Source organism: Kribbella sandramycini, from assembly GCF_013131805.1.
GTDB lineage: Bacteria > Actinomycetota > Actinomycetes > Propionibacteriales > Kribbellaceae > Kribbella > Kribbella sandramycini.
In genome coordinates, this window is record NZ_JABJRC010000003.1 from 734,527 (window position 1) to 789,906 (window position 55,380).

General features: G+C 68.9%; 55 protein-coding genes and 1 riboswitch (2 of these 56 cut by a window edge). Of the genes, 35 read left to right on the forward strand and 20 right to left on the reverse strand.

Features of this window, described 5'->3' with window-relative positions; translation table 11 throughout:
- The 5 genes from HPO96_RS16980 to HPO96_RS17000 all read left to right on the forward strand — a co-directional run.
- Positions 1-419: the 3' portion of an N-acetylmannosamine-6-phosphate 2-epimerase gene (locus tag HPO96_RS16980; RefSeq protein WP_171674409.1), read on the forward strand. The gene continues 250 nt to the left of window position 1, outside the view; only the last 419 of its 669 coding nucleotides appear in the window; its start codon lies beyond the left edge, outside the window; its stop codon occupies positions 417-419.
- A gap of 111 nt (positions 420-530) precedes the next feature.
- Entirely contained in the window at positions 531-1,910 is a 1,380-nt protein-coding gene (gene ngcE, locus HPO96_RS16985; protein WP_171674410.1) for an N-acetylglucosamine/diacetylchitobiose ABC transporter substrate-binding protein, read from the forward strand.
- Between the two features lies 1 nt (position 1,911).
- Positions 1,912-2,802, forward strand: coding sequence for a carbohydrate ABC transporter permease (locus HPO96_RS16990; protein ID WP_171674411.1), 891 nt, complete (start codon positions 1,912-1,914; stop codon positions 2,800-2,802).
- 12 nt (positions 2,803-2,814) lie between these two features.
- On the forward strand, positions 2,815-3,648 hold the full coding sequence (locus HPO96_RS16995; RefSeq protein WP_171674412.1) for a carbohydrate ABC transporter permease: 834 nt from the start codon (positions 2,815-2,817) through the stop codon (positions 3,646-3,648).
- Positions 3,645-4,889 carry a hypothetical protein gene (locus tag HPO96_RS17000; RefSeq protein WP_171674413.1) on the forward strand — a complete coding sequence of 415 codons (1,245 nt, stop codon included), beginning with the start codon at positions 3,645-3,647 and terminating at the stop codon, positions 4,887-4,889. Before HPO96_RS16995 ends, HPO96_RS17000 begins: the two co-directional genes overlap by 4 nt.
- Here HPO96_RS17000 and HPO96_RS17005 read toward each other — a convergent pair.
- Positions 4,886-6,949 (reverse strand): YhgE/Pip family protein, encoded by a 2,064-nt coding sequence (locus HPO96_RS17005; RefSeq protein WP_171674414.1) that lies wholly within the window; start codon positions 6,947-6,949, stop codon positions 4,886-4,888. The genes HPO96_RS17000 and HPO96_RS17005 overlap by 4 nt on opposite strands.
- Positions 6,946-7,566, reverse strand: a complete 621-nt coding sequence (locus HPO96_RS17010) for an ATP-binding cassette domain-containing protein (protein ID WP_238355147.1) — start codon at positions 7,564-7,566, stop codon at positions 6,946-6,948. The genes HPO96_RS17005 and HPO96_RS17010 overlap by 4 nt, the downstream gene beginning before the upstream one ends.
- 54 nt (positions 7,567-7,620) lie before the next feature.
- Between HPO96_RS17010 and HPO96_RS17015 the strand changes: the two genes are divergently transcribed.
- Positions 7,621-8,232 carry a TetR/AcrR family transcriptional regulator gene (locus HPO96_RS17015; RefSeq protein WP_171674415.1) on the forward strand — a complete coding sequence of 204 codons (612 nt, stop codon included), beginning with the start codon at positions 7,621-7,623 and terminating at the stop codon, positions 8,230-8,232.
- Here HPO96_RS17015 and HPO96_RS17020 read toward each other — a convergent pair.
- Complete coding sequence (locus HPO96_RS17020; RefSeq protein WP_171674416.1) at positions 8,213-9,772, reverse strand: molybdopterin-dependent oxidoreductase; 1,560 nt, start codon at positions 9,770-9,772, stop codon at positions 8,213-8,215. The two genes, HPO96_RS17015 and HPO96_RS17020, sit on opposite strands and share 20 nt — an antisense overlap.
- A gap of 102 nt (positions 9,773-9,874) precedes the next feature.
- A complete protein-coding gene (locus HPO96_RS17025) occupies positions 9,875-10,402 on the reverse strand; it encodes a MarR family winged helix-turn-helix transcriptional regulator (protein ID WP_171674417.1) in 528 nt (175 codons plus the stop codon).
- 174 nt (positions 10,403-10,576) lie between these two features.
- On the opposite strand from HPO96_RS17025, the gene HPO96_RS17030 reads away from it, so the two are divergent.
- From HPO96_RS17030 to HPO96_RS17040, 3 genes are read left to right on the forward strand one after another with little or no spacing between them, the layout of a single operon-like run.
- Positions 10,577-11,350 (forward strand): DUF8175 domain-containg protein, encoded by a 774-nt coding sequence (locus HPO96_RS17030; RefSeq protein ID WP_171674418.1) that lies wholly within the window; start codon positions 10,577-10,579, stop codon positions 11,348-11,350.
- An 11-nt stretch (positions 11,351-11,361) separates the two neighbouring features.
- Entirely contained in the window at positions 11,362-12,780 is a 1,419-nt protein-coding gene (locus HPO96_RS17035) for a TrbL/VirB6 family protein (protein ID WP_171674419.1), read from the forward strand.
- A gap of 43 nt (positions 12,781-12,823) precedes the next feature.
- The gene (locus HPO96_RS17040; RefSeq protein ID WP_171674420.1) at positions 12,824-13,594 is read left to right on the forward strand and encodes a metallophosphoesterase family protein; all 771 of its coding nucleotides are present in this window, start codon (positions 12,824-12,826) and stop codon (positions 13,592-13,594) included.
- Positions 13,595-13,607: 13 nt separating this feature from the next.
- On the opposite strand, the gene HPO96_RS17045 is transcribed toward HPO96_RS17040, so the two are convergent.
- Positions 13,608-14,237, reverse strand: coding sequence for a GNAT family protein (locus HPO96_RS17045; protein WP_171674421.1), 630 nt, complete (start codon positions 14,235-14,237; stop codon positions 13,608-13,610).
- A gap of 41 nt (positions 14,238-14,278) precedes the next feature.
- Here HPO96_RS17045 and HPO96_RS17050 point away from each other — a divergent pair, with 41 nt between their 5' ends.
- A complete protein-coding gene (locus tag HPO96_RS17050; protein WP_171674422.1) occupies positions 14,279-15,205 on the forward strand; it encodes a hydroxymethylglutaryl-CoA lyase in 927 nt (308 codons plus the stop codon).
- A gap of 418 nt (positions 15,206-15,623) precedes the next feature.
- Here the strand turns inward: HPO96_RS17050 and HPO96_RS17055 are convergent, their stop codons facing one another.
- Positions 15,624-16,319, reverse strand: a complete 696-nt coding sequence (locus HPO96_RS17055) for an EcsC family protein (RefSeq protein ID WP_171674423.1) — start codon at positions 16,317-16,319, stop codon at positions 15,624-15,626.
- A gap of 706 nt (positions 16,320-17,025) precedes the next feature.
- Between HPO96_RS17055 and aat the strand changes: the two genes are divergently transcribed.
- The gene (gene aat / locus HPO96_RS17060) at positions 17,026-17,649 is read left to right on the forward strand and encodes a leucyl/phenylalanyl-tRNA--protein transferase (RefSeq protein ID WP_337796672.1); all 624 of its coding nucleotides are present in this window, start codon (positions 17,026-17,028) and stop codon (positions 17,647-17,649) included.
- Here the strand turns inward: aat and HPO96_RS17065 are convergent.
- Positions 17,642-18,331 (reverse strand): TetR/AcrR family transcriptional regulator, encoded by a 690-nt coding sequence (locus tag HPO96_RS17065; RefSeq protein ID WP_171674425.1) that lies wholly within the window; start codon positions 18,329-18,331, stop codon positions 17,642-17,644. The two genes, aat and HPO96_RS17065, sit on opposite strands and share 8 nt — an antisense overlap.
- A gap of 113 nt (positions 18,332-18,444) precedes the next feature.
- Between HPO96_RS17065 and HPO96_RS17070 the strand changes: the two genes are divergently transcribed.
- Both HPO96_RS17070 and HPO96_RS17080 read left to right on the forward strand, forming a co-directional pair.
- Positions 18,445-18,918, forward strand: a complete 474-nt coding sequence (locus tag HPO96_RS17070) for a nitroreductase family deazaflavin-dependent oxidoreductase (protein WP_171674426.1) — start codon at positions 18,445-18,447, stop codon at positions 18,916-18,918.
- 342 nt (positions 18,919-19,260) lie between these two features.
- Positions 19,261-20,337, forward strand: coding sequence for an adenosine deaminase (locus HPO96_RS17080; RefSeq protein WP_171674427.1), 1,077 nt, complete (start codon positions 19,261-19,263; stop codon positions 20,335-20,337).
- Here the strand turns inward: HPO96_RS17080 and HPO96_RS17085 are convergent.
- From HPO96_RS17085 to HPO96_RS17095, 3 genes are all read right to left on the reverse strand, one after another.
- The gene (locus HPO96_RS17085; protein ID WP_171674428.1) at positions 20,323-21,330 is read right to left on the reverse strand and encodes a zinc-binding dehydrogenase; all 1,008 of its coding nucleotides are present in this window, start codon (positions 21,328-21,330) and stop codon (positions 20,323-20,325) included. The two genes, HPO96_RS17080 and HPO96_RS17085, sit on opposite strands and share 15 nt — an antisense overlap.
- Positions 21,331-21,348: 18 nt before the next feature.
- The gene (locus HPO96_RS17090) at positions 21,349-22,017 is read right to left on the reverse strand and encodes an SDR family NAD(P)-dependent oxidoreductase (protein WP_171674429.1); all 669 of its coding nucleotides are present in this window, start codon (positions 22,015-22,017) and stop codon (positions 21,349-21,351) included.
- An 82-nt stretch (positions 22,018-22,099) separates the two neighbouring features.
- A complete protein-coding gene (locus HPO96_RS17095; protein ID WP_171674430.1) occupies positions 22,100-22,687 on the reverse strand; it encodes a TetR/AcrR family transcriptional regulator in 588 nt (195 codons plus the stop codon).
- Positions 22,688-22,812: 125 nt separating this feature from the next.
- On the opposite strand from HPO96_RS17095, the gene HPO96_RS17100 reads away from it, so the two are divergent.
- A complete protein-coding gene (locus HPO96_RS17100; RefSeq protein WP_171674431.1) occupies positions 22,813-23,292 on the forward strand; it encodes an SDR family NAD(P)-dependent oxidoreductase in 480 nt (159 codons plus the stop codon).
- Positions 23,293-23,312: 20 nt separating this feature from the next.
- Here the strand turns inward: HPO96_RS17100 and HPO96_RS17105 are convergent, their stop codons facing one another.
- Both HPO96_RS17105 and HPO96_RS17110 read right to left on the reverse strand, forming a co-directional pair.
- The gene (locus HPO96_RS17105; RefSeq protein WP_171674432.1) at positions 23,313-24,410 is read right to left on the reverse strand and encodes an acyltransferase family protein; all 1,098 of its coding nucleotides are present in this window, start codon (positions 24,408-24,410) and stop codon (positions 23,313-23,315) included.
- 149 nt (positions 24,411-24,559) lie between these two features.
- Positions 24,560-25,513, reverse strand: coding sequence for a GlxA family transcriptional regulator (locus HPO96_RS17110; RefSeq protein WP_171674433.1), 954 nt, complete (start codon positions 25,511-25,513; stop codon positions 24,560-24,562).
- 71 nt (positions 25,514-25,584) lie between these two features.
- Between HPO96_RS17110 and HPO96_RS17115 the strand changes: the two genes are divergently transcribed.
- Complete coding sequence (locus HPO96_RS17115) at positions 25,585-25,830, forward strand: hypothetical protein (RefSeq protein ID WP_238355148.1); 246 nt, start codon at positions 25,585-25,587, stop codon at positions 25,828-25,830.
- Positions 25,831-25,880: 50 nt separating this feature from the next.
- Positions 25,881-26,690 (forward strand): methyltransferase, encoded by an 810-nt coding sequence (locus HPO96_RS17120; RefSeq protein WP_171674435.1) that lies wholly within the window; start codon positions 25,881-25,883, stop codon positions 26,688-26,690.
- Here the strand turns inward: HPO96_RS17120 and HPO96_RS17125 are convergent.
- Positions 26,687-26,833, reverse strand: coding sequence for a hypothetical protein (locus HPO96_RS17125; protein ID WP_171674436.1), 147 nt, complete (start codon positions 26,831-26,833; stop codon positions 26,687-26,689). The two genes, HPO96_RS17120 and HPO96_RS17125, sit on opposite strands and share 4 nt — an antisense overlap.
- Positions 26,834-26,936: 103 nt before the next feature.
- Here HPO96_RS17125 and HPO96_RS17130 point away from each other — a divergent pair, with 103 nt between their 5' ends.
- Positions 26,937-27,794, forward strand: a complete 858-nt coding sequence (locus HPO96_RS17130; RefSeq protein ID WP_171674437.1) for an Fpg/Nei family DNA glycosylase — start codon at positions 26,937-26,939, stop codon at positions 27,792-27,794.
- A gap of 52 nt (positions 27,795-27,846) precedes the next feature.
- Here HPO96_RS17130 and HPO96_RS17135 read toward each other — a convergent pair whose 3' ends face one another.
- Positions 27,847-28,812 carry a trypsin-like serine peptidase gene (locus HPO96_RS17135; protein ID WP_171674438.1) on the reverse strand — a complete coding sequence of 322 codons (966 nt, stop codon included), beginning with the start codon at positions 28,810-28,812 and terminating at the stop codon, positions 27,847-27,849.
- Positions 28,813-28,955: 143 nt separating this feature from the next.
- On the opposite strand from HPO96_RS17135, the gene HPO96_RS17140 reads away from it, so the two are divergent.
- From HPO96_RS17140 to HPO96_RS17150, 3 genes are all read left to right on the forward strand, one after another.
- On the forward strand, positions 28,956-29,279 hold the full coding sequence (locus HPO96_RS17140) for a rhodanese-like domain-containing protein (protein WP_171674439.1): 324 nt from the start codon (positions 28,956-28,958) through the stop codon (positions 29,277-29,279).
- 84 nt (positions 29,280-29,363) lie between these two features.
- Entirely contained in the window at positions 29,364-32,657 is a 3,294-nt protein-coding gene (locus tag HPO96_RS17145; RefSeq protein ID WP_171674440.1) for a phosphodiester glycosidase family protein, read from the forward strand.
- A gap of 27 nt (positions 32,658-32,684) precedes the next feature.
- Positions 32,685-33,611, forward strand: a complete 927-nt coding sequence (locus HPO96_RS17150; RefSeq protein WP_337796673.1) for a S66 peptidase family protein — start codon at positions 32,685-32,687, stop codon at positions 33,609-33,611.
- Here HPO96_RS17150 and HPO96_RS17155 read toward each other — a convergent pair.
- The 3 genes from HPO96_RS17155 to HPO96_RS17165 all read right to left on the reverse strand — a co-directional run bounded on the left by HPO96_RS17155 (position 33,574) and on the right by HPO96_RS17165 (position 38,967).
- Positions 33,574-35,367, reverse strand: coding sequence for an alpha/beta fold hydrolase (locus HPO96_RS17155; protein ID WP_171674441.1), 1,794 nt, complete (start codon positions 35,365-35,367; stop codon positions 33,574-33,576). The genes HPO96_RS17150 and HPO96_RS17155 overlap by 38 nt on opposite strands.
- 61 nt (positions 35,368-35,428) lie before the next feature.
- Entirely contained in the window at positions 35,429-37,207 is a 1,779-nt protein-coding gene (locus tag HPO96_RS17160) for an ABC transporter transmembrane domain-containing protein (protein WP_171674442.1), read from the reverse strand.
- The gene (locus tag HPO96_RS17165) at positions 37,204-38,967 is read right to left on the reverse strand and encodes an ABC transporter transmembrane domain-containing protein (RefSeq protein WP_171674443.1); all 1,764 of its coding nucleotides are present in this window, start codon (positions 38,965-38,967) and stop codon (positions 37,204-37,206) included. The genes HPO96_RS17160 and HPO96_RS17165 overlap by 4 nt, the downstream gene beginning before the upstream one ends.
- Positions 38,968-39,106: 139 nt before the next feature.
- Between HPO96_RS17165 and HPO96_RS17170 the strand changes: the two genes are divergently transcribed.
- A complete protein-coding gene (locus HPO96_RS17170) occupies positions 39,107-40,528 on the forward strand; it encodes an MFS transporter (RefSeq protein ID WP_171674444.1) in 1,422 nt (473 codons plus the stop codon).
- On the opposite strand, the gene HPO96_RS17175 is transcribed toward HPO96_RS17170, so the two are convergent.
- On the reverse strand, positions 40,499-41,482 hold the full coding sequence (locus HPO96_RS17175) for a GTP pyrophosphokinase (protein WP_171674445.1): 984 nt from the start codon (positions 41,480-41,482) through the stop codon (positions 40,499-40,501). The two genes, HPO96_RS17170 and HPO96_RS17175, sit on opposite strands and share 30 nt — an antisense overlap.
- Positions 41,483-41,631: 149 nt before the next feature.
- Between HPO96_RS17175 and HPO96_RS17180 the strand changes: the two genes are divergently transcribed.
- The 6 genes from HPO96_RS17180 (at position 41,632) to HPO96_RS17205 (ending at position 47,325) form a co-directional block, all read left to right on the forward strand.
- Positions 41,632-42,825 (forward strand): ATP-binding protein, encoded by a 1,194-nt coding sequence (locus tag HPO96_RS17180; protein WP_171674446.1) that lies wholly within the window; start codon positions 41,632-41,634, stop codon positions 42,823-42,825.
- A gap of 52 nt (positions 42,826-42,877) precedes the next feature.
- On the forward strand, positions 42,878-43,678 hold the full coding sequence (locus tag HPO96_RS17185) for a DUF3152 domain-containing protein (RefSeq protein ID WP_202885990.1): 801 nt from the start codon (positions 42,878-42,880) through the stop codon (positions 43,676-43,678).
- A gap of 43 nt (positions 43,679-43,721) precedes the next feature.
- Positions 43,722-44,474: a hypothetical protein gene (locus HPO96_RS17190; RefSeq protein ID WP_171674447.1), complete on the forward strand. Its 753-nt coding sequence runs from the start codon at positions 43,722-43,724 to the stop codon at positions 44,472-44,474.
- Complete coding sequence (locus HPO96_RS17195) at positions 44,471-45,133, forward strand: alpha/beta fold hydrolase (RefSeq protein ID WP_171674448.1); 663 nt, start codon at positions 44,471-44,473, stop codon at positions 45,131-45,133. Before HPO96_RS17190 ends, HPO96_RS17195 begins: the two co-directional genes overlap by 4 nt.
- A gap of 22 nt (positions 45,134-45,155) precedes the next feature.
- A riboswitch (TPP riboswitch) is annotated at positions 45,156-45,286 on the forward strand.
- Positions 45,280-46,620 carry a purine-cytosine permease family protein gene (locus HPO96_RS17200; RefSeq protein WP_171674449.1) on the forward strand — a complete coding sequence of 447 codons (1,341 nt, stop codon included), beginning with the start codon at positions 45,280-45,282 and terminating at the stop codon, positions 46,618-46,620. (Overlaps the previous riboswitch by 7 nt.)
- Before the next feature lie 27 nt (positions 46,621-46,647).
- Entirely contained in the window at positions 46,648-47,325 is a 678-nt protein-coding gene (locus HPO96_RS17205; protein ID WP_171674450.1) for a class I SAM-dependent methyltransferase, read from the forward strand.
- Between the two features lie 64 nt (positions 47,326-47,389).
- Here the strand turns inward: HPO96_RS17205 and HPO96_RS17210 are convergent, their stop codons facing one another.
- Both HPO96_RS17210 and HPO96_RS17215 read right to left on the reverse strand, forming a co-directional pair.
- Positions 47,390-47,974, reverse strand: coding sequence for a methylated-DNA--[protein]-cysteine S-methyltransferase (locus tag HPO96_RS17210; RefSeq protein ID WP_171674451.1), 585 nt, complete (start codon positions 47,972-47,974; stop codon positions 47,390-47,392).
- Complete coding sequence (locus HPO96_RS17215; protein ID WP_171674452.1) at positions 47,974-48,453, reverse strand: RNA polymerase sigma factor; 480 nt, start codon at positions 48,451-48,453, stop codon at positions 47,974-47,976. Before HPO96_RS17215 ends, HPO96_RS17210 begins: the two co-directional genes overlap by 1 nt.
- A 272-nt stretch (positions 48,454-48,725) precedes the next feature.
- On the opposite strand from HPO96_RS17215, the gene HPO96_RS17220 reads away from it, so the two are divergent.
- The 8 genes from HPO96_RS17220 to HPO96_RS17255 all read left to right on the forward strand — a co-directional run.
- Positions 48,726-49,280 carry a flavin reductase family protein gene (locus tag HPO96_RS17220; protein ID WP_171674453.1) on the forward strand — a complete coding sequence of 185 codons (555 nt, stop codon included), beginning with the start codon at positions 48,726-48,728 and terminating at the stop codon, positions 49,278-49,280.
- A complete protein-coding gene (locus tag HPO96_RS17225; RefSeq protein WP_171674454.1) occupies positions 49,273-50,319 on the forward strand; it encodes an ABC transporter substrate-binding protein in 1,047 nt (348 codons plus the stop codon). Before HPO96_RS17220 ends, HPO96_RS17225 begins: the two co-directional genes overlap by 8 nt.
- Positions 50,316-51,152 (forward strand): ABC transporter permease, encoded by an 837-nt coding sequence (locus tag HPO96_RS17230; RefSeq protein ID WP_171674455.1) that lies wholly within the window; start codon positions 50,316-50,318, stop codon positions 51,150-51,152. Before HPO96_RS17225 ends, HPO96_RS17230 begins: the two co-directional genes overlap by 4 nt.
- The gene (locus HPO96_RS17235; protein ID WP_171674456.1) at positions 51,128-51,838 is read left to right on the forward strand and encodes an ATP-binding cassette domain-containing protein; all 711 of its coding nucleotides are present in this window, start codon (positions 51,128-51,130) and stop codon (positions 51,836-51,838) included. Before HPO96_RS17230 ends, HPO96_RS17235 begins: the two co-directional genes overlap by 25 nt.
- Positions 51,835-53,172 carry an LLM class flavin-dependent oxidoreductase gene (locus tag HPO96_RS17240; protein ID WP_337796674.1) on the forward strand — a complete coding sequence of 446 codons (1,338 nt, stop codon included), beginning with the start codon at positions 51,835-51,837 and terminating at the stop codon, positions 53,170-53,172. Before HPO96_RS17235 ends, HPO96_RS17240 begins: the two co-directional genes overlap by 4 nt.
- Before the next feature lie 69 nt (positions 53,173-53,241).
- Positions 53,242-54,051, forward strand: a complete 810-nt coding sequence (locus tag HPO96_RS17245; RefSeq protein WP_171674457.1) for a glycerophosphodiester phosphodiesterase — start codon at positions 53,242-53,244, stop codon at positions 54,049-54,051.
- 142 nt (positions 54,052-54,193) lie between these two features.
- The gene (locus HPO96_RS17250) at positions 54,194-54,610 is read left to right on the forward strand and encodes an ATP-binding protein (RefSeq protein ID WP_171674458.1); all 417 of its coding nucleotides are present in this window, start codon (positions 54,194-54,196) and stop codon (positions 54,608-54,610) included.
- Positions 54,611-54,649: 39 nt separating this feature from the next.
- Positions 54,650-55,380, forward strand: partial view of a DUF5926 family protein gene (locus HPO96_RS17255; RefSeq protein ID WP_171674459.1) — the 5' portion only. The gene runs 232 nt beyond the window's last position; only the first 731 of its 963 coding nucleotides appear in the window; the start codon lies at positions 54,650-54,652; its stop codon lies off the right edge, out of view.

Here is a 55,380-nt window from a genome sequence, read left to right on the forward strand (position 1 = left end):
GGATCGTTGCCGCCGGCGCGGATCTGGTCGCCCTCGACGGCACCCTTCGACCACGGCCGAACGGTACCCGGCTCGATCAGCAGATCGCCCGGATCCACGCCGAGCTCGGCGTCCCGGTGATGGCCGACGTGGACTCCCTGGAGGCCGGGATCGCGGCCCGGGACGCGGGCGCCGACCTGGTCGCCTCGACCCTGTCCGGCTATACCAATGGGCAGATCCCGACCGGACCAGACGTCGAGCTGGTCCGGCAGCTGGCCGCCAAACTCGACTGCCCGATCGTTGCCGAAGGCAGGGTTCGGACGCCGGACGACGTCCGCGCCGTGTGCGAAGCAGGCGCGTACGCCGTCGTCGTCGGCCACGCGATCACGAATCCGATGGACATCACCGCCCGGTTGGTCAGCGCGATCCCGATCGCATAACCGATCCCAGTGGTCTACTCCATCTTGTCGATCCAGGTCGAATCCTCTTCCCCCGCCAGGTCCGCCGGGCGTATCCATGTCCCAATCGATCCCCTGGAGAGGACGCGTTCCATGAGCACAGACGGCAAGGTCGACCGCCGCACCCTTCTTCGCGTCGCGCTGGCGGCGCCCGCTGTCGCCGGGCTGGCCTCCTGTGCGAAGCCCGTCGCCGACAAGGCGAACCCGGTGGCGAGCGGCGCCGCGAAACTCGACGGCGGCAAGCCGCTGGAGTTCTTCAACTTCGACGGCGGCTACGGCAAGAAGTGGACCGAGCTCCCGCTCGACCTGTACCGCAAGGCGTACCCGCAGGCCGACGTGAAGCTGACCAGCGGCCAGCAGCTCCAGCAGCAGCTGCAGCCGCGCTTCATCCAGGGCAACCCGCCGGACCTGATCGAGAACGTCGGCCTGGACGGCGCGGCCCTGGCCGGCAAGAAGCAGCTGCTGGACATCGGCGCGCTGCTCGAGATGGAGGCGTTCGACCAGCCGGGTGTGAAGGTCAAGGACACGCTGCTCCCGGGGGTCGCCGAGGCCGGCCGGTACGACGGCGTCAAGTACGAGATGCCGTACGTGTTCGGCGTCGGCGGCATCTGGTACAGCCAGGCCCTGCTCACCAAGCACGGCTGGGAGTACCCGAAGACCTGGCCGGAGATGCTCGCGCTCTGCGCCGAGATCAAGAAGGCCGGCATCGCGCCGTGGACCTACCAGGGCAAGTTCCCGGGCTACCTGACCAACCCGTTGCTGATGACGGCGTACAAGGCGGCCGGGCCCGACCTGAAGAAGAACCTCGACAACCTGCAGCCGAACGCCTGGCGGGACCCGGCGCTGGTCCAGGCCGCCGAGGGCTACCAGGAGCTGGCCGCCAAGGGCTACCTGCTGGAGGGTACGCAGGCGCTCTCGCACACGCTCTCGCAGAACTACTGGGCGCAGGGGAAGGCGGTCTTCATCCCCTGCGGCGGCTGGCTGGAGAACGAGCTGGGCGACGCCGTCCCGAAGAACTTCGAGATGACGATGGCGCCGGTGCCCGGGTGGTCGGCGTCCGACAAGGCGCCGTTCGAGACCGTCACCGGTGGGCCCGGCGGCGCGCTGATCGTGCCCGCCCAGGCGAAGAACCCGCAGGGCGGCCTGGAGTTGCTGCGGATCATCGTCTCCAAACAGTGCATGAAGAACTTCGCCGAGCTGACCAACTCGCCGGTCGTCACCAAGGGCGCGGTGGACGACGTCAAGCTGACGCCGGCGGCCGCCTCGATGCAGAAGGCGATCGCCGCGGCCGGGACGAACATGTTCAGCGATTTCCAGTTCCGGATCTGGTACAAGAAGCTGCTCGACAACTCCGACAAGGCGACGTCCGCGCTGATGAACCGCGAGCTGACGCCCGAGGAGTGGAGCAAGCAGATGCAGAAGTACGCCGACGAGACCGCCAAGGACCCGTCGATCAAGAAGTTCTCCGCCTGAGATGCACCACGGCAAGTACCGCTTCGTCATCGGGCTGCTGCTGATCCCGCTCGGGCTCTACGCGGTCTTCGTGGTGTCGCCGTACCTGCAGGCCTTCCCGATCGCGTTCACCGATTGGGAAGGCCTCTCGGCGACCTACAGCTACATCGGCTTCGACAACTTCGTCCGGCTGTTCCACGACTCGGTGTTCTGGGTCGCGTTGCGGCACAACCTGTTCCTGCTGCTCTGCCTGCCGACGATCATCGTCACGATGTCGCTGTTCTTCTCGGCGATCCTGAACTACCGCGGCGGCGTCCGCGGCGCGAAGTTCTACAAGGTCGTGTACTTCTTCCCGAGTGTGTTGTCGATCGCGATCGTCGGCGTGCTGTGGCAGTTCGTCTTCGAGCCGCGCAGCGGCCTGCTGAACGGGTTCCTGCGCGCGGTCGGGCTGGACGGCCTGGCCAAGCTGTGGCTCGGGGACGGCGACACCGCGCTCGGCTCGGTGATGGCGGTCGTCGTCTGGGGTTCGGTCGGCTTCTACGTGGTGCTGTTCACCGCGGCGATGGCGGCGATCCCGAAGGAGCTGTACGAGGCGGCGCTGCTGGACGGCGCCGGCTCGGTACAGGCCTTCTTCCGGCTGACGCTGCCGCTGATCTGGCCGACCGTGCAGGTCGCGATCGCGTTCCTGGTGATCGGCGCGCTCGACCAGTTCGCGCTGATCAAGGTCTTGTCGATCGGGCCCGGCGGTCCGGACGACGCCACCCAGGTGATCTCGTTGTACATGTACACGAACGCCTTCACCTACGGGAAGTTCGGCTACGCCTCGGCCATCGGCGTCACGCTGTTCGCGCTGAACATGATCCTGACCATCCTCACGTTCCGGCTCACCCGCCGTGAGCGCGTCGTCTACTAAGGAGCGTCCTCGATGCGGAGCGGTAGCCGGGTGCTGGGCGGGGTGACACAGAGTTTCGCGCTGGTCTGGGGCGCGATGGTGCTGTTCCCGTTGCTGTGGGCGGTGCTCAGCTCGTTCAAGTCGGATGCGGACATCTTCCGCAGTCCGTGGAGCCTGCCGACGGACTGGCACTGGGAGAATTTCTCCCGCGCCTGGAACGAGTCCCATATCGGCAAGTACTTCTTCAACAGCGTGATCGTCGTGAGCGGCGGTGTGCTGCTCTGCCTGCTGCTGTCGGCCGCGGTGGCCTACGTGCTGGCGCAGTTCGAGTTCCCGGGTAGCAAGGCGCTGTACTACGTCTTCGTCGGCGGCATGGTCTTCCCGGGGTTCCTGGCGCTGGTGCCGCTGTTCTTCGTGGTCCAGAACCTCGGGCTGCTGAACAGCCATCTGGGCCTGATCCTCGTCTACGCCACCGGCGGGATGTCGTTCTCGGTCTTCTTCCTGACCGCGTTCTTCAAGGCGCAGTCGAAGGACCTGGCCGAAGCGGCCCTGGTCGACGGCTGCTCGCATTTCGGTGTGCTGTTCCGGATCATGCTGCCGCTGGCCCGGCCGGGGCTGGTCAGCATCGGTATCTTCCAGTTCCTGGGGATGTGGAACGAGTACCTGCTGCCGCTGGTGCTGAACACCGAGGAGGACCGCTATCTGGTCACTCAGGGTCTGGCCAACATCGCTGTCACCCAGGGTTATCACAGTGACTTCTCCGGCCTGTTCGCCGGCCTCACCATCTCGATTCTCCCGGTGCTGGCCGTCTACCTTGCTTTCCATCGGCAGATCAGTGCCGGTATGACCGCAGGAGCTTTGAAGTGAGAGATCTGCTGCTCGCAGCGACCGCCCTCGACGTCACCCCGCCGCCAGGACACACCCTGGACGGGTACGCCGCCCGTACCGGCCCGGCCACCGGGACTGCCGACCCGCTCCGCGTCAGCATCATCTGGATCAGCACACCGGACGACCCCGGCGTGCTCTGGCTGACGCTCGACGCGATCGCCGTCGGCAAAGAGCTCACCGCCGAGTTGGCCGCGGCCGCTGCGGGGGTCGCGGGCATCCCGGCGTCCCACGTGGTGGTTTCTGCCTCGCACACGCACTCGGGACCCAGCGGGTGGACCGGGCAGATCCATCCGGTGATTCCGACCGAGCGCGAGCCCGCTCTGTACGAGCCGTTGCTTGCTGCCGTCTCGAACGCCGTACTGACGCCGGAGCCGGCCGTGGCGTCGTGGCGATCGGTGGAGGTCGTCGGCGTCGGTACGAACCGGCACCGGCGGGAGGGGCCGCACGACAATACGGCCGGAGTGCTGGCGCTGCACTCGCTCGACGGTTCGCTGCGTGCGGTGTTGTTGGACTTCGCTTGTCACCCGACGACGTACGGGCCGGAGAACCTGCAGTGGTCCGCTGACTGGCCAGGTGCGGCGAGGGCCGCGTTGGAGCCGGCCGTGGTCGGGTTCCTGCAGGGAGCGGCCGGGGACGTCAGCCCGCGCTTCACTCGACAGGGACGTGGTCCGGCAGAGGTCACTCGACTTGGTCAGCTGCTCGCTGCTCGGGTGCTCGAATCACTGTCCGAGCCGGGGCTGGAGCTACCTCCGGCTGCACCGACGATTCGCCGCGAGACCCTCACTTTGCCGGTCCGGCCGATTCCGTCCGCGACGGACGCCGCTGCGATCGTCCGGGACGCCGAGCGCGCCGTACACGGCGGAGCGGAGGAGCCGTCAACCAGAATCGCCCAGACCCGGTTGGACGGCGCCCGAGGTCAGGCGCTGATGGCCGCGGTCGATCTACCGCCCGAGCTCGAGCTGCCGATCAGCGTGGTCACCTTCGGTGACGTCTGCTGGGTGAATCTGCCGGTCGAGCTCTTCGCCCTGCACGGCGCCACCCTGCAGGACAAGAGCAGCCACTCCATCACCCGAGTTATCGGCTACACGGACGGATACTTCGGCTACGTCGTCGACCCGACCGCGGCCGAGAACGGCGTCTACGAGGCCCTCATCACCTTCTTCGACCAACCGACCACCAATCAGTTGATAGCCGAGACAGCGGCCTTCGTGAACGGTTAGAGGGCCAGCTCCGGCTGGAGCTTCTTGGCCGGCCAGACGCGCTGCTTGCGGGCGGCGAGCGTGGAGGCGGCGAGCGCGACCGCGAACCAGGCAGCCAGGGCCAGCAGGTCCCGGCCGACGGAGGCGGTCGAGCCGCCGTACATGAGGTGGCGGACGCCGTCGATCGCGTAGCTCATCGGTAGTGCGTGGTGGAAGAAGTACAGCGGCGCCGGGATGGTCTGCCACGGGAAGGTGCCGCCCGCGCTAACCAGCTGGATCACCATCATCACCAGACCGAGGAACTTGCCGACAGCACCGAACCAGGACGCCAGCGCATGCAGGATCGCGACGAAGGTGACCGAGGTGAGGATCAGGAAGCCGACAGTCAGCCACGGGTGCGCCACGTTGATGCCGAGGCCCAGTGACACCGCACCGAAGACCAGCGTGGCCTGGATCGCGCCGAACAGAGCCGGGGTCAGCCACCCGCCCAGGGCGATCCGGAACGGCGATTGCAGCGCCGCCAGGGCCCGTGGGGACAGCGGCCGGACCAGCAGGAAGAGGACGTAGGCACCGATCCAGCAGGCCAGGCAGAGGAAGAACGGGGCCAGCCCGGCGCCGTAGCTGTCGGCGGTCGCCTGCGAGACGTTCTGCAGCGTGACGGGCGCGCCCAGCGTCTCGGCGACCGCCTTACGCTGCTCAGCGGTCGGGTTGGGGATTTCCTGGACGCCCTTGGTCAGACCGGTGTTCAGCTGGGTGGCGCCGTCCTTGAGCTGGGTCATGCCGCCGGACAGGCTGTTCACGCCATTCAGCAACTGGCCTTGACCGGCGACGGCCTGCTTCTCACCGGCGGCGAGCTGCTGCGCGCCGGACTGCAAGGTGGTCAGACCGGACTTGAGCTGGTTGGCCCCGGTGTCGAGCTGCTTGGCGCCACCGGCCGCCGTATTGATGCCGTTCGTCAGTTGGGGCGTCGCCTTGGCCAGCGCGGCTGCACCGTTCGAGACCTTGCGGGCACCACCGGCCAGCTGGTTGAGCTGCTGTGACGTCGACTGAATCTTGGTGTTGGCCCGAACGACCGGACCGCGCAGCTTGGCGGTCTCGGTGAGGATCTGGTTGATCTGATGATTGCTGAGGCCCTGAGCCCTCAGCCGGGCCGCAAGGCGCTGGTCGAACGCCTTGAGGTCCTTGACCAGCGTGCTGGACGCCGTGGCGACCTGACGGCCCGCAGTGGCGATCTTCTCGTTGCCGTCGGCCACCTGATCGGCGCCGTTCGCCAGGGCCTTGGTCTGCTGCGGCAGGCTCGCAGTCTTCTGCTTGAGCCTGCCGAGACCGGCGCTCAGCTGGTCAGCGCCGTTGGCCAGCTTGGCCGCGCCCTGCTGGGCTTGCGTCGTCCCACCGGCCAGCTTCGTCGCACCCGCCGACAGCTTCTGCTGGGCGGTATTCAGCTGGCCCGCACCGGACTGCAGCTTGGTCACACCGGTCGCAGCTGTGGTCAGGCCGTCCTGCAACTTGCCGGCGCCGGTCGCCGCCTGGCTGATCTGACCGTGAATCGTGTTGTACCCGGCGAGCAGCTTGCTGGCGGCGGTTTCGCTCACCTGCGACGCGACGGTCTTGGTGACCTGGGCGACGACCTGGTTGGCGATGGTGTGCGCGATGTAGTTGTTCGCGTCGTTCGTCAGCAGCTCCAGATTCGCCTGCCGCGGGGTGAACTCCGCGCTGGAAGCCAGGTCGGCCGAGAACGACTTCGGCAGCACCAGGGCGAACTCGTACTTGCCGTCGGAGACGCCCTTGTCCGCCTCGGCGCGGTCGACCCGGTGCCAGCCGAAGCTCTTCGACTTCACCAGCTCGTCCGCAACCTGCGGACCGACGTTCAGCTTCTCGCCGGTGGCCAGCGTGGTGCCCTCGTCCTCGACGACGACCGCAGTGGGTATCTGGTTGAGCCGGCTGTACGGATCGTGGTTCGCGTAGAGGTAGAGGCCGCCGTACAGGACGGGGACGAGCAGGAGGGCCGCTACGGCCAGTTTGGGTAGGCGGCCTGCCGTAAGCCGTCGCAGCTCGCTCAACGCCATCCGAAGCGCGGTCACGCCTTCATCTCCTCAACTTGGTCTGCGGGTACGTCGAGCAGCCGGGCGGACGTGTCGGCGCAGGTGATCAGCACTGCGTAGCCGCGGTCGGCCAGATCGCGACCCAGCGCGTACCACTCGTGCGGATCGCCGCCGTGGCGATCCGGCATGGTCAGGATGAGTACACGCACGTCGGGGCGGGCGACGGTGAGCTCTGCGAGGAGTCTGGTCCGGGCGGCGACGGGGAGGTGCTCGAAACGCTTGTCGGCGTGCTCAGCGGCGCCGTGTTCATTCAGCCAGGCCAGCACGGCCTTCCGGCCCGCCTTGCGGCCTGCGATGGCCAGCTCCTCGCCGACCACGGTCTGCACCGGCAGAGCGTCGTCCGGCTCGGTGATACCCGGTGCGTCGACCACGGCGACCTTGCGGCGCAGTACAGCAGGGTCCGACGAGCCTTGGAGGGTGACCTCGCCGGTGTCGGGCTTGAGGCGGCCGGAGAGCGCGAGGGCGGCAGCTACGTGACCTGGGCCCGGGTAGCCGGTCAGCAGGACGACCTGCTTCTCGTCGACCCGCACCGACGTACTCCGCAACATTGGCGCGTGCGGACCGTCGACGCTGATCCCGGTGGCCTCGAGCTGCATGACATCCCCGTTCAATACGGTTGTGTATTCAATACAGAACTGTATCCTACTCTTATGCAACCGCCCAAGCGCAGTCGTACCGCCACCCGGGCCCGCCTGCTCGAAGGCGCGCTGGACGTGTTCGCCGAGCGCGGCTTCGCCGGCGCCTCGGTGGAGGACATCTGTGACCGCGCGGGGTTCACCCGCGGCGCCTTCTACTCGAACTTCGCGTCCAAGGACGAGCTGGTGCTCGCGCTCTTCCAAGCCACCACGGACCGGCTGCTGGAGCAGATCGAGGCGCTGCTGCCCGAGCTGGCCAGTCAGCCCGGCACGCTGCTGGACGCCGTCCTCGGCCTGCTCGACGAGACCGCGCCGGATCAGCGGCAGTGGCATCTGATCTCGACGGAGTTCACGCTGCACGCCCTGCGGAACCCAGAGGCGGCCCGGGCGCTGAACGAGCAGCGTGCGATGTTCCGGGCCAGCCTCACCCGGCTGGTCGCGGAGATCTCGGCCACGAGCGGTGTGCGGTTCAGTGTGCCGCCGGAGCAGTTCGTCCGGCTGGTCATCGCGTTGCACGAGGGCGCGCGCTCACAGAGCCTCCTGGAGCCCGCTGAGGTGCCTGCAGGATCGCTGGAGCACACCTTCCTGCCGATGGTGCTCGACGCGGTCAGTCGACCTTCACACTGATCGTGTGCAGACCGGTCGAGCCGTCCGGCGCGGGCGGCGCGGTCGCCTCGATCTGCGGCGTGCCTTTGGCGTCGACGGCGCGGACCTGCAGGATGTGCGTGCCGCGCGACGCCTGCCACGTCCAGTGCCACTGCCGCCAGGTGTCGATCGACGCGTCGGCCGCCAGTGTCGTTGGTTGCCATGGGCCACCATCGACGCGGACCTCGACCTTGGAGACGCCGACGTGCTGGTCCCAGGCGACGCCGGCCACCGTCACCGGGCCGGCCGTCACCTTCTTGCCGAGCGGGACGTCGATCCGCGATGACAGCTTGATCGGTCCGAGCTCGGACCAGCCGCGCGGCGTCCAATACGCCTCGAACCGGTCGAACCGGGTCACCTCGATCTCGGTCAGCCATTTCGTCGCCGACACGTAGCCGTACAGGCCCGGTACGACGATGCGGACCGGAAAGCCGTGCTCGACCGGTAGCGGCTCGCCGTTCATCGCGAACGCGAGCATGGCCTGCCTGTCGTCGAGCAGTGTGCTGAGCGGCGTACCGGCGGTGAAACCGTCTTTGGAGGTGGACTGGATCGCGTCGGCGTCCTTCGCCGGGCCGGCCTCGTCGAGGAGGTCCTTGAGCAGCACGCCCGTCCACAGCGCGTTGCCGATCAGATCGCCGCCGACTTCGTTGCTGACACAGGTCAGAGTGACCCACTTGTGGATGACCTGTCGTTTCAGCAGGTCGTCGAAGCTCAGCTCCAGCTCTTTGTCGACCATGCCGTGGATGCGCAGCCGCCAGTCCGACGGCATGATCTGCGGAACGGCGAGCGCGGTGTCGATGCGGTAGAAGTCTTCGTTCGGAGTCGCCCACGGAGTTGCGCCCTCTGCCTGTACGCCGGGCGGTGGGTCGAGTGACGGCGGTTTGGGCAGCGACAGCCCTTCGCGGGCTTCTGCCACCGCTGCGCGGTTTCCGCCGACCAGACGACCCAGTGGGCCGACTGCAGCCGTTCCGAGCGCGACACCGCTGGAGAGCTGCAAGAAGCCGCGTCTGCTGACGCCGTCGTCCGGGAAGTCGATGAGAGGTTCCAGGCGGCGGCTGAACAAGCGCAGCAACAGTAGTGCGGTGATTCCGGCGACTGCTGACGGAGCAAAGCCGGTCTGGCCGGTGTCTGCGCGAGTGGCGGCTGCTGCGATGGCCAGGCCGGAGAGTGCGACGACTACGAGTGCGCCAGCCCAGTACCGGCGTACGGCCAGGACTCCGCCCACTGCGGCCAGCGCGAGCAGCACAAGCAGGATGCCGGTGCGCAGCACGTCCTTGTCCTTGGTGCCGAACCAGGCGATCGCCAGATCCTTCAGCCAGGCCGGGACGCGGTCGATGAACGCCGAACCGATCGCGACGACAGGTGTCTGTCGAGTACCGAGAAGGCCGGCTGTGACGCTACCGGTCGCCAGACCGGCAAGGGCGGCCAGGACACCGGCTGCTGCGCCACGCCAACGGGTCGCACGGCGTCCGTCGTACCGGCGCTGGGAGGCCTGCTCGCGTTCGGCCAACTGCTGGTCCACACCTCAACCCTGACGCGGCGAGGCGCCCGACACCAGTCGAGCGCCTCATCCGTTAGTAGCGGGTAATGCTGATGAAGTTGTGTTCTCGCCTTGGTGCGCTGTTCAGAGTGCCGGACGGCCGTTCGGCCAGCGGCGTGCGTTGTCCCGGACGCGGCGCAGCTTGCCGAGCACGACGTCGCGCTCGTCGGCCAGCTGCGTCATCCACAGGCTGTCGATCTCCAGGAGGTGGTCCGGCAACGCTTCGCGCAGCCGGCGCTTCCCCTCCTCGGTGAGGACTGCGTACGAGCCGCGGGCGTCGTCCGGACACGGCTCACGGCGTACCAGGCCGAGGTTCTCGGCACGGTCGACGAGCCGGGTGATGCCGCCGGTCGTGACGGTCAGCTCCCGGGCCAGGGAGGTCAAACGCTGCTTTTCCCCGTGACTGCGGGCCAGCCGCAGCAACAGTTCGAACATTGCCATTTGCAGACCACTGCGCTTGAGAGAGTGCCGCATCAGCTGGTCCAGCTCGGCTGCTGCTTCACGCAACAGCCCGTAGGCAGTGATGACGTCGCTTTCCCATGGTTCGGTGACGCGCGGGGGTTCTGCATCGGCGAGCGCTAGGGGCGAGCAAAGCGAAGGCGCGATGGTCATGCGCGGACTCTAGTAGTTGACTAGGTCACTTCGCTACACGGGGTGACCTATCGGCTACAGATCGCCTGGTGATCGCAAACCTCCTGAGCGTAACCAACGACCTGTCCAGACCAGTACGCGGGGGCCTGTGGATAACTTCCGCGGCGGTCGAGCGGAAACTGGCAATCTCTTGACATGACCGAGACCGATGACACCAAAACCCCTTACGGGCCGGGGTTCACCGCCGCGTGCATCGTGATCGTCGCCGTGCTCGTCTGCGGTGTGGTCCTGCTCGTCGCGGGCCGCGGCGCCGACGCCGGCGACGCCACCACCCACCTCGCGGATCCGGCCGCCGCGGCGGCCGGCGCGCGAGCGGGGGAGGCCGGCGCGCCGCTCGCCACCGCCGAGCCCGCGGCGCCGCCGGTGGGTCGAGCGGGCGGGTGCGGCGGTTCGGCGTCCGACCGAAGTGTGCCGAGCAAGGCGCCGGCGGTCGACGGTTGGGAGGTGAGTAACCGGGTCGTCGTCCCGCGCTCGGCTGCGGTCGGCCCGGCGAAAACCGATCCTGACGGGTTCCGGCGCTGTTTCGCGCACTCGCCGACCGGCGCGCTGTACGCCGCGTACAACGCGCTGGCCGCGATGGCGGATCAGAGCAAGCTGGTGTCGATCGCGCGCAGGCTGATGCTGCCCAGCGCGGAGACGGAGCAGCTGATTCGCCAGCTGAGCAAGGAGTCCGCGACCGGTTTCTCGTCGGTGCAGCCGACGGGTTATCGGATGCTCGCCGCGGCCGATGACCGCGTGACGGTGTTGCTCGCGCTCCCGGTCGAGTCGGTCTACATGAGCGCGACCTTGACCCTGGTCTGGCATCAGGGCGATTGGCGGCTGCAGCCGCCGCCACCAGGCGAAGCGGTCGGCGCGCCGTTCGCCCAACACCGTGACCTCGGCGACTTCGTGAAGTGGAGTGGGATCTGATGTGTGGGCGGATGGACCTCGAATGTCACGTCAGTGAAGGTGTCCAAGCCGTCGCCAACGGCTGGCTGGAGAACGCCCGCCGGATGGCCGCCGACTTCTTCACCTCGGCGCTGAACTCGCAGGCGACGTTCTGGGTGAAGACCGAGACGCCTGTCCAACTGGCCACGACGGCCGACCAGCAGAGCTGGACGAACAGCGTCCCGGTTGCGTTCGTCCACGAGAAGACGTTGATCCTGACCGGTGCGATCTTCACGCTGGCGATCATCATCGCCGGCGTCCGGATGGCCTGGGAGCAGCGCGCGCGGCCGTTGCAGGAGCTGCTCAAAGCGATGCTGATCTTCGTCCTGGTCTCCGCGGCCGGGACGGCGGTCATCCAACTGCTGGTCGAGTGGTCAGATGCCTTCGCGCTCGATGTCGTGCAGAGCGCGACCGGCGGCGCCACCTTCACCGATCGCTTGCAGACCATGATGGGCGCGCAGGATTACGGCGGCCTGGCCGATCTGAAGTCGGGGCTGATGATGATCCTGCTCTTCCAGGTGGCCGGGATCGCGTCACTGATCCAGATCGTGTTGCTGTTGGTCCGGTCGGCGATGCTGGTGCTGCTCGGCGCGACGCTGCCGCTCGCCGCGGCGGCGACGAACACCGAGATGGGTAAGGCCTGGTTCCGCAAGTACTGCGCGTGGACGTTGGCGTTCATCGCCTACAAACCCGCGGCGGCGCTGATCTATGCGGCCGCGATCAAGCTCAAGGAACAGGAGATGCTGGGCCCGGGCGGCGGCCTGACCGGTGCGATGACGGCGCTGATGATGATGGCGCTCGCGATCTTTGCGCTGCCGGCGTTGCTCCGGTTCGCCGTACCGATCACGGCGGCGGCGTCCGGCGGGGGCGCGGGGATGGGCAGCTCGGTGGCTGATCCGGGTGGGTTGGCGACCGGTGCGATCAACGTCGGGCGTGCCCGGTCGGGTAGTGCCTTGGGCGGCGCCTCAGGTGGTGGCTTGGGCGGTTCTGCTGGGGGTAGCGCGCTGGGCGGGGGTGCGTCCGGTGCGCGCTCGGTGGGAGCGGCCGCGGGTCTCGGGGCAGCGGCTGGCGCGGTGACCGCGGCGCGGAAGGCCAGCGGGGCGCTCTCCGGAGCAGCGGCGCACTCTGCCGGTGAGAGTGGCGGCGGGTCGGGTACGCCGAGCTCCTTCCCGCGCGGGTCAGGCGGTGGGGGTGGTGGCGGTCGCTCGGGCGGCGGCTCCCGTGGCGGCGGCGGTGGGCGCAACCTGCCGCCGGGCCGGGGTGGTGTTTCAGGCGGTGGTGCGTCCGGCGGAGGTTGGGGCGGTGAGGCATCCGGTGGTGGCTGGGGAGGTGGGCCGTCGGGGGCGTCCGGTGGGAGTCCGTCGTACGCCGGATCGGTGCCGGAGCCGGCCGGGCCGTCGGGTAACTGGTGAAACCGGGTTGCTGTGCGTGGCCGGGGCTTGAACGATGGCGTTCATGAAGCTGGAGCGGATCGCGCTGATCTCGGACGTGCACGGCAACCTGACCGCACTGGAGGCGGTCCTCGCGGATATCGCCGCCCGCGGTATCACCAGGATCTTCAACCTCGGCGACTACGCCGGCAAAGGCCCGCGCGGCCAGGCCGTCGTCGACCGCTGCCGCGAGCTGTGCGAGGTGAACATCCTCGGCAACTGGGACGACTTCATCCCCAACCCCGACAAAGAAGGCGATTCGGCGGCCATGCTCTGGTGGCGGCACGAGCTGCGCGCCGACCAGCGGGCGTGGCTGCGCGATCTCCCGTTCTGCCACGACTTCGAGCTCAGCGGCCGGCAGATCCGGCTCTTCCACGCCTCCGCGACGAGCGTCCATGACCGCGTCCATTTCGCGAAGGACACCACGGCGTACCTCGGCATGTTCGAGAACACCCCGGCCACCGGCGACGGTCCGGTGCCGACCGTCGTCGGGTACGGCGACGTCCACGACGCCTACTGCGAGACCGACCTCGGCCGCACCCTCTTCAACGTCGGCTCCGTCGGCAACAGCCTCGGCGACCCCACCCCCGTCTACGTCATCCTCGAAGGCGGCGCCGATGCCACCGCCCCGTTCTCGATCCAGTTCGTCCGCGTCCCGTACGACGCCCAGGCCGAGCTGGTCATTGCCCAAGCCCTCGGCGCCCCCGCCCTCGACGGCTACGAAGCCGAGATCCTGCACGGCATCTACCGCGGCGACTTCTACGCCGGCCAGGCCCCGACGTACCACCAGCCCTGATGGGGCACAGCCCTCAAAAGAACAGAATCTCGGAGCCGACGATCCGATAACCCGCGGCGAGGAAGGCGCGGAACGAGGCGGCATTGCCAGGAGTGACCTGCGCCCAGATGTGCGCGTCGGCCGGGATCAGCGCGCGGGCCGCTTGCGCGAGCCGGCGACCGTGCCCGCGCCCTTGGACGGAGTCGGGGACCTCGATCGCACATTCGAGGCGACCGGCGACGCCGCGCCCGACGATGACGACTCCGCCGTACGGATCGACGTACGCGCGGACGTCGTCGCGGTACTGCAACGCCCGGACGATGCGCGGATGGGTGTGATCGGTGAGCTCTTCGAGGTTGCTGACGAGGTCGGAGGCGGGCTGCGCGGGCGCGAGCAGCATCGCGTCCAGGCAGTGCGCCTCCCGGCCGGTGGCTTCGGCGAGCGCGGTCAGGAACGGCGGGGCGACCGGGGCGACCATGTCCTCGGGTGGGAGCCGCTCGGCGACCCAGGCGGCGTCCACCTCGGCGGCGATCACGGTGTGTGCGGTGAACGCCATCACACACGCCTCGCGCGCGGACGGCGCTGAGACGACGGTCACGCCGAGGTCCGGGGGCGGGAAGGCATCATGTTCGATGGAGCGCAGGATCTGCGTGAGAGTTGTCATCACGACCCATTCTGGTGGCGAACCCACCGTACGGAGGCGTTATGCGGAAGCCGCAGCGGGTGCAGACCGACGGACTGCCTGAGCAGGTGACGATCTACGAGGTCGGCGCCCGGGACGGCCTGCAGAACGAGTCGGCGATCGTCGACGTCGCCGTGAAGGCCGAGTTCATCAACCGCCTGGTCGACGCGGGCCTGCGGACGGTCGAGACGACCAGCTTCGTGCACCCGAAGTGGGTTCCCCAGTTGGCCGACGCGGCCGAGCTGCTCGAGTTGCTCGACCTGCCGGACGACGTCCGCGCCCCCGTCCTGGTCCCGAACGAGCGCGGCCTGGACCGGGCCCTCGCCGCCGGCGTCCGCGAGATCGCGATCTTCGCCAGCGCCACCGAGACCTTCGCCGCCAAGAACCTGAACTCCACCCTCGACGACCAGTTCACCATGTTCACCCCGACCATCCGCCGCGCCCTCGACGAAGGTCTGCGCGTCCGCGGCTACGTCTCCATGTGTTACGGCGACCCCTGGGAAGGCGACGTCCCCCTCGACCAGGTCGTCACAGTAGGCGCCCGCCTCATCGACCTCGGCTGCCACGAGCTCTCCCTCGGCGACACCATCGGCGTAGCCACCCCCGGCCACGTCACCGCCCTCATCAACGCCTTCACCGCCGCCAACGTCCCCCCAACCCACTTGGCCGTCCACTTCCACGACACCTATGGCCAAGCCCTCGCCAACACCCTCACCGCCCTCCACTCCGGCATCACCACCATTGACAGCTCCGCCGGTGGCCTAGGCGGCTGCCCCTACGCCGAATCCGCCACCGGCAACCTCGCCACCGAAGACCTCCTCTGGCAACTAGAAGGCCTAGGCATCAAAACCGGCGTAAACCTGGAAAAACTGGTAACCACCAGCACCTGGATGTCCCACCAACTCGGCAAACCCTCCCCCAGTCGAGTACTCCAAGCCCTAGCCAACTAACCCAGCAACCGCCCGAGCCCAGCTCACCAGAGCAGGCACCTCGCGCGACCTCCTGCGGCCGCCGACCAGGTGAGCACCAGCAAACACTTCGGCCGCCGTGGCAAACCCCGCCCGGCGCGAGCCGACTCCCACCAGGCCAGCACTGCCCGACCAGCCAGCCACCGCGCCGGCCAACCCCGGCCAGCCACCGCCCCAACCACCCGCCCCGACAGGCTGACAGCCCACCTCCTGCGGCCGCCGACTAGGTGAGCAGAAGCGAATGGCTCGGCCGCCGTGACAGACCCGCCATGTTCGAGTCGACTCGTAAGCGGGCAGGTGCCTCGTGTCACCTCCTGCGGCCGCCGACCTGGTGAGCAGAAGCGAATGGCTCGGCCGCCGTGACAGACCGAGCCTGGGGGGTGAGTGAGCTGGGGTGGGGTTAGGGCTCGATGGGGCGGGGGATTCGGCGGACAAGGGACTTATCGGCGTACTGGCCGACGCGGTAGGTGGACCAGCCGTCTACTCCGGCGCCGACGGCGCCGCCGAGGAGGGGGACGCGGCGGGTGACGGTGAGAGCCATGCGTTTGCCACTGACTCGGGCGATCAGCTCGGCGACGACCTCGGCGGAGACCTGCCGGTCGAGGTCGGGATCGAAGACGGGTGCGGTGGCGATCGCGAGTGGTGAGGTCGGCAGACTCGACTTCTTCAGACGGTCGGTGACGCCGTCCTCGCCGAGCAGACAGGTGATGACCGCCGTCCGCACGCGGGGATCGTCGAGGTCGTACCCACGCAGGTGGGCAATAGCCGCGACCATCCGCGCCTGCACTATCGCCAGTCCGGTCATGTTCGCCGGCAACGCGACCGGCAGCGTGACCAGCCCGCCGATGCTCGTGACAAACCCCTGCACACCGGCCAACCGAATGTGCTGATCGATCACCGCCTCGATCGCCAGTTGCACATCACCCCCGGACTTCGAGAGCTTGTTCTCGGCGATCCGCTCCGCCCCGGGAAACCGCTGATATCCGTCGATGGCGAACTCGAGTACCTGACGCAGTACGCCGGCCGCGGCTTGCGGCGCGAACCGCTGGGCGGCGGGCGCGAGGCTGCTCGCGACGAACCTGGCTACTCCAGCCACGGTGCTCCTTCCCGCCCACCCCACGAGTCCGAGACCAGGCGTACTTCAACTCTACGTCCCCCAAGTACCCCAAGCACCCCACCCAACCCCCACTCCCCCCTGACCCCACCCCGACCCCCACCACCCGACCCCGACCACCTCCCACCCACCCCACCTCCCACCCACCCGGCCTTCCGCTCCCCGCTCCACCGACCAGCAGCCACTCCGCCCTCGCCCCACCGCCCCGCCCGCTAGCCAACTCGCCCTGACTTCGCTGCTCCGCCTCGGCTGCCGGTCGCTCCGCCGCCAGCCGCCGCTGCCCCGAGCGCCTGACCACTCCGCCCAGCCAGCGACCTCACCTCCCCACCTTCCGCTTCCCGCCCCGCCCCGCGCCCAGCAGCCGTTCCGTCGCCCGCTTCACCCTCCGCCCCGCCCCGCGCCGCTCCGCCTCGTACCGCGTTGCTCCGCCCCGCCTCGCGCTTCACGCCCGCGCCGGTCGGCAGCCATCCCGCTGCCGGCTTTCGTTGCTCCGATCCGACCGCTAGTCACCCCGCCGCTCCGTCCGACTGTCAGTCACCCTGCTGCCGCTGCGCCGACCGTCCGCCGGTCCACCGTGCGCTGGTCCTCCGCCTCCTGGGTGTGCCGCCCTCACGGCGTACGGGTAGTGGGGTGTCAGGATGTGGGGGTGCCTGTTGAGCCTGCGCCTTCGTTGTGGGACTTTCCGCCGGTGAGTGTGGCGGGGGACAGCGATGTGGTGGCGGGTGGGGCTGACTTGGCGCCGGGGACGGTGTTGGCGGCGTACCGGCGGGGGTTGTTTCCGATGCCGGACCGGCGGGCTTCGGTGTTGTGGTGGTCGCCGGTCGAGCGTGGGGTGATCGAGGTCGCGGGGTATCGGCCGACGCGGACGGTACGGCGGGCGCGGGCGAAGTTCGAGATCCGGGTGAACACGGCGTTCGACGCCGTCATCCGTGCGTGCGCCGACCCGCGGCGGACCGGCGCGTGGATCGATCGCGACATCATCGCGTCGTACACCGAGCTGCACCGGCTCGGCTGGGTGCACTCGGTCGAGGCGTGGGACGGCGACCAGCTGGCCGGCGGTCTGTACGGCGTCGCGATCGGCGGGCTGTTCGCCGGGGAGTCGATGTTCCACCACCGGACCGACGGCTCCAAGGCCGCCGTCGCCGGGCTGATCGAGCTGCTCGACGACGAGTACGCCGAGCAGCGCGTCTTCGACATCCAGTGGGTGACCGACCACCTCGCGACGATGGGCGCGATCGCGATCCCGCGCGCCGACTACGTCCGCCGGGTCGACGCGGCGCTCGCCCTGCCGCTACCGCGCGCCTTCAGCTGATCCCGACGTACGCCGCCATCTGCCGGCTCGCCTCGGCGAAGAAGTCGTCCGCCGGATCCATCGAGCCGACCAGCTGGCCGAACAGCTCGAAGCTCAGCATCCCGAACAGCTGCGTCCACGCGATCACCAACCGCAACAACACCTTGCGCGGTACGCCGGGCGCCAGCGCGGCGATCACATCGACCTGCTCGGCGAGCCGCCCGGTCGGCTCCGGCGCATCCAGCTCGCCCAGCCACCCCTCACCCCGCGCCTGCGCGAGAATCCGCATCAGCACCAACGGCACCCGAGCCGCCGGCTGCACGGTCGTCTGCGGCGCCTGATACCCGGCGATCGGCGAGCCGTAGATCAACGCATACTCGTGCGGATTCGCCCGCGCCCACGCCCGGACGGCGGCGCACACGGCGACCCACGCCTCGCGCGGATGCGGGAACTCCCGATCCGCCGCCTCCTCCGCGGCTGCGCCGAGCGCGTCGTACGCATCGATGATCAGCGCGGTCAGCAGTTCGTCGCGGCTCGGGAAGTAGCGGTACAGCGCCGAGGACACCATGCCGAGCTCTCGCGAGATCGCCCGCAGCGACAAACTCTCCGCGCCGGCCGCCGCCAACTGCCGCCGCGCAGCCGCCTTGATCTCGTCGGTCAACTCCGCTCGGGCCCGCTCCCGGGCCGTACGTGGCGCACTCATGGAGCCAGTCTGCCACAAAACAGAGAGCACTGCTCTTGACAGTGATCACTGCTCACGTGTTCACTGATCACAACAGAGAGCACTGCTCTCGCAATCATTCGAGGAGTACGCCGATGCCGACCTACAAGCAGACCTACGACCGCAACCGCGTCATCACCGCCGGCCACGGCAGCATGCGCGTCTTCAACCGCATCGTCAGCGCCCTCACCAAAGCCGGCATCAGCCTGATGGGCAGTCGCGTCCTCTCCGTCCGCGGCCGCAAGTCCGGCGAATGGCGCAGCACGCCCGTCAACCTCCTCACCTACGACGGCGCCACCTACCTGGTCTCCCCCCGCGGCCACACCCAATGGGTCCGCAACCTCCGCGCCACCCCCGAAGCCCGCCTCCAACTGGGCCGCACCACCCAGACCTTCCGCGCCGAAGAACTCGCCGACCCCGCCAAAACCGAAGTCCTCCGCCACTACCTCCGCAAATGGTCCTGGGAAGTAGGCGCCTTCTTCGAAGGCGACGTCACCAAGAACTCCCCCGACGAAGTCCTCCACCACATCGCCCCCGGCGTCCCCGCCTTCCGCCTCCACCAGGTCTGACCGTTTGTGCAACGGTGCGTTGCACAAACGGCGACCAGCGAGATCAAGCTTGAGATGGCGGCGTGGACGAACTCGGCTCGAGTCGAACTGCTGCCCGACGAAGGCGAAGCCCTGGCCGAGCTCCAGTAGGAACTTGCCGACGTGGTCCACGAGCTTCTGCTTGACCTCCCGCTCGCGCCACCCGTCTCAGGGCGATTCTGCAAGCGGCGCTTGCAGAACGTCATCGGCGGGCCAGGTGGCGACAAAGATCCGCATGTACCGGAGGTTGCGGGGCGAGCATCCGGTTGATCCGGGGAAGCGGGCAACCTGGGGCAGATGGGGGTGCCCTGCGAAGATGGCGGCATGATCAGTTCTGGGCAGCTGAGGGCGGCGCCGAAGGTTTTGTTGCATGACCATCTGGATGGTGGGTTGCGGCCGGAGACGGTGGTGGAGTTGGCGGGGGAGGTCGGGCATCGGCTGCCGCGGACGGATGCGGGGGAGTTGGGGGCTTGGTTCGTCGAGTCGGCGGACTCGGGGTCGTTGGAGCGGTATCTGGAGACGTTCGATCAGACGGTTGCGGTGATGCAGACGGCTGAGGCGATCAAGCGGGTGGCCAGTGAGTGCGTGCAGGATCTGGCGGCGGACGGGGTGGTGTACGCCGAGGTTCGGTACGCGCCGGAGCAGCATCTGGCGAAGGGGTTGTCGCTGGAGCAGGTGGTGGATGCCGTGCGGGAGGGGTTCGAGCACGGGATGGCGGTGGCGGAGCGGCCGATCGTGGCGCGGCAGTTGCTGACGGCGATGCGGCATCAGGCGCGGTCGATGGAGATCGCGGAGCTGTCGGTGGCTTATCGGGACGCCGGGGTGGTCGGGTTCGACATCGCCGGCGCGGAGGCCGGCTACCCGCCCACCCGGCATCTGGACGCGTTCGAGTACCTGCAGCGCGAGAACGCGCACTTCACGATCCACGCGGGTGAGGCGTTCGGGCTGCCGTCGATCTGGCAGGCGATCCAGTGGTGCGGCGCGGACCGGCTGGGGCACGGCGTCCGGATCATCGACGACATCAGCCATGACCCGGCCGGTGAGAAGGTCGAGCTCGGCCGGCTGGCGGCGTACGTGCGGGACCGGCGGATCCCGCTGGAGATGTGCCCCAGCTCGAACCTGCAGACCGGCGCGGCCGCGTCGATCGCCGAGCACCCGATCGGGCTGCTGACCAAGCTGCGCTTCCGCGTCACGGTGAACACCGACAACCGGTTGATGAGCGGTACGTCGATGAGTCGTGAGCTGGCACTGCTGGCGGAGGCGTTCGACTACGGGCTGGCCGACTTCCGGTGGTTCGCGATCAACGCGATGAAGTCGGCGTTCATCCCGTTCGACGAGCGCCTGCGGATCATCGACACCGTCATCAAGCCCTGGTACGCCGAGGCGCTAGCTCAGCCGTAGCAGCACTTTGCCCGGCGTCGTCGCCGCTGCGGTGATCGCGGCGGCGGCATCGTCGAGGTCGTACGTCGCGGCGATCAGCGGCTCGAGGTCGAGGCCGCGTGCGAGCAGGTCGACGGCCTCGGTGATCTCGTCGACGAAGCGGTAGGAGCCGGTCCAGGTGATCTCGCGGGTGACCAGGTCGGCGAGGACGGCGGGAGTCGGCGTCATCGAGAGGTTGCCGACCTGGACGACGGTGCCCCCGCGGGCCGTCGCGTGCAGGACGGCGCCGAGCGCAGCCGCGACGCCGGACGCCTCGACCACGAGCTCGACGTCGGTCGGGAGTTCGCGAGTGGCGTCGTACACCTGGTCGGCGCCGAGAGCTGCGGCCATCGCGAGGGCGTCGGGCTGTACGTCGGCTGCCAGTACGCGCGCTGCGCCACGCGCCTTCGCGGCTGCCACCACAAGCGAGCCGATCGACCCTGCGCCGTTCACAAACACGGTCCGGCCGCGGACGTCGCCCAACCGCCCCACCGCGTGCAGTGCGACCCCCAGCGGCTCGGCCAGCGCACCCATCGGCGTCGACACCCCCTCCGGCAGCAGCCGCAGTTGGTCCACCCGCACCACCCGGTACGTCGAGAACCCGCCATCCTCATGCGGTTCGAACGCCGCCGACCCGAAGTACCGCACCTCCCGATGCAGGTTCGTCCGCCCCGCCACCAGCCGAGGCAACTCCTCCCCCGACGGCGACGCCGGATGCACAGTCACCGCATCCCCCACCTGGTAGGACGCGACAGCAGACCCCAGGGCAGCGATGTGGCCGGATACTTCGTGGCCCAGGACCAGGGGGTGGCGGAGGAGGGCGGTGCCGGAGTGGCCGTGGGTGGCGTAGGAGATGTCGCTGCCGCAGATGCCGCCGTAGTGCATGGCTACCAGGGCTTCGTTGGGGCCGGGTGACGGGTCCGGTCGGTGGTCGATGCGGATGTCACCCGGGCCGTGAACGACGACAGCTTTCATGTGGTCAAGTTTGTACTGCTAGGCGGGGAGAGTGGTGCCGTTCAGGTGGGCCAGCTCGGGGGCGGCCAGGCCGAGGACTGTGCGCGAGGCGGCCGCGGCGGAGGTGTCCGGGCCGACCAGCAGGGTGTTGATGCGGACGCCGGGGGCGGTGTACGCCGGTGCGGGGAGTGCGGCGGTGGTGACGTTGATGATGTGCCCGCTGCCCTGTGCGAGCAGGTGCGGCAGCTCGTACTTGACCGCCAAGAACTGGCCGCGCGTGTTGGTCCGCACCGTCTCGTCCCACTGGTCGACGTCCAGCTCGGGCAGCGCGCCGACGGCGATGCCGGCGTTGTTGAACGCGACGTCGATCCGTCCGTAGCGGCGGACGGCGCCGTCGACGAAGCGCTGGACGGACGCCGCCTCCCGCACATCCGACTCGAGGTACGTCGCCTCGCCGCGCGCAGCGCGAACACTCCGCTCGACCTCCCGCCCGACTGCGGACCGGCGGCCGCCGAAGACCACCTTGGCGCCGGCTGCGGCGAACGCACGGGCGGTGGCTTCGCCGATCCCCGACGTACCACCGGTGATCAGTACGACCTGGCCGGCGAAGCGGCCGGCGGGGGTGGCGCGGGCGGTGCCGCTGGCGGCGATCCCGGCCGCGGTGGCCACGGCGCCTCCCAGGACCGCGCGGCGACTGGTTCTGCTCATAGGGCCTCTCCTCGAAAGCAGTGGGGCGGTTGCCACCCAAGACTGCCCGAGAGTGCGGGCCGAGGTCGCGCCGAGCGGTGCGTTACCGCGGTGAAATGTCCCCGACGACGATCTCCAGGATGGTGTCGAAGGCCTGGTCGAGCGGCAGATCGACCTCGCCGAGCCCCCAGCGGTAGAGGATGCCGAGATAGCCGTCGAAGATCAGGTTGCCGACGGCGATCGGGTCCAGATCGGTGCGGATCTCGCCGCGCTGCTGCCCGTCGGCGATCGCCTGGCCGAAGATGTGTCCGCTGGCATACGAGCCGGAGACGGCCATCACGCCCGAGTGCAGGACGGCGCGCATCATCGCCTGGTTGGCCGACCGGTTGGAGTCCCACCAGCGGCCGAGCTCGCGGACGACGCCGCGGATCGCGTCGATCACGCTCTGCCCGGGCTCCGCGAGATGTCTGGCCATCAGCTCCCGGACAGCGACCCGGCGGTCGACGATCAGCCCGACCAGGAAGTCCTCTTTGCGCGGGAAGTGGTTGAACGCGGTGGCCCGGGCGACGTCGGCCCGCTCGGCGATCTCGTCGATGGTCGCCGCGTGGTAGCCCTTCTCGACGAAGGCGGCCAACGCTGCGGCCAGCAGACGCTGGCGCAGCGCGGCCTTGCTCCGCTCGCGTCTGCCCATCGGCGCAGGGGTCGCCGAATGAACATTTGCCGAGTCAGAGTCCATTTGCAGACTATTACACCAACTTGGACTAAAGTCTGACTTTGTCCTGTCCGGCGCGTCTTCTAGGGGAGACTTTGACGAAGGTGTGGTTGGTCATCGGTGCCGATGTCGGCGCCGGGCCCGCGATCGTGGTCGCCGCGGCCGAAACCGGCGCCGTCGTGGTCGCGGCCGGCGCGCAGCCGGAGTCGGTCTACGACCTGGTCGCCGCCTACCCCCAGCAGGTCGAGGCCCTCGGCCTGGACGCCGCCGACCCCGCCAGCGTCGAGCGGGCCATGGCCCGCACGGTCAACTACCACAGCCGCATCGACGTCCTGGTGAACGGCCCCGGTGATCGCCGGATCGAGGACGCCGTCCTGCCCTACCTGAGCGCCCAGGGCGCCGGCGCGATCGTCCGTCCCGGCGTCGCGGGCGACCCGGTTCTGCTCGCCGCCGAGATCCTGGCCGACCTCCAGGCTCCGGGCCCGGCCTTCCGATTGGTGCACGGCTGCGGCTGTGCGCTCCCCCATGCTGGTTCTCGGCCCAAGGCGTTGCAGCACCTTGGGTCGAGAGCCATTACTTCGTAGAGGGTGTCTGGGAGACACCCTTAGGTATTCAGCCAAGCCACCGCGCGGAAGCCGAGCCGGCGGACCGGCTGGAGCGCGGTCAGCAGGCGGTAGGCCGGCTGCTCGACGAACTTGGTCAGCAGCCAGGCCAGCACGGTGACACCGGCCACTGAGCCGAGGATCTGGACGAGGCGGTCGGCCCCGAGGGCCATCAGGTGGTAGGCGATCAGGTAGCCGACCACCTGGTTCAGCAGGTAGAGGCCGAACGAGATCTTGGCCAGAAACTCGATCGGACGCCGGAGCGGCGCGAAGATCGTCCAGTCCGGCCCGCGGGCGGCGAGACAGACGATCACGAGCAGGACGCCGATGCCCAGCGACGACGGCACGTCCTCGGTGTGGATGGACTGCGCGAAGACGGTTGCGACCAGCAGCGCGCCCAGGTGGACGACGTGCATCCGGTGCTTCGACCAGAGCCAGATGGCGATGCCGATCGCGAAGAGCTGCAGACGGTGGATGCCCAACCCGTTCCAGGCCTGCTGCACCCACAGCGGGCTGTGCAGGATGCGGTCGTTCCACTGCAGGATGACTGGCGAGACCGTCATCACCCACAGCAGGACCGTCATCCGCTGACCGCTCCCGGCGCCGCGCGGCCAGAGGAAGGCCGCCGCGGCGAACGCCATCAGCTGGAGCGGCAGCGTCCAGTACGAGCCATCGATCAGTTGTACCGTCGGGTCGAAGGCGGTCGTCAGTGTCAGGTTGGCCCACAGGTCGTACGGCGTGGGCAGGATCCAGTTGCTCGGCGCGAACAGCAACACCGCGGTGTAGGTGAACACGACCGCAGCCAGGTACGGCGGCAGCACACGGGCGAACCGCCGCCACAGCCAGCGCGTCGTCGCCCCTTTGCGGACCGTCACGCAGATGAAGTACGCGCTGATCACCAGCAGGATGCTCGCCCCGACCTGGAACGGATGCGTGCCGAGCGGCGCGCCGAGCTCCGGGTGCAGGAACGGGCCCATGTACGTCGTGTGGGTGAAGACGACCGCCAGGACGGCGAGGACGCGGACGACGTCCCAGCTCAGGCGACGGGAGGACAGGGGTTGACGGGACGTTCTGACCCGGGGCGGGGCAGGCGTGGTCACAAATGCTCCAGCTTCGCTCGACTCGCCGATCTGTTCGGCCGTTCCCCCCGGATCTCGCTACCGGTACCCGTTACCCCCCTGTGATATTTCTATCCTAGTGGGGCCCTGGGGGGTCGTCGCAAATCGTGTGCGAAGGGTCACTCCAGGTTTCAGCCGGCGGTCTGGAAGGTACGCCGGTAGTCCTGCGGCGGTACGCCGACGACCCGGCGGAAGTGGTGTCGCAGCAGCGCCGCCGTCCCGAAGCCGGACTCCGCCGCGATCTGTTCGATCCCCATCCGCGTCTGCTCCAGCAGCGTCCGGGCGCGCAGTACGCGCTGGGTGGTCACCCATTTCAGCGGAGTCGTGCCGGTCTCGGCGACAAAGCGCCGAGCGAACGTCCGCTCCGACATCTGCGCCCGCCGGGCCAGTGCGGGCACGGTGTGCTCGGTGATCAGGTTGTCGACCATCCAGTCCAGTACTGGCTGCAGACTCTCACCAGAGGACTCCGGAACCGGGACCTCGACGTACTGACGTTGTCCGCCGTCCCGCTGTGGCGGAACGACCATCCGGCGTGCGATTCGAGTGGCGACCGCGCTGCCGAGCTCTCGGCGGACCAGATGCAGGCAGGCGTCGATTCCGGCCGCGGTGCCGGCGCTGGTGATGATGTTGCCGTCGTCGACGAACAGCACGTCCGCATCCAGTTTGGCGAGCGGGAACTGCGCCTCGAACTTGTCCACGTACCGCCAGTGCGTCGTACAGGGCCGGCCGTCGAGCAGCCCGGCCGCGCCCAGGACGAAGGCGCCTGAGCAGACCGTCAGCAGAATGGCCCCCCGCGCCTCCGCCTGCCGCAGCGCATCGAGAATGCGCTCGTCGTACGCATGCCGCCAGGTGGTGGCCGGCAGTGCGATCAGGTCGGCGTCCTCCAGCTCCTCCAGCCCGTACGGTGCGATCACCGCGGAATGGCTGCTGGTGCTCAGCGGCTGACCCGGCTGGGTCGAGCAGACCTTGAAGTCGAACGCCGGGACGCCGTCGTCCGTGCGGTCGATTCCGAACACCTCGGAGACCACGCCGAACTCGAACAGCGCGACGTCCTCCATCAACACCACGGCGACCTTGTGCAGCATGGCAGTAATTTATCGAACAAGGTCAGATCTGCCAATGGTGGCGGAATCTCGAAGGTAGCATGATTACTGCCATGACCGGACTCGTTGTTCTCGCCGTACTCGTACTGGCCGTGATCGCGGCGCTCGAGGTCAGCCACCGTCGGCACCCCGCCGACCTGCAGGGCTCCCCCGACGACCGTGACCTGGCCCGGACCAAGCTGGACCTGCTCGCCCTCGGCGGCGCGGCCAAGCCCTTCACCCACAAACCCACCACCACTCCGGCGGGCGTCCGCCGCATCCACATTGCGCGGGTGCACCAGGGCCGGCACGCTGCCTGACCGGGCAAAACCAGGCGCGCGCTCACGGGCCGGGATGCGACAGTCGGCCCGTGAGCGACTACCGGGAGATCAACCAGGCCAGCTGGGACGAGCGCGTGCCCGCGCATGCGGCGGCGCCCAGCTACCACGTGGCCGAGTTCCAGCAGGACCCGTCGTACCTGAGCGAGGTCGTGCGGTTCGACCGCCCGCGGCTCGGTGATATCGCGGGCCTGCGCGGCGTCCACCTGCAGTGCCATATCGGCACCGACACGGCGTCGCTGGCGCGGCTCGGCGCGCGGATGAGCGGGCTGGACTTCTCGCCGCCCGCGGTGGCCCAGGCGCAGGCCTTCACTCAAGGTCTGGGGCTGGACGTCGACTTCCACGTCGGCGATGTGTACGACGCGGTCGGCATTCTGGGCGCTTCGGCGTACGACCTGGTCTACACCGGGATCGGCGCGCTCTGCTGGCTGCCGGATATCAACCGGTGGGCGCAGACCGTGGCCGGGCTGCTGAAACCCGGCGGCCGGCTGTTCATCCGGGAAGGGCACCCGATGCTGTGGTCGCTCGACGACGACTCCTCGCTGAAGTTCAGCTATTTCGAACGCGAGGAGCCGCTGGTCTTCAACGAGGGCGGTACGTACGCCGATACGGACGCCGTGTTCACGGCCAACCTGACCCACGAGTGGAATCACGGGCTCGGGGAGACCATCACCGCCGTCCAGAACGCCGGGCTGGTGTTCGACTCACTGGCCGAGCATGACAGCGCGCCCTGGAACGCGCTGCCTGGCCTGATGACCATGGATGGTGCCGGTGAGTGGCGTCTCACCGACAACCCCGAGCGTCTCGCGGCGACCTACACACTGCAGGCCCACAAGGTTTAGTGCGAGCGGCGCTGCTGCTGGAGCTTCTGGAACGCCTGCTTGATCTTCTGCTGGTTCTGCGGCTTGCTCAGCTCACGCTGGGCAATCTGCACGACCTTGGCGACGACAGCGCCCTTGATCAGGTTCTTCACCAAGCCTCCCATCGGGGCCTCCTCTTTCTTCTTACCGTCGACATTAGCGACCTGCGCAACCTGTCTCCATGGGTGAGAACCCGAAACTGTCCCTGGTATCGGGCACACTGGTTGGGTGCCTGAGTTGCCGGAGGTCGAGTCGCTGGCGGTGTTCCTGCGGGAGCGCGCCGTCGGGCGGGCGTTCGTGCGCGCCGACATCACCGCGATCAGCGCGCTGAAAACCTACGACCCGCCGGTCTCGGCGCTGGTCGGGCTGCTGATCGACGACGTCCAGCGGCATGGCAAGTTCCTCGACTTCTCCGCCCAAGGCGTCCATCTGGTCATCCACCTGGCCCGGGCGGGCTGGCTGCGCTGGCGCGACGAGCAGTCCACGGCGCTGATCCGGCCCGGTAAGGGCCCGATCGCGTTGCGGACGGCCTTCGACGACGGCTCCGGCTTCGACCTGACCGAGGCCGGCACGCAGAAGAAGCTCGCTGTGTACGTCGTCCGCGACCCGGCCGAGGTGCCGGGTGTCGCCCGCCTCGGCCCGGAGCCGTTCACGCTGTCCCTCGACGAGTTCGGCGCGATCCTGAAACAGGCCGGTCGCGTGCAGCTGAAGGGCGTGCTGCGCAACCAGTCGGTGATCGCCGGGATCGGGAACGCCTACTCCGACGAGATCCTGCACGTCGCGAAGATGAGCCCGTTCAAACCCGCGTCGAACCTCACCGACGACGAGCTGAAGACCTTGTACGACGCCATGCGCGAAACCCTGCAGGATGCGGTGAATCGCTCGGCCGGCCTCGCCGTCCAGGATTTGAAGTCCGAGAAGAAGTCCGGCCTGCGGGTGCACGGGCGGACGGGCCAGAAGTGCCCGGTCTGCGGTGATGTCGTCCGCGAGGTCAGCTTCGCCGACTCCTCCCTGCAGTACTGCGCGACCTGTCAGACCGGCGGTAAACCGCTGGCCGACCGGCGCATGTCCAAACTGCTGAAATGAAGGATCGCGCCGGGAGGAAGCGGGGCGGTGCCCCCTCCCGGCGCCATTGCCATCAGGTGGTCATCAGGTCGAACATCGCCTTTACGTCGGCGGAGTTCGGGGTGGCGAGCAGGGTCGGCGTCCCGCTGGTGGTGCGGCGGGAGGTCTCGGCCCAGACGTAGCCGAGGTTCTGGTTGATCCGGTCCTTGAGCCACGGGCCGCCGCTGGCGCCGCCGTTCATCCCGCAGGTCAGGGCGGCGTCGGTCGAACCCCAGGCGTAGGTGTTGCCGTCGCAGTAGTACGGCACCTGGCCGTTGTACGGCGGCTCGGCCGGCCAGCCCCAGATCCGGGTGTTGGCCTGGCTGCGGCCGTTACCCCAGACGAGGCCGTTACCGCCGACGGCGTCCACCACGTTCACGTTGTTGCGCTTCTGCAGCGTGATGAACGCCTGGTCGTGGCTGAAGTCGCTGCTGTTGATCCACGAGTTGAACGTGCGGGCGTTGCTCCAGTTGTAGGCGCCGTACCCGGAGTTGCCGTTGTAGTAGGCCGGCGCGAAGACGAAGTTCGCGTGCCAGCCGCCACCCGCGCCGCTGTGTACGCAGTGGCCGGCCGTGACGATCAGGTTCTTGTAGTTGTTGTTGATCGTCGACGCCGAGCAGACGTAGTTGGCGCCGTTCTTGGTGAAGAACAGCTTGCCCGCGGTGCTCGGGACCGGGTCGGCGTCCGGCCCGCGCAGCTTCGGCGCGACCGGGTGCGACGCGACGCCGCTCGAGGTGTCGGTGGTCTTGGCGGCCGGGCCGGGTTTGTCGACGGTGATGTCGTACGGAATGGCGTTGGCCATCTTCTCGGCGGTCCAGTAGCCGGTCGCCTCGATGGCGCCGGCCGGAACCTTGGACGGATTCGCCGGGGCCTGGATGGCCGATGTCGACGCGGCCGGCGGGGCGGCGTCCGGGGCCGCGACCGCGGTGGCCACCGCGCCACCGCTGATCAGGACGCCGGCGACGAGCAGCCGGGCGAATCTGGGCATGGGATTACGCATGACGAGCTCTCCTCTATTGGGGCGGTAACAGAGTCGAATCAGTCACTGTTCTCACAGGACCGGTCACGCCCAGTAGAGTGCAAGCGCTCTCTCGACGCAACGGCTCGAATGTGAGCAATTGTTAGGTCTGACATCATCAGGGCATGTTCCAGAATCAGCAGATCCCCTCGGTCGTCCTGGCCGATCTCGACGACGCCCTGCTCGCGGAGGCCTTCGTACTGGACGTCCGGGAGCCGGACGAGTGGGCCCGCGGACATATCGAGGGTGCCACCCACATCCCGCTCGGCGACCTGCAGGAGCGGGTCGGCGAGGTGCCGAACGACCAGAAAGTGCTCTGCGTCTGCGCGGTCGGCGGCCGCTCCGGCATGGCCACCCAGTTCCTGAACTCGGTCGGCCGCGAGGCGATCAACCTGGACGGCGGGATGCACGCCTGGCAGACCGCCGGGCGCCCGGTCAGCACCGACTGATTCACCTTCCGTTCGGGAAGAAAACCTTCCGCTTGGGCATCGGTGACGTTACTTTGTCACCGGTGTCCAACCTGGGAGGCTCTTGTGTCGCTCGTCCGTCCTGCCGGTACCGCGCTGGCGCTCGGCGCTCTGCTCGCCGGGGCCGCCCTCAGTCCGGCGTCCGCTGACCCTGGGTTGGCCGGTGACGGCGTCGTCGCCAGTCGCCAGGACAGCCCGGTCGCGCCCGGCGTTACGTACACCTCCTTCGAGCGTCTCGACCCGCGCGGGTGGCTGCGTGGCGACCTGCTCAGCACCGACCTCAGCAAGCGTGGTGTGACGGTCGACTACGTCAACACCGGCAAAGTCTCCGGCGGTACGCCGCTCAGTCAGCAGCTCGCCCGGAAGGGCGCGATCGCCGGCGTCAACGGCGACTTCTTCGACATCAACGACACCACCGCGCCGCTCGGCGTCGGGATCGAGCAGAGCGGTCGGCTGATCAACGCGCCGGCTGCCGGACACAACGACACCGCGGTGATCGGCAAGGACGGCCTCGGCCGGATCGCCCAGCTCTTCCTGCAGGGCACGGCGATCGACGACGACGCCGTCAAACTCGCCCTCACCAACCTGAACTCGCCGTCCGTCGACGCCGGCGGGATCGGCCTCTACACGCCGGAGTGGGGTGACGTCGCGCGGGGTCGAACCGTCGACGGCGTCCAGGCGGTTCGCGAGGTCGTCCTGCGGGGCGGCGTGGTTGTCTCGTCGGCCGCCGCGCCCGGTACGACGGCTCTGGCGGCGAACGAGCAAGCCCTGATCGGCCGGGATGCGGGCGCCGCTGCGCTCGAGGCGTTCGAGCTGGGTGACAAGGTCGACGTCGAGTACGGCGTCCGTCCGGATGCATCCGCGGTCGCGGTCGGGATCAGCGGCAATGTCCCGCTGGCGAAGGACGGGCAGGTGCCGGCCGACGTACCGGACGCCGATCTCGCGCCGCGGACCGCGATCGGTTTCGACGCCGCCGGGAAGCGGATGATCCTGCTCACCGTCGACGGCCGGGCGACCGGCTCCCGCGGGTTGTCGCTCAAGGAGATGGGTCAGCTGATGATCGGCCTCGGGGCCGATGACGCGCTGAACCTGGACGGCGGCGGTTCGTCGACGATGCTCGCCCGGACGCCGGGCAAGGCCGCGCCGCAGGTCGTCAACGCGACCTCGGACGGCGGTGAGCGGGTCATTCCGAACGGGCTCGGCCTGCTGCCGGTCAAGGGGTCGGGCAAGCTGAAGGGCTACCGGATCGAGGCGCTCGGCACTGCGGCGGCGACGCCGGACGCCGACCTCTCGCGCAGCTCGCGCGTGCTGACCGGGCTCAGCCGGGTGCTGACCGCGAGTGGGCACGATGAGACATACGCGCCGGCGTCCGGTACGCCGTACTGGTTCGCGGGTGGCGCGGTGCGGGTCGATCAGCGTGGCGTCGTCACCGGCCGGCGGGCCGGAGATGTGGTCGTCACGGCGGCGCGTGGTGCGGCGAGCGGGAGGTTTCCGATGACGGTGCTCGGGGCGCCGGTCCGGTTGGCGCCGTCGACGCGGCAGGTCTCCCTGGCGGATTCCGCGGCGAAGGGCTTCTTCGCGATCGACGGGTACGACGCCGACGGCTTCGGGACCTGGGTCGAGCCGCGGGACGTCAAACTGGCTTACGATCCGGCGCTCGTCAAAGTGGTTGCTAAAGGCAATGGCTTCGAGGTCAACGCCTTGAGTGACGAGGCGGTGTCGGCGGTGGTGACCGCGACGGTCGGGTCGCTGTCGACGCAGCTCAGTGTGACCTCGGGCTTGGCGTCGACTGTGGTGGACGAGCTGGACGACGTCACGAAGTGGGCTGCGAACGCCGTACCGGCCGGTGCGGCGACGGCGTCGCGTTCGGCGGCCGAAGGGCATGACGGCGGGCAGGCGATCGCGCTCGACTATTCGCTGACCGGGAGTACGGCGACGCGGGCGGCGTACCTCGCGCAGACTCCGCAGCAGACGCTGCCCGGGCAGCCGCAGAAGCTCGGCGCGTGGGTCTACGGTGATGGCAAGGGCGCTTGGCTGCGGGCCAACGCGTACGCCGCCGGCGGTGGCTCCGCGCAGACGCTGAACCTCGCGGCCGCCGTCGACTGGGTCGGCTGGAAGTACGTCGAGGCGGATATCCCGCCGGGGTTGGCGATGCCGCTGCGGTTCTGGCGGATCTACGTGGTGGAGACCGTGCCGACCCGGCAGTACTCGGGCCGGATCGTCATCGACGACCTGACGCTGCGCAGCGCGCCGCCGGTGACGATGGCGCCGCCGGCGAAGGTGATCGACCCGATGGTCGTCACCGACGGCTCGGTGCGCGGCTGGAAGTTCGCCGTCATGTCGGACGCTCAGTTCACCGCCGACAACCCGGACTCGGACATCGTCCAGCAGGCCCGGCGGACGATCCGCGAAGTCCTCGCCCAGCACCCGGACTTCCTGATCATCAACGGCGACTTCGTCGACCGCGCCTTCGGCCCCGATATCGCGCTGGCCAAACGCATCCTCGACGAGGAGGTCGCCGGTCGGCTGCCCGTCCACTACGTCCCCGGCAACCACGAAACCTACGGCCCCGGCGACCTCTCCGAGTGGACCAAGGTCTTCGGCCCGCACACCAGCACCTTCGACCACAAGGGCACCCGGTTCGTCCTGCGCGACTCCTCGCTCGGCTCCTTCCGGGCCGGCAGCTTCGCCCAGATCCTCGACCTCAAAGCCCAGCTGGACGACGCCGCCCGCACCCGCGCGATCCGCAACGTCGTCGTCCTCGCCCACCACCCCGTCAACGACCCCTCCCCCACCCAGAACTCCCAACTCGCCGACCGCAAAGAAGCAACCCTCCTGGTCAACTGGCTGGCCGACTTCCACGCCAAAACCGGCAAAGGCGCCGCCTACCTCGCCGCCCACGCCGGCACCTTCGCCGCCACCCGCACCGACGGCGTCCTCCTCCCCCTCACCGGCAATTCAGGAAAAGGCCCAGCCGCAGCCCCCGACGAGGGCGGCTTCACCGGCTGGGCCCTAGTAGGCATCGCACCTAAGTCCGACTGGTTGCAGCTTGAGTTCCGTCCGCACGTGGACTCTCTTGAACTGAAAGCCCCGACTGATCTTCGTCGTGGGGAGGTTGCGGCCGCGTCGGCCACCGTCGTGCAGGACGGTCGTCGGGTGCCGGTGGCGTTCCCGGTGTCAGCCGACTGGGCGGGTTCTCTTCAGCTCCACGTTGGGTCGGCTTCGACCGCGCCGTTCTGGGCTGTTGCTGCGTTCGACCCGGCGACCGGCAAGCTGACCGCGCTCCGCCCGGGGAGCGCGGAGCTGCGAGTGACGGTGAACGGGGTGACGAAGAGCGCGAGTGTCAAGGTCGGCTGGTGAGCTGTGGGTTCGAGTAGCGTCTTCCCAGTGACTGAACCGATCGTTCCGCGGCCGCTGCGCGCAGGTGACCGAATCGCCGTGGTGGCGCCGTCAGGGCGGATTCGGGCCGATCGGTTGGAGCAAGGCAGCCAACACCTCAAGGCGTGGGGTCTTGAGGTCGAGGTGCTGCCGTCGGTGCTCGCCGGGCACGAGCGGTTCAACTACCTGGCTGCGGACGACGACGCGCGAGCCACCGACTTCCGGACGGCGTGGCTCGACGAGCGGTTCGCTGCGGTGTTCTGTGCACGCGGCGGGTACGGCGTCCAGCGGATGCTCGATGCGGTCGACTTCGACGAGTTGGTCGCCGTACCGAAGTGGTTCGTCGGTTTCAGCGACATCACCGCGCTGCACGAGCCGCTGAACGCCCGTGGTCTGGTGACGCTCCACGGTCCGATGGCCGCGGCAGTTGAGCAGCTGGGGGTAGAGGAGGGCAGAGCGCGCCTGCACGACCTCCTGTTCACACCAGAGCGCGTCACCGACCTACTAGCTCCCCGCGGCGCCCGTACCGTCGTCGGTGGGGTGGCGGACGGCGTACTGCGCGGCGGCAACCTCGCTCTGCTCGCAACCAGCATCGGTACGCCGACCTACGCACCCCCGGCCGGCATCGTCCTCCTCGAGGACGTCAGCGAGCAGGGCTACCGGATCGACCGCATGCTCACCCAACTGCTGCGCGCCGGCTGGTTCGACCAGGTGACCGGAGTGGTCATCGGCGACTTCAGCGACGCCGACGACCAAGGGCTCGCGGCGGACGTCATCCGCGAGCGCCTCGAACCACTCGGAGTGCCGATGATCGAAGGCGCGGCCGTCGGCCACGAGGACCTGAACCTCGCCGTCCCGCTGGGCCTGCCGGTCCGGCTCGACGCGACGGCCGCGACACTTACCGCGTTGTGGCCAGGTGCTCCCGCAGAAAGCTGAACGCCTGCGGGTACGCATCCAGCCGGTTGACCAACTTCACCAGCCCATGGCCCTCGTCCGGGTAGACGAGTAGCTGGCACGGCACGCCGCGCTTCGCCAGCGCCGTGCTGATCTGCTCGGCCTCCGACAGCGGCACCCGCGGGTCGTTGGCGCCATGGATGACGAAGAGCGGCGCCCGGATGTCGTCGACGCGCGTCAGCGGACTGGCCGCGGCCAAGAACTCGCGATCCGTCGCCAGATAGCCGTACTCGCGCTCGCGGGTCGCCCGCCGGTATGGCGACGTGTTCTCCAGGAAGGTGGTCAGCGAGGCGATCCCGACGACGTCCACCCCGGCGGCCCACAGCTCGGGCTGGAACGCCAGCCCGGCCAGCACCATGTAGCCGCCGTACGAACCGCCGAACAGCGCGGCCCGCTGCCGGTCGACGCCGATCGTCGGCAGCCAGGCGTGGATCGCGGCGAGGTCGCGCACCGAGTCCAGCCGCAGTTCGCGGTCGTCGAGTTTGTACCAGCGCTTGCCGTAGCCGGACGAGCCACGCACGTTCGGGACGACGACCGTGTGCCCCTCCGCGGTCAACGACGCGATGATCGGACTCCAGACCCGCATCGCGGCCAGCTCTGGGCCGCCGTGGATGTGAATGACGGCCGAGCCCAGATCGGCGCCCGTCGGCCGGTAGACGAAGACCGGCACCTGCTCACCGTCGAACGACGGCACCCGCATGCTCTGCGGCTCCGGCAGCTCAGGCACGTCCGGAGCGTCGGCGGGACGCAGTGCGACCAGCTCACGCGTCGCTGTGACGAATCGGTACGCCGTCGGCGGGTTGACCGGGGACTGGTAGGTGAAGGCCGCAAACGAGCCATCCGCCGACCAGATCGGGTTGAACATCATCATGGTCACTGCGGCGCACCCACCGGCCGGCAGCTCCAGCGGTGCGAGCTTGGCGCCGTCCTTGAGCCGGTGCAACGCCAGTGTCACTGAGCCGTCCTCAAGTGTGCCGACCAGCAAGTGCTCGGCGTCCGGTGCCACCCAACCGGCTACATCTCGTTCGGTGTCGACGAGTACGTCGCTCCACGTGGCCGTGTCGAGGTCGTAGCGACGGAGCGCCATCCGCTCCCGGTCTGCGTTGGTCGACACCAGGAAACCGCTCGAGTCCGGCAGCCAGGACACTGCGTTCTGGTCGTTGTCGGCATCGGCCGCAGTGATCGTCGTGACCGCCTGAGTGGCCGTCTCGACGAGCAGCAGCTGAATCGAGTTCGCCACGGCGCTGGCCAGGCTCAGCACCACCCAGCGGTCGTCGGGAGAGCTGTTGACGCGCATGACCCAGCCGCCGCCGTCGTACAGGACGGTCTCCGCGCCGGTCGCGAGGTCGTGGACGATCAGATCGAAGTCGACGTTGTTCCGCCGGTTCGTCAGGTAGAGCACCCGGCCGGGCTTCGCTGCGACCAGACTGTTCACGTACGCCGGGTCTTGGACCAACGGCCGCAGGGTGGGCAGCCCGGGCTCGTCGAGGTCGAGCACCGACAGTTGACTGAGCTCACTGCCGCCGCTGTTGTGATCGACGATCACCAGGCGGCTGTCCGGTACGAACTGTGCGAAGGCGCAGTGGTCCGCGGAGTCGGTCAGCGCGCGCCAACTGCCGTCCGGGGCGATCTCGTTGATCTGGCGGGTGCCGGTCCCGTCGTACAGAACCAGCAGACGCCCTTCGGAATCGACGTCTAGGGCCTGAGTGGTGGGCAGCGAGAACAGCGTGGTCAGCACGCCTCATCCTCACACGCGCCGCGACCAAGAGGCAGGCCACCGGACCTGCCTCTTGGTGCAATCAGCGGTCGCCGTGCCAGGAATTCCACAGGGCCGCATAGGGGCCTCTGGCATCGACCAGTTCGTCGTGGCCGCCCAGCTCGACGATGCGACCGTCCTCGACGACGGCGATCACATCCGCGTCGTGGGCGGTGTGCAGCCGGTGGGCGATGGCGACGACCGTCCGGCCTTCGAGCACACCCGCGAGCGACCGCTCCAGATGCCGAGCGGCTCGCGGGTCCATCAGTGAGGTCGCCTCGTCCAGGACGAGGGTGTGCGGGTCGGCCAGCACCAGCCGCGCCAGCGCGACCTGCTGCGCCTGCGCCGGCGTCAGCGAGACGCCACCGGAGCCGACCTCGGTGTCGAGCCCGTTGTCGAACCCGGCCACCCAGCCATCGGCATCAACCGAGCGCAGCGCCGCCCACAGGTCAGCGTCGGTCGCATCCGTCCGCGCCAGGCGCAGGTTGTCTCGTACGCTGCCGACAAACACGTGGTGCTCCTGGTTGACCAGCGCCACGTGACTGCGGACCTGCTCGGCGGACATCTTGTCCAGCGCGGCGCCGCCCAGCGTGATGTCACCGACGCGCGGCGAGTAGATGCCGGCCAGCAACCGGCCCAGCGTCGACTTACCTGCACCGGACGGCCCGACCAGCGCGACCCGCGCACCAGGCTGGACCTGCAACGTCACACCGTGCAGGACGTCGCGCCCTTCGAGGTAGCCGAAGCGCACCTCGTCGGCCAGCACCGTCCGGCCGTTCGGCTCCTTCTCGTCAGCCGACTCCGCCGTTTCGACCTCGCGGACGCCGACCAGCCGCGCCAGCGACACCTGGGCCACCTGGAGCTCGTCGTACCAGCGGATCATCATGTTGACCGGCTCGACGAGCATCTGGATGTACAGGGCGCCCGTGGTGAGCGCACCGACGGTGATCCAGCCCTGCAGGGCGAAACCGCCACCGATCACCAGCACTGCCGCCAGCGCGACGGTGTGGGTCATGTTGATCACCGGGAACAGCACCATCCGCAGGTAGAGCGTGTAGCGCTCCCAGGCGACCCACTGACCGATCCGGGTGTCGCCCATCGCGATCCGCCGGCTGCCGAGCCGGTGCGACTCGACCGTGCGGCCGGCGTCCACCGTCTCGGCCAGACCGGACGCCACGGCGGCGTACCCCGCGGCCTCGGACCGGTAGGACTGGGGCGCACGGCGGAAGTACCAGCGGCCGCCGATGATCAGGATCGGCGCTGCGATCACCACGGCCACCGCGAGCGGCGGTGCGGTCACGATCAGCGCGCCGATCAGCAGCGACGCCCACAGGACCGCGATGGTCAGCTGCGGCACCGCATCTCGCATGGCATGCGAGAGGCGGTCGATGTCGGTGGTGATCCGGGACAGCAGATCGCCCGTACCGGCGCGCTCCAGCACACCCGGCGGCAGACCGACCGCGCGGACCAGGAAGTCCTCACGGAGGTCGGCCAGCATCTCCTCGCCCAGGACCGCACCGCGCAACCTGGTCATCCGCACGAACACGGTCTGCACCAGGAGTGCGATGACGAAGCCCAGCACGACATACGGCAGGCCGACCTCGGTCTGGCCGTCGGACAGCTTCTGCACCACGTTGCCGAGCAGCCAGGGCCCGACCATGCCGCTCAGGGCGGCTACTGCGTTCACCACGGTCAGCCAGGCGAAGGCCCGGCGGTGCCGACGGAACAGCGTCTTCACATAGGCGCGCACGGTCGCGCTACCTGCCACCGGCAGCCGGACCACCTCGGTCGGCGCCGCTGGGTCGTACAGAGGGGGCTTCACACCGACTCCTCGAGAGTTGGTTCGTCTTCACGGGTCACGACCGCGCGGTACCGCGAGTTGGTGTGCACCAGCTCGTGGTGGGTGCCGACGGCGTCGACGCGCCCATCCGGCACGAACACCACCCGCTCCGCCCGGTCCAGCATCAGGGGGCTCGACGTGAACACCACCGTCGTCCGCCCGGCTCGCAGCAGCCGCAGGCCATCCGCGATCCGCGCCTCGGTGTGCGCGTCGACCGCACTGGTCGGCTCGTCGAGGACCAGCACCTGCGGGTCGACGTACAGCGAGCGCGCCAGCGCGACGCGCTGCCGCTGCCCACCGGACAGCGACCGGCCGCGCTCGGTCAGCACGGCCTGCATCGCATCCGTCTCACCAGCCGGCAGCGTCTGCCGCAGTACGTCGAGAATGTCGTCGCACTGCGATGCCTTCAGCGCCGTCTCCGGAGTGACCGCGCCACTGGCCGGTACGTCGAACAGCTCGCGCACTGTGCCCGACAGCAGCACCGGCTCCTTGTCCTGCACCAGAACCACCGTGCGCGCGGACTCCAACGGCAGGTCGTCCAACGCGACGCCGTCGAGCAGGACCGACGCTTCGCCGTCCGCTGCGTTCGGACTGTGGCCACCGAGCCGGTCGGCCAGCTCGCCACCCGCATCGGGATCGCCGCAGACCACTGCGGTGAACGAACCGGCCGGAACGTGCAGCCCGGAGACGGGGTCGTTCAGATCGCCCTCGGGCAGCTGCGCCTCGGCAGTGCCCTTGGTCGCGTCGGTGCGCTGCAGCGACAGCACGCGCGCGGCCCGGCGCGCCGACACCTTCGAGAAGATGAACGCGCTCGCCGTCTCCTCGAACGTGTGCAGCGGCACCAGCATGAACGTGATGAACCCGTACGTCGTGACCAGCTCACCGACCGTGATACGACCGGCCGCGACCATGCGGACGCCCATCCAGACGATCAGCACCAGGAACAGCCCGAACAACAGCACCTGCAGGGCCGCGATCAGCGACCACATCCGCGCGCTGCGGACGGCGCTGACCCGGTACTCCTGGGAGGCAGAGCGGTAGCGCTCCAGGAAGAGCTGCTCACCGCCGATCCCGCGCAGCACCCGCAGACCGGCGACGGTGTCGGCGGCCAGCTCCGTCGCGCGGCCGCCCTTGGCGCGCTGCGCATCCGCGCGGCGCTCCGCCGGGGCCATCAGCGGCACGATCGAGAACGCCAGCACCGGGACGGCGATGGCGACCACGAGCCCGAGCTGCGGCTCGTAGAACAGCAACCCGATGACGACGGCGAAGCACGTCAGCAGCGCGGCCGTGAACCGGCCGAGCACCTCGACGAACCAGCCGATCTTCTCGACGTCACCGCTGCTCACCGCGACCACCTCGCCGGCGGCGATCCGGCGGGTGAGCAGCGAGCCGAGCTCGGAGGCCTTGCGGAACAGCAGCTGCTGCAGGCGCGCCGCAGTGCTGATCCAGTTGGTCACGACGGCGCGGTGGAAGAACGCGTCCGAGCCGGCCTTGGCCGCGCCGAACGCGAGCAGCAGGACGCCGGACAGGATGAGTTTCGGCCAGGACCGGTCGATGACGGCCTGGACGGCCATCCCGACCGCGACCGGCGCGGCGGCGATCCCGCCGAAGAACAGCAAACCCCAGAAGACCGCGAGCGCTTGGCCGCGCAGCTGCTGGTGTTCGAGCCAGAGAATGAGTCGGAGGCCGGATCGGGTGTCCGGCACACCCGGGTCGGCGAACGGAATGAGGCGCAGGGACATGACGTCTCACAAACAGGGCATAGAAGGGTAAGAGAAGAGGCACCTGACCAGGCGGATACGTCAACACTAGGTGGGCCTGCCGACAGCCCGTCAAACCTTTTTCGAGGGGTGGGCGGCACCCGGAGTACATTCAGCCGTAATGGATGCGCAGCTGAGCCGCCGGCGGCGGTTACTGGTTCTCGGGATCTGCTGTAGCAGCCTGTTCATCGTCGGTCTCGATCTGACGATCGTGAACCTGGCGCTGCCGACCATCCGCACCGAGCTGGGCGCCTCGGTGTCCAAACTGCAGTGGACCGTCGACGCCTACACGCTGGTGCTGGCTGCCCTACTGATGGTGTCCGGCTCGACCGCGGACCGGGTCGGCCGGCGACGTACCTTCCAGGCCGGTCTGATCGTGTTCGGCCTCGGCTCACTGCTCTGCGGGCTGGCGCCGACCGTCGATCTGCTGATCGTCTTCCGGATGCTGCAGGCGGTCGGCGGCTCGATGATGAACCCGGTCGCGATGTCGATCATCACCAACACCTTCACCGACCCGCGCGAGCGCGCGCAGGCGATCGGCGTCTGGGGCGGCGTCGTCGGGCTGAGTATGGCGATCGGCCCGGCCGTCGGCGGCGCGCTGGTCGACAGCCTCGGCTGGCGGTTCATCTTCTGGATCAACGTGCCGGTGGCCATCGCGGCCGTCGTGATGACCGCGCTGTTCGTGCCGGAGTCGCGGGCCGCCGTGCCGCGCCGGATCGATCCGGTCGGCCAGGTGCTCGTCGTCCTGCTGCTCGGTGGCCTGACCTACGGCCTCATCGAGGGCCGTGCGCTCGGTTGGGGCTCGCCACTGATTCTCGGTTGCTTCGGGCTGACTGTGGTCGCGCTGATCGCGCTGGTCGGATACGAACGCCGGCGCGAGCAGCCGCTGCTCGATCCGCGCTTCTTCCGCAGTGCGCCGTTCTCCGGGGCCACCCTGATCGCAGTGGCCGGTTTCGCCGCGCTGTCCGGGTTCCTGTTCCTCAACTCGCTCTACCTACAGTCGGTGCGCGGCTACTCCGCGCTGCACGCCGGTCTACTGACGCTACCGATGGCCGCGATGACACTGCTCTTCTCGCCGATCTCCGGCTGGCTGGTGGGGCACCGAGGCCCGCGACTGCCACTGGTCGTCGCCGGGACGATGCTGGCCGCCTCCGGCGCGATCCTCTCCCAACTGAGCGGCGAAACCACCCTCGTGATGCTGGCGACCGGCTACCTGGTCTTCGGCATCGGCTTCGGCATGCTGAACGCACCGATCACCAACGCCGCCGTCTCGGGGATGCCGCGTTCGCAGGCCGGTGTCGCGGCCGCAGTGGCTTCGACGAGTCGCCAGGTCGGCGCATCTCTCGGTGTGGCCGTCGCCGGGACAGTACTGTCCGCGCGGCTGGTCGGGCCGCTCGAAAGCGGCTTCGTCCCGGCCGCGCGGCTCTACTGGTTCATCATCGTCGGCTGCGGTCTCCTGGTCCTGGCGCTCGGTCTGATCACCACTACCGCGTGGGCGCGCCGGACAGCCGACTCAAGCTTCGGTGATACCAGCCCGGCCTAGCGCCTTCAGCCGACCGCGCAGGATCTTCTGCCGCCGCTCCTCATCCGGGAACAGGTCGATGTACGCCGAACCGCGCGCAGCGAGCAGGTCGTCGTCCAGCCGCCGCACTGTGCCGGCCGGGAAGCGGTGCGTCATGGCCGCTTGGACGGCCGTGCTGTCGATCCCGTCGAGCAGGTCGGTGAGCTGCTCCTCGGTGCTGACGTCCATCCGATTCAGAATGCCCAGCACCCACGCGTAGTGGTTGGTCTTCGCGTGCGGCGCGTCCGGGTAGCGCCGGGTCAGGTACGTCGTCAGCGTTGCGGTAGTCAGGTCGAGCGGCGTCTTGTCCACCGCTGCGGCCGCCAGCTCGCGGTACAGCCGGTCGATCTCGGTGAACTCGTTGTCGGCCAGCTCCATCAGCGCGGCGGCCAGTAGGAACCGCCGGTCGAACTCGGGCTTCCGCTCCGGCGGGATGTCCAGCTTGTACCGGATGTCGTGCTCGAACTCGGCCCACGCGTGCTGGACCGCTGTCCGGACCTGGATCTCCATCACCAGGTTCTTCAGGACGGCGTACTCCGGCAGCTCGCGCCGGTGCGCGTTCAGCCGGACCAGGTAGTGCTTGCTCGCGTACCCGAAGACGCCCTGGGCCCGGGTGTGCGCGCCCATGTCGGTGTGCTCGACGATCTCGAACTCGGCCTCGATCACCTCGCAGACCCGGTCCACGGCCTCGACCAGGAATGTGATCACCCGGGCCGCGACCAGGTCGGTGATCTGGTTCAGCGGATCGTCGTACTTCGGCCGGCTCGGATCGTCCGGGTGCGGTTTGGTCGCCTTGGCCAGGAAGGACTCCGGGTCCTTGGCCCGCGCGGTGGCGCTGAGGTAGTTGATGCCCTCTTCCTCGCCGATCAGCTCGTTGATCAGCGCCTCGAGTTTGCGCGCGCCGCCGACGTACTGCTGATGCACCCGTTCGTACATGCCCGCACGATAGTGGTCCGGCCGGTGACTCGGGGTGTCTAGACAAATCTAGGGTTTGTCCTAGAAAGCTGTAGAAGCCGCTCGCGACACGAAGATCTCCTGACGCGTCAATCTACGGAAAACCCTAGACAGGCTCATACAGTGGCAGCATGGATCCGATCCGGAATCCCTATGCGCCCGGCGCCGGTCAGCGGCCGCCTGAGCTGGCCGGACGCGACACCGAGGTGCGGCAGTTCGAGGTAGTGCTCGAACGAGTCGCCGCAGGCAGGCCGGAGCGGAGTCTCGTGCTCAGCGGGCTCCGCGGCGTCGGTAAGACCGTCCTGTTGAACACCTTGCGCAGCCAGGCCATCAAACGCGCCTGGGGCACCGGAAAGATCGAAGCCCGGCCGGAGCAGAGCATCCGGCTGCCGATCGCGCAGGCGCTGCACACCGCGATGCGCGAGCTCGGGCACCGGCACCGGGACGAAGAGCGCGTCGACCGCTTCAGCGCCGTGCTGAAGGCGTTCGCGCTGCGCACCGCCGTGAACGACCGTAAGGGCATTCGCTGGCACCCACCGGTCGATGTGGCCGCGGCGAAAGGCCGTGCGGACTCCGGCGACCTCGAGATGGACCTGATCGAGCTGTTCGCCGATGCGGCCGACCTGGCCGGTGACCTCTCGGTCGGCGTCGGGCTGTTCATTGACGAGATGCAGGACATCAGCGCCGACGACCTGTCCGCGCTGTGCGCCGCCTGCCACGAGATTTCCCAGCAGAGCGCGCCGCTGGTCGTCGTCGGGGCCGGCCTGCCGCATCTGCCCGCCGTACTGTCGGCCAGCAAGTCCTACTCGGAGCGGCTGTTCCGCTACGTCCGAGTCGACCGGCTGGCGCGGGAGGCATGCGACCGCGCGCTGATGGTCCCGGCCGAGAGTGAGGGTGTCCAGTACGACGAAGAGGCGCTGGACGAGCTCTACGCGCAGACCGACGGCTACCCGTACTTCGTCCAGGCGTTCGCGCACGCGACCTGGGATCACGCGCCGACGTCGCCCATCACGATCAAGGACGTCGCCGTGGCCGGCCCCGAGGCATCTGCCGAGCTGACCGTCGGCTTCTTCGGTTCGCGGTACGAGCGGGCCACTCCGGCCGAGCGCGAGTACATGCGCGCGATGGCCGAGCTGGGCATCGCGGCGGACGACGGCTCGGTCCCGACGGCCGAGGTGGCCAGCACGCTCAACCGCAAGCCGCAGTCGCTCTCCCCGGCGCGGGACGGCCTGATCAAGAAGGGGCTGGTCTTCTCCGCCGAGCGTGGCACTGTGGCCTTCACCGTCCCGCACTTCGGCAAGTTCCTGCGGACCAGGACGGCGTGACACTCCAACGGCCCTTTTGTGCCGGACCGGGGAGTCTGTAGGGTAAAGCGGCATGGGTCGACACAGTCGGCATCGGTCGCATTCGATGCAGTGGTTCTCGGTGACTGCATTGGCCGTGCTCGGGACTGTGGTCGTAGTCCATCCGGATGTCACCGGCCGGCGGAGTCTGGCCGCTGAGGTGGTAGCCGGTGCCAATGCTCCGGTTGCGATCGAGACGCCGATCACGGCGCCCACGCCGGTTCCGACCCCGACGCAACACTTCACGACGCCGCAGCGTCCGGCCCCCACGCTGACCCGCAAGCCCAAGGGCGCGAAGCCGAACATCACCGTGTCGAGCGGCAAGCTCGGTGTGGTCCCCGGCTTCGACAAGGCGACCGGAATGCGCGACAAGCTGACCTACCGGGTCGAGATCGAGGAGGGCCTGTCGGTGAACGGGCCCGCGGTCGCCGCGGCGATCCACAAGACCCTGACCGACGCGCGCGGCTGGCAGGCCGTCCACCCGGTCAACTTCGAGCGCACCGACAAGGTGACCGCCGACCTGCGCATCATCCTGGCCACGCCGACGATGACCGACAAGCTCTGTCTGCCGCTCGACACCGGCGGCGAGGTCTCCTGCCGGGTCGAGGACCGCGTCGTGCTGAACGCGAAGCGCTGGACGTACGCCGTCCCGGCGTACAACGGGGACGTCGTGCTCTACCGCCAGTACCTGATCAACCACGAGGTCGGCCACGCGCTCGGCCACGGCCACTCCACCTGCGAGAAGGCCAAGTCGCCGGCGCCGGTGATGATGCAGCAGACCAAGGGTCTCGACGGCTGCCGCCCCAACGCCTGGCCCACGATCAAAGCCACCTGACCGCGCCCCGTGAGAAGCTGACCCCGACCGGAGGGAGCAGCTGATGTCGTCACCGGAATTCCCGACGTACGGCCGCGGTGAGGAGTCGAAGCCCGCCGAGGACCAGCACTACGCCCAGCCACAGCCGTACGGCTCCCAGCCCGGGCAGTACGGCGGTCCGCCGCCGCCACCGCAGCAGTACGGCGAGTACGCGCAGCCACCGGCGTACCGGCCCGGCCACCCGTACGGCGCCCCCGCGGCGCCGGAGTCGCACGAACTGCCGACGTACGGGCGGCCGGAGTCCAAGGCGGCTCGGGATCCGCGGGCGGAGCGCGTGCTGCTGATCGCGGCCATCGTCGCCGGGTTCTACGGGCTGCTCGTCATCACGATGCAGCGGGTGTCGATCCGCGAGATCACCCAGGCTCCGGGCTCACCGCTGAACCACCCGCTGCGCACCGACGTGATCGACACGCTGGGCCAGCTGCTGACCATCCTGGTCGGTGCGGTCGCGCTGTACCTCTGGGCGCGGGATCTGCTCGCCCGACGGAAGGTGAAGGAGCAGCCGGAGACAACGGAGCTGGTCGGCCTGGTGCTGATCGCGGTGTCCGTGATCCCGCTGCTGCTCTGGCTCGGCCTGGTGCTGTCGACCGGTCTGGGCGCCAACGACGGCACGCTCGACCGTCTGCCCCGGGCGTACGGGTTCGGTGGGCTGGGGCTGCTGGTGCTCGCGGCCGGTTTCGCACTCGGGTATCGCACGTTCAAGCCCGCATTCCAGCCGGTCGTCCGGTCCGCGCCGGGCCGGGCGCCCTGGGAGTGACCGCACCAGTAGTACTGGTCCCGGGCCTCGGCCTGGGGCCGGAGTCCTACGCGCCCACGGTGGAGCACCTCCCGATGCGCCACAACGTCGTCACCCTCCCCGGCTACGGCGAACCGGCTGGCGAGCGGGAGGATCTGCATCCGGAGGCCCTGGCCGCCCTCCTGGAGCAGAAGGTGCGCGAGCGGTCGGTTCTGGTCGGCCATTCGGCCGGTGCGCAAATCGTCGTCGAGCTGGCCGTCGCGCACCCGGAGTTGGCGCACGCGCTCGTCCTGATCGCGCCGACAGGTGATGTCGGCTCAGCCGGTTGGCTGGACCTCGGCATGCGCTGGCTGGAGTCCGCAGCGCCGGAGTCACCCCGGCTGATCCCGGTGCTGGCGCCGCAGTACGTCCGGACGACGTTCCCGACCATCGCCCGGGCCGCAGCGGCCTGCCGACGGCACGACCTGGCCAAAGTGATCACCCGGGTCAAGGCGCCGATCGTGATCGTCCGCAGCCGGCACGACAAGCTCTCCTCGGACGACTGGGCCCGCCGCCTGGCCGAGCTGAGCCACGGCGAGTCCCGCACGCTCAACACCGGCGCCCACATGCCCGTCCTGACCAACGGCCCCGAGCTGGCCGCGCTCATCCAGCGAGCGGCCACTGCACGACCAACCGATTGAGGCGTTATCGTTGACGCGGTAGCAAAACCTCTGCGGGAGCTCGCACCGAACGCGCGGGCTGAGAGGGCGACGAGCTGCGGATCAGCAGCCGGGTCGCCGACCGCCTGAACCTGACCGGGTAATGCCGGCGTAGGGAGCGGGTCACCATGACCAGTACTGCCGTCCGTCCTGCCACGACCGAAGCGCCGCTGGTGCTCACCACGGACACCCCGCGGACGCTGGGGTTCTTCGACCAGTTCACGCTCTGGGGCAACCTCGGGATCTCGCTGTTCGGCCCGGTGACCGGTGCGCTGGTCGCGGCGTACACCGGTTCGCTGTGGCAAGGCCTGCTCGCGGTCGTGATCGGCTGCGGGATCGGCGCGCTGGTGCTCGGCGGCGCGGCCGTCTTCGGCTCGCACACCGGCGCCCCGGCGATGGTCGCGCTCCGCGGCCTCTTCGGCCGCCGCGGCTCGACCGCGCCGACGGTGCTGAACATCGCGCAGAACATCGGCTGGGCCACGATGGAGATCATCGTGATCTCGCAGGCCGCGGTCGCGGTGACGAGTGAGCGGTGGCGCTGGCTGTTCGTCATCCTGGCCGGCATCATCGCGACGGCGATGGCCGTGCGCCCGCTGGGCAGCGTGAAACTCCTGCGCAAGTTCATGGTCTGGCTGGTGTTGATTGCCTCGGTCTACCTTTTCGTCCAGGTGCTCAGCAAGCCGGTGCAGGAGCTGCCGCAGGACGGCGTCTTCGGCTTCTGGCCCGGTGTCGACCTGGCCGCCGCCGGTGTCGTCTCGTTCGCGCCGCTGGCCGCCGATTACACCCGGCACTCCCGGACCAACAAGGCCGCCTTCGCCGGTTCGGCACTCGGCTACGGCCTGGCCGCGATCCTGTACTACGCCCTCGGCGTCTTCGCCGTCGCGACCCTGCAGACGGACAGCGAAGGCGTGATCACCGCGCTCGTGACGCTCCCGGCCGGCGCGATCGCGCTCTTCGTGCTGCTGGTCGACGAGGTCGACGAGGCCTACGCGAACGTCTACTCGACCACGATGGCCGCGCACAACCTGGTCGGCCACCTCGACCGGCGCTGGATCTCGGTCGCGATCGGCGTCCTCGCCACCGGCCTGGCACTGATGGTTGACCTGGGCAACTATACGCAGTTCCTCTACCTGATCGGCTCGGTCTTCATCCCGCTGTTCGCGGTCGCGATCGCCGATTTCTTCGTGGTCAGCAAGATGCGCTGGGACGTCTCCGGGACGGCGAGGTTCCGCTGGCAGCCCGCGGTGGCCTGGCTGATCGGCTTCATCGCCTATCAGATCGTCAACCCGGGCACGGTCAGCGGCTGGTCGGCGTTCTGGCTCGATGTCCAGGGCAAGCTCTTCGGCGGCCCGGTGCCGGGCTGGCTGGGCGCGACGTACACCTCGATCGCGGTCTCGATGATCGCCGCCGTCGCGCTCGGCCGAATCGGTCGCGGCCGGATCGTGACCAGCGGACCGGTGGACAACTGACCTGGAGTACCCGGGATACTTGCGCCCATGCTCAACTCCGCACTGCGCAGCCGGGCCGAGTACGCCGATCTCGGCGTCGACGGTCTGGCCGCGCGGACCACGCCCGAGCGGGACGCAAGCATCGTCAAGGCCGTCGAGGAACTGCTCGAGGGACGCGAATCGGTGCTCGATCTGTGCTGCGGTTACGGCCGGATCGCGCTCCCGCTGCGGCGCGCCGGGAAGACCGTGCGCGCCCTCGACATCTCGCCGAACCTGATCGAAGCCGGTAAGGCCAAGGCCGACGAGGAGGAGCTGGCGATCGACTGGGCGATCGGCTCGATGACCGATCTGCCCTACAAGTGGGACGCGTTCGACGCGGTGGTCTGCCTGTGGACGGCGTTCCACGAACTGTTCGGCGAGGACGAGCAGATCTCCACGATCTGCGAGATCTCCCGGGTGCTGAAACCGGGCGGGATCGCGATCATCGAGGGCCCGGCCTGGGGCCCGGCGACGGCCGGCGAGATCGCGATCGGGATGCGGCAGGGCCCGGAGCACCGGATCGTCACCACCGAGCACGCCGACGGGCAGAGCACCGTGCACTACATCCACGACGAGATCAGCTACGGCCGGCTCTGCGCCGCGGCCGGGATCGACGACTACAAGGTCTACAAACGCGAGTGGGGCGGCCGGCGCCGGCTCATCCTGGAGATTCACGCCGGAAAATAAAGAAGCAGATCCCCACTCCACACTGGGGACCTGCTCCTTCGATGCACTCAGTGTAAATGTGTCGTCACGACGGCGGGAAAACAGCAGTTTTCTTTTCCAGATTCAACAAGAACTGCTTGGCCTGCAGGCCACCCGCGTAGCCGGTCAGCGCACCACTCGCGCCGATCACCCGGTGACAGGGCAGCACGACGCAGACCGGGTTCGCGCCGAGCGCCGTACCGACCGCGCGCGCCGCCTTCGGTCGATCGAGCGCACCGGCCAGTTCGCCGTAGGTCTTGGTCGCGCCGTACGCCGTATGCGTGCGCAGGTCGGTCAGGACGAGCTGCTGGAACGGCGTTGCCAGGGTGAGGTCTACGTCGACGGTGAACTCGGTGCGGGCACCGGCGAGGTACTCGTCGAGCTGCCGGCGGACGTCGTCCAGCGGGCGCGGCTGCCGCAGTACGCGCGGGGAGATCGCCCGGGCCAACCGGGTCGTCATGGTCTCCTCGTCGGCGAACGAGCTGGCGACGACCCGGCCGTGCGCGACGGCGAGCAGGAGCGTCCCGATCGCGGTGTCGTGCAGGGTGTAGGCGACGTCGGCGTCCGGGAACGTGGGGGGTTTCGGGTCGGTGGCGGCGAACCGGGCGAGCCGGGCTTCGAGATCGTTCATCAGATCGCTCCGAGAGTACGGCGCAGCGTCGCGAGCGCATCGCTGACGAGGCGCCGCGAGGCTGCTGGGGTGGTGTCCAGGGCGGCGGCCACACCGTGGTGGTCCAGGTCGCCGACGTACTTGAGCGTGACGGCGTACCGCTGGCGCTCGGGCAGTTGATTGACCGCACGCCAGAGGTCCGGGTCCGGCCAGTCGCCGGCGTCCGGGCCGTCGATCGCGACCGGCGGCGCCTCGTCCAGCGGCCGTTGCGGACGCCGGGCGCGGTGCAGGTCGGTCGCGCAGCGCGCGGTAATGGTGAGCAGCCAGCTGCGCAGGTTCTTCGCAGAGGTCAGCTCCGGGTACGCGGCGAACGCCTTCTCCCACGCGCGTTGCGCCACGTCGTCGCCGTCGACAGGGCCCGCCAGAGCGCGCGCCAGGCGGGCCACGTCCCGCCAGTGCGCGTCGACGAGCGCCTGGAACGGCGGCAGTCCGACAGTCATCACGTCAGTAGAACGCACCGGCGGCGAAAGATGTGAGTGGACACCTGGTCCGGATACCGAGATTGTCTAGTTCTTCGGTCGACATTGATGAGAAGGTTGTTGACATGACGACGACCTTGCTCACCCGCCGTCGCGTCATCGATCTGCTGCGGACGGCGAGCGCCACCTGTCGGTGACCCCCGTTCCGACGGTTGCTCCGGCGCGCTGAGACGCGCCGTACGAGGCCTGCTGAGCCTCCTCTTTCTGCGTGCCCTTTTGTCCGAGGGAGAGACATGTCCGTCCCCGCTGTGCAGCGCCCTGCCCTCTCACTGGTTCCGGACCGCTCCGAGGAGCGGATCGTCGACGCCGACGTCTACCGGGCCGTCTTCCGTCGCCACGCCGCCGGCGTCGTGGTGATCACCACCGACGCGGGCCACGGCCCGGTCGGTTTCACCGCCACCTCGCTGGTGTCGGTCAGCCTGCTGCCACCGCTGGTGTCGTTCGCGATCGACACCAAGTCGTCCAGCTGGCCGACCGTCAGCAAGGTCGAGAGCCTGGCGATCAACTTCCTGTCCATCGACCAGCAGGCGATCGCGGGCCGCTTCGCCACCAGCGGGATCGACCGCTTCGCGGCGCCGACCCGGTGGTCCCGTCTGCGCACCGGGGAGCCCGTGCTCGACGAGGCGCCGAGCGTCCTGCGCGCGCAGGTCGAACACCGCTTCGCCGTCGGCGACCACTACCTGGTCGTCGCCCGCCTGATCACCCACACCGAGCGCCGCGAACACGAGCCCCTGCTCTACCACGACGGCCGCTACGCCACCGCCACCCCGAGGGTCCACCATGTCTAAGAAGTTCGCCTTTGCCGCACTCGCCGTCGCTCTGGTCGTCACCGGCTGCGGCGGCGCGGCCCAAGCCGGCGGCGGCGCGAAACTCGCGCTCGACGCGCCGTTGCCGACGACCGTGCCGGACGGCGCGAAGATCGTCGTCGGCGACCCGTCGACCGAGGTCGCGCTGAAGCTGTCCGGGCAGTTCGACAAGGTCTCCAAGTACGTCCAGTTCGCCAACCTGAGCGGCGGTCCGCAGACCACCGAGGCCTTCCGGGCCAAGGCGCTCGACCTCGGCGCCGTCGCCGAGATCCCGTCCATCCACGCGACCTGGACCGGGCTGAAGGTGAAGATCGTCGCCTCCAAGTTCCGTCTGGACGCGATCAACCACCCGATCTACGAGCTCGGTATCGCACCCGGCGTCAGCGTGACATCGCTCGGCGACCTGCGCGGTAAGTCGATCGCGTTCAGCCCGGGGCAGGCGCAGGGCGCGCTGGTCCTGAAGGTGCTGAAGAAGGCCGGGCTGACCAAGGAGGACGTGAAGCTGATCGAGCTGCCGAGCACCGGCGACGTCTACAGCAACGCGCTCGCCGCGAAGCAGGTCGACGTCGCGCCGATCGGCGGCGTCCAGATCAAGCGCTACACGGCCAAGTACGGCAAGGACGGCGCGACCACGCTCCAGCACGGCATCCGGGACGACGCCGGCCACCTGTACGGCCCGACCGAGTCGCTCGAGGACCCGGCCAAGGCCGCCGCCATCCGCGCGTACGTCGCGGCCTGGGGCGTCGCGCAGGAGTGGATCGACAAGCACCCCAAGGAATGGATCGCCGGGTACTACGTCAAGGACCAGGGGCTCACCGAGGCCGACGGCGAATGGCTCGTCGAGAACGCCGGCCACCCGGAGATCACCGCCGACTGGAGTGACGCGATCGAGCGGCAGCAGGAGACCATCGAGCTGCTCGCGCCGGAGACGAACAACCCGGTCATCCAGGCCGCGGATCTTTACGACCTGCGCTTCCAGAGCGTCGCCGCCGACGCCATCAAGGCCGGAGCCGCCAAATGACGACCACGACCCTGCCCGGGGTGCGCGCCGCGGTCCGGCGTACCCCCGCCGTACGCCGGCGCCGGCTCGGCCCGGGTAAGCCGATCAAGTTCGGGGCGGCCATCGGGCCGCTGCTCCTGCTGGTGATCTGGAGCATCGGCTCGGCCACCGGCTGGATCGACCAGCGGGTGCTGTCGGCGCCGTGGACGGTCGTCAGCACTGCCGGTGAGCTGATCGCCGACGGTCGCCTGCAATCGAACCTGTGGACGTCGTCGCAGCGGGCCCTGCTCGGCTTGGGGCTCGGCATCGTGCTGGGCGTCGTCCTCGCGCTGATCTCCGGGTTGTCCCGGCTCGGGGAGGCCGTGCTCGACGGGCCGATCCAGATCAAGCGTGCGATCCCGTCGCTGGCGCTGCTGCCGCTGCTGATCCTGTGGCTCGGGATCGGCGAGTCGATGAAGGTCGTGACGATCCTGCTCGGGGTCTTCGTGCCGATCTACATCCATACCCACAACGGATTGCGGACGATCGACAGCCGGTACGTCGAGCTCGCGCAGACGGTCGGGTTGTCACAGCGCGAGTTCATCCGGCGGGTCGTGTTACCGGGCGCGCTGCCGGGATTCCTGCTGGGCCTGCGCTTCGCGGTCACCGGCGCATGGCTGTCGCTGGTCGTGGTCGAGCAGATCAACGCCACCAGCGGTATCGGCTACATGATGGAGCTGGCTCGCACGTACGGGCAGACCGACATCATCATCGTCGGGCTCGTCCTGTACGGCGCGCTCGGTCTGCTCTCCGACGCGGGTGTTCGGCTGATTCAGAGGAGGGCCCTGTCGTGGCGCCGTACGCTGGCCTCGTAACCGTCCAGGTTCGCGACCTGGTGCGCAAGTACGACGATCGCGCCGTCCTGGACGGCGTCGATCTGGAGATCGCGCCGGGGGAGTTCGTTGCCCTGCTGGGGAAGAGCGGCTCCGGGAAGAGCACGTTGCTGCGTGCGCTGGCCGGGCTCGACCCCGAGGTGGTCGGGTCGGGGGAGCTCGTCGTACCGCAGCAGGTTTCCGTTGTCTTCCAGGATTCGCGGTTGTTGCCGTGGGCAAGAGTATTGGACAACGTCGTCCTCGGGTTGCGTGGTTCGGAGCAGCGCGGGCGGGAGAGTCTGGCCGAGGTCGGGCTCGCCGGGCGCGAGGATGCCTGGCCGAACGAGTTGTCCGGGGGTGAGCAGCAGCGGGTCGCGCTGGCGCGATCGTTGGTGCGCGAGCCGGAGTTGTTACTCGCCGATGAGCCGTTCGGGGCGCTGGATGCCCTGACCCGGTTGAAGATGCACGCCTTACTGCGGAAGCTGTGCGCCGCGCATCAGCCGGCGGTGTTGCTGGTGACGCACGACGTCGACGAGGCGATCGTGCTGGCTGATCGGGTGATCGTGCTCGACGCCGGGCGGCTGGTCGCCGAGGAGGTCATCTCGCTGGGGCTGGAGCGCAGTGCTGTGGATCCGGAATTCGCCGCGGTGCGGGCGCGGCTTCTCGATGCGTTGGGAGTCACGCTGTGAGCAGGCAGTTACATCTGAACGCGTTCCTGATGAGCACCGGGCATCACGAGGCGTCGTGGCGGCTGCCGGAGAGCGATCCGTTCGCGAACACGTCGGTCGAGCACTACCAGGCGCTCGCCCAGCTGGCCGAGCGCGGGAAGTTCGACTCGATCTTCTTCGCGGATTCACCGGTGCTCTTCGGGGACGTCGGACGCCGTCCGGCCGGCTCGCTGGAGCCCACCGTGCTGCTGACCGCGATCGCCGCGGTCACCTCGCGAATCGGGCTGATCGCGACGGCGTCCACGACGTACAACGATCCTTTCAACCTGGCGCGGCGGTTCGCCAGCGTCGACCACGTGAGCGGCGGGCGGGCCGGGTGGAACGTCGTCACCACGGCCGGGCCGGAGGCCGCGAAGAACTTCAACCTGGCTGACCAACCGGCGCACGCGGAGCGGTACGAACGGGCGGCCGAGTTCCTCGAGGTCGCGTACAAGCTCTGGGACTCCTGGCAGGACGACGCCGCGATCGCCGACAAGGAGGCGGGTGTCTGGGCGCTCGACGAGCGCGTCGTCCCGATCGACCACGTCGGCCGGCACTTCCAGGTCCGCGGGCCGCTCAACCTGCCGCGCGCACCGCAGGGGCGCCCGCTGATCGTCCAGGCGGGCTCCTCCGAGGACGGCAAGGGCCTCGCCGCTCGCTACGCCGAAGCCGTCTTCACCGCCCAGCAGACCCTGGAAGACGCCCAGGCCTTCTACGCCGACCTGAAGGCCCGGACGGCGGCGCTCGGCCGCGACCCGGAGTCGATCAAGATCCTCCCCGGCATCGTGCCCGTGATCGGCAGCACCGAAGCCGAGGCCCTCCGGCTGGAACGCGAACTCGACGAGCTGATCCGCCCCGAGTACGCCCGTCTCCAGCTCGCCAAAACCCTCCGCGTCACCCCCGAAGACCTCCCCTTCGACCAGCCCCTCCCCGCCGACCTCCCGGCCGAGGACGAGATCCAGGGCGCCAAGTCCCGCTACACCCTCATCGTCACTCTCGCCCGCCGCGAAAACCTCACCGTCCGCCAACTCATCGGACGCCTGGGCGGCGGCCGCGGTCACCACACCTTCACCGGCACCCCCACCCAGGTAGCCGACGCCATCCAGTCCTGGTTCACCGCCGGCGCCGCCGACGGCTTCAACATCATGCCCCCCGTCCTCCCCGCCGGCCTCGAAACCTTCGTCGACGAAGTCATCCCCCTCCTCCAATCCCGCAACCTCTTCCGCACCGACTACACCGGCCCCACCCTCCGCCACCACTACAACCTCCCCCGCCCCACCAACCACCATCCCCTCCCCACCGAAGCCACCGCCTAGAACGTGTGATGCGAGGACGTCGGGGGCGGCGTCCTCGCATCACCACCTCGGCGTGTCAGAGTTGGGGGTATGGGGAAACGCCCGAGTGTGGTGGCGCATCGTGGGTCCAGTGAGAGCAGTCCGGAGCACACGTTGGCTGCTTATCGGCGGGCGATCGAGGTGGGGGCCGACGGGCTCGAGTGTGATGTGCGGTTGACGGCGGACGGGCATCTGGTGTGTGTGCACGACCGGCGGATCGAGCGAACGTCGAACGGGCGCGGGGTGTTGTCGACGATGAGTCTGCAGGAGCTGGAGGCGTTCGACTGGGGGTCGTGGAAGAACCCGTGGAGCGACCTGGACGAGGACGCCGAGCTCCCGGATCCGGACATGTCGACGGTGCTCACGCTCGACAAGCTGCTGGCGACTGTGCGGGATGCCGGGCGGCCGGTCGAGCTGGCGATCGAGACCAAGCACCCGACCCGGTACGCCGGGCTGGTGGAGCGGCGGCTGATCGAGACGCTGGCTCGTTACGGATGGTCGCAACCGAAGCTCGGAACGGAGTCTCCGGTGCGGGTGATGAGTTTCTCCTGGTTGTCGTTACGGCGAATGCGCACGATGGCGCCCGGGTTACGCACGGTGTTGTTGATGGACCGCGTCCCGCTCCGTTTCCGCGACGGCTCGCTGCCGACCGGCGTCTCGTACGCCGGCCCGAGTCTGGAGATCGTCACCGCGCACCCGGAGTACGTCGACCGAGCGCACAAACACGGTCACCAGGTGCACGTGTGGACGGTCAACGCGGACGCCGACGTCCGGCACTGCCGCGAGATCGGAGTCGACGCGATCATTTCCGATCGTCCGGAAGCGGTGATGCGGATTCTCGGCGAGGAAGTTTCACGTTAAATTCCGTCGTTTTCATCACAGTTTCCGCTCGCCCGCGGTGATCTTCGGCGGGGCTGTGTAACGGAATTCCCGCAGGTGTTTTCCGCGACAGGTTCCTGGGCAGAAGTTCTGGTGGCTGTTCCGATCTTCGAGGAGACCCTGCTTGTCCTCAGCGACCCTGCCTGCCGACGTGAGCGTCGTCGACGTCGTACTGCCGCACGAAGTGTCCGCGGTGGCGGACGCCCGGCGCCGTCTGGCCGCCTACCTGAAGCGGTACCGCGCCGCCGACGCGGCCTGCGACGATGCTCAGTTGGTGTTGTCGGAGCTGCTGTCGAACGCGATCCGCTACGCGCCGCCGTTGCCCGGCGGCGAGGTCCGCGCGGCCTGGTGGATCGACAAGGCCGGCATCCACGTCGAGGTCACCGACGGCCGTGGGGACACCGAGCCGCAGCGGATCGGCGACACCCATCCGGAGTCGATCGGCGGCCGCGGGCTGGCGATCGTCGACATCCTGACGTCGTCCTGGGACGTCCGGAGCGGCGCGCACCACCGGACCGTGCACGCGGTCGTCCCCAGCTGAGTTCGCCGTACGCCGGGCCGGGCTGCCAGACTGCAGCCCATGGGAAAGAAGTCGCGGCAGCGCGCGAAGAACACGACGACCGTCACCCTCGACCCGGCCGACCTGGTCGACGTCGGTCCGCGGGAACTCTGCCCCTGCGGTTCGGGTAAGCGGTTCAAGCAGTGCCACGGCAAGGAGATCGCCGCGGCCGCCGACACCTGGGTGGTCCGGCCCTTCGAGGGGCTGCCGGCCGAGTGCGACCTGATCGCGTTCCGCGAGATCGTCCCGTCCGGTTCGGTGCAGGTCGAGCTGAAGGACTCCGGCAAGGTGGTCAACCTGGTGACCTTGCTGCCGATGGCGATGCCCGGCCTGGTCCGCGACGACGAGACGATCTGGATCGGCCTGCAGACGCATGCGTCGTCCGGCGACCCGTCCCGCGACGTCGGCCACGCGATCACCGCCGCGCTGAACACCGAGCCCGGTAACCCGATCCAGCTCGGCGACCTGATGAAGGACGGCCCCCGCCTGCAGGACCTGATCGACGTCGACAAGCCGCTCCAGGTCAAGGTGCACGAAGGCTTCGACTTCTGGGTCGGCGAGAACGTCGAGGACCCGACCGGCGAGGTCGCCGCGGGGCTGGAGCGGGCCAACCAGGCCGCCGCTCCGACCGTGCGGCTCGAGTCCGTCGACGCGGCGTACTGGACGCAGATCGGCGACCGCCGCTACCTGCGCTGGGTGCTCCCGCACAGCGAGGACACCGTCCTCGACGCGCTCGCCCGGCTGCACGCGGC

Coding starts and splice junctions, on each gene's coding strand:
- HPO96_RS17135 (WP_171674438.1), bottom strand. CDS start 28,812: ATGCGTAATCCCATGCCCAGATTCGCCCGGCTGCTCGTCGCCGGCGTC.
- HPO96_RS17170 (WP_171674444.1), top strand. CDS start 39,107: ATGGATGCGCAGCTGAGCCGCCGGCGGCGGTTACTGGTTCTCGGGATC.
- HPO96_RS17110 (WP_171674433.1), bottom strand. CDS start 25,513: ATGCTGCACAAGGTCGCCGTGGTGTTGATGGAGGACGTCGCGCTGTTC.
- HPO96_RS17175 (WP_171674445.1), bottom strand. CDS start 41,482: ATGTACGAACGGGTGCATCAGCAGTACGTCGGCGGCGCGCGCAAACTC.
- HPO96_RS16995 (WP_171674412.1), top strand. CDS start 2,815: ATGCGGAGCGGTAGCCGGGTGCTGGGCGGGGTGACACAGAGTTTCGCG.
- HPO96_RS17245 (WP_171674457.1), top strand. CDS start 53,242: ATGGGGAAACGCCCGAGTGTGGTGGCGCATCGTGGGTCCAGTGAGAGC.
- HPO96_RS17165 (WP_171674443.1), bottom strand. CDS start 38,967: ATGTCCCTGCGCCTCATTCCGTTCGCCGACCCGGGTGTGCCGGACACC.
- HPO96_RS17180 (WP_171674446.1), top strand. CDS start 41,632: ATGGATCCGATCCGGAATCCCTATGCGCCCGGCGCCGGTCAGCGGCCG.
- HPO96_RS17050 (WP_171674422.1), top strand. CDS start 14,279: ATGCGGAAGCCGCAGCGGGTGCAGACCGACGGACTGCCTGAGCAGGTG.
- HPO96_RS17125 (WP_171674436.1), bottom strand. CDS start 26,833: ATGGGAGGCTTGGTGAAGAACCTGATCAAGGGCGCTGTCGTCGCCAAG.
- HPO96_RS17025 (WP_171674417.1), bottom strand. CDS start 10,402: ATGACCATCGCGCCTTCGCTTTGCTCGCCCCTAGCGCTCGCCGATGCA.
- HPO96_RS17090 (WP_171674429.1), bottom strand. CDS start 22,017: ATGAGCAGAACCAGTCGCCGCGCGGTCCTGGGAGGCGCCGTGGCCACC.
- HPO96_RS17230 (WP_171674455.1), top strand. CDS start 50,316: ATGACGACCACGACCCTGCCCGGGGTGCGCGCCGCGGTCCGGCGTACC.
- HPO96_RS17070 (WP_171674426.1), top strand. CDS start 18,445: ATGCCGACCTACAAGCAGACCTACGACCGCAACCGCGTCATCACCGCC.
- HPO96_RS17115 (WP_238355148.1), top strand. CDS start 25,585: ATGACCGGACTCGTTGTTCTCGCCGTACTCGTACTGGCCGTGATCGCG.
- HPO96_RS17065 (WP_171674425.1), bottom strand. CDS start 18,331: ATGAGTGCGCCACGTACGGCCCGGGAGCGGGCCCGAGCGGAGTTGACC.
- HPO96_RS17080 (WP_171674427.1), top strand. CDS start 19,261: ATGATCAGTTCTGGGCAGCTGAGGGCGGCGCCGAAGGTTTTGTTGCAT.
- HPO96_RS17210 (WP_171674451.1), bottom strand. CDS start 47,974: ATGAACGATCTCGAAGCCCGGCTCGCCCGGTTCGCCGCCACCGACCCG.
- HPO96_RS17220 (WP_171674453.1), top strand. CDS start 48,726: ATGTCCGTCCCCGCTGTGCAGCGCCCTGCCCTCTCACTGGTTCCGGAC.
- HPO96_RS17205 (WP_171674450.1), top strand. CDS start 46,648: ATGCTCAACTCCGCACTGCGCAGCCGGGCCGAGTACGCCGATCTCGGC.
- HPO96_RS17200 (WP_171674449.1), top strand. CDS start 45,280: ATGACCAGTACTGCCGTCCGTCCTGCCACGACCGAAGCGCCGCTGGTG.
- ngcE (WP_171674410.1), top strand. CDS start 531: ATGAGCACAGACGGCAAGGTCGACCGCCGCACCCTTCTTCGCGTCGCG.
- HPO96_RS16990 (WP_171674411.1), top strand. CDS start 1,912: ATGCACCACGGCAAGTACCGCTTCGTCATCGGGCTGCTGCTGATCCCG.
- HPO96_RS17225 (WP_171674454.1), top strand. CDS start 49,273: ATGTCTAAGAAGTTCGCCTTTGCCGCACTCGCCGTCGCTCTGGTCGTC.
- HPO96_RS17095 (WP_171674430.1), bottom strand. CDS start 22,687: ATGGGCAGACGCGAGCGGAGCAAGGCCGCGCTGCGCCAGCGTCTGCTG.
- HPO96_RS17035 (WP_171674419.1), top strand. CDS start 11,362: ATGGACCTCGAATGTCACGTCAGTGAAGGTGTCCAAGCCGTCGCCAAC.
- HPO96_RS17140 (WP_171674439.1), top strand. CDS start 28,956: ATGTTCCAGAATCAGCAGATCCCCTCGGTCGTCCTGGCCGATCTCGAC.
- HPO96_RS17030 (WP_171674418.1), top strand. CDS start 10,577: ATGACCGAGACCGATGACACCAAAACCCCTTACGGGCCGGGGTTCACC.
- HPO96_RS17040 (WP_171674420.1), top strand. CDS start 12,824: ATGAAGCTGGAGCGGATCGCGCTGATCTCGGACGTGCACGGCAACCTG.
- HPO96_RS17215 (WP_171674452.1), bottom strand. CDS start 48,453: ATGACTGTCGGACTGCCGCCGTTCCAGGCGCTCGTCGACGCGCACTGG.
- HPO96_RS17045 (WP_171674421.1), bottom strand. CDS start 14,237: ATGACAACTCTCACGCAGATCCTGCGCTCCATCGAACATGATGCCTTC.
- HPO96_RS17085 (WP_171674428.1), bottom strand. CDS start 21,330: ATGAAAGCTGTCGTCGTTCACGGCCCGGGTGACATCCGCATCGACCAC.
- HPO96_RS17010 (WP_238355147.1), bottom strand. CDS start 7,566: ATGCAGCTCGAGGCCACCGGGATCAGCGTCGACGGTCCGCACGCGCCA.
- HPO96_RS17185 (WP_202885990.1), top strand. CDS start 42,878: ATGGGTCGACACAGTCGGCATCGGTCGCATTCGATGCAGTGGTTCTCG.
- HPO96_RS17190 (WP_171674447.1), top strand. CDS start 43,722: ATGTCGTCACCGGAATTCCCGACGTACGGCCGCGGTGAGGAGTCGAAG.
- HPO96_RS17015 (WP_171674415.1), top strand. CDS start 7,621: ATGCAACCGCCCAAGCGCAGTCGTACCGCCACCCGGGCCCGCCTGCTC.